Below are 57,671 nucleotides of genomic sequence, written 5' to 3'. Positions count from 1 at the left end.
GCGCCGACGGCGACACCGCGTTTATCCAATACCGCATTACGCTGCGCGGCGGCCAGGGCCTGGTGTCATTTCGCACCAGTGAGGCAATCACCGTGCGCGATGGGTTGATCTGGCGCGTCAACGAGTACGCCTCCCTGGTGCATGAACAGCCGGCCCAAAACCTGCGCCCGACGGTCAGCCGCCTGGGCCTGTCGCCCCAGCAATTGGGGCATATGGCCAACGATCTGCAGCAGTACTTCGAACTCAAGCAACCCTATCTGGACCCGGAACTGGACCTGCAACGTGTGGCCAATGAATGTGGCTACAGCCGCAATCAGATTTCGTACCTGCTCAACCAGGTGCTGGGCCAGAGCTTCTACCGCTACGTCAACCAGGCCCGGCTCCAGCACCTGCTGGCCGGGCTGGACAAGGCCGTGCCGCCGATAAAGGTCGATGACCTGGCGTTTGCCGCCGGTTTCAATTCGCTGTCGGCGTTCTACAGCGCGTTCCGCCAACACACCGGGCAGTCGCCCAAGGCCTACGTCAAACAAATTTCTCTGCGTGCACGCGCGCAAGACACTCCCTGACGCCGCGCTCTAGGATCCAGCCTATCGAAATGAGGTTGGGGAGCTTGGCATGCCGGCATGGCGCAACATCAGTTTATGGATGGACCAGTTGGACGACCCGCTGGTGGCGCGGCCGTCCCTTGCGCATGACCTGGACGTCAATGTAGCGATTATCGGCGCCGGCTACACCGGGTTGTGGACCGCCTACTACCTCAAGCGCCAGGCCCCGGAGCTGAAGATTGCGATTATCGAAGCGCAGACCGCAGGCTTCGGTGCTTCGGGCCGCAATGGCGGTTGGCTGATGGGCAACCTGTTGGGCGAAGACCGCCTGCTGGCCGGCCTGTCACCGCCACAACGGCGCGCCTCGTTTGACCTGCTGCATGGCATCCCCGACGAAGTTGCCCAAGTACTGGCCCGTGAAGGCATCGACTGCGACTACCGCAAGGGCGGTGTGCTGTACTGCGCGGCGCGCTACCCGGAGCAGGAAGGCAGCCTGCGCCGATACCTGGACAAGCTCCACGCCCAGGGCCTCACCGAAGAGGATTACCGCTGGCTGAGCCCGCAACAACTGGCCGAGCAGATCCGCATCGCCAAGCCCTATGGCGGTATCTATGCGCCCCATGTCGCGACCATCAACCCGGCCAAACTGGTGCGCGGCCTGGCGCGAGTGGTGGAGAGCATGGGCGTGACGATCTATGAGAACAGCCCCGTCACCCAATGGCAGTCCGGCAGCGTGCGCACGGCCAACGCCAGCGTGCGCGCCGCGTGGGTGGTGCCGGCGGTGGAGGGTTACGCCACCACGTTACCGCCGTTGGGGCGCTATCAATTACCGGTGCAAAGCCTGATGGTCGCCACCGAACCGTTGCCGGCCAGCACCTGGGATGAGATTGGCTTGAACCGGGGCCAGGCCTTCGGCGAAAGCAGCCGCCAGGTCACCTACGGCCAGCGTTCGGCGGATGACCGCCTGATATTCGGTGCCCGTGGTGGCTATCAGTTTGCCGGCAGGCTGCGCCATAACTTCGACCTGAGCACCGACGAAGTGGAGCTGCGTCGCTACCTGTTCAGCGAACTCTTCCCACAGCTCAAACACGTCAAGATTACCCACTCCTGGGGCGGCAACCTCGGCATGTCGCGCAACTTCCGGCCGCACATGCTGTGCGATCACACCACCGGCATCGCGCTGTCCGGCGGTTATGGCGGGGAGGGCGTCGGCGCCACCAACCTCGGTGGTCGTACGCTCGCCGACATGATTCTGGGCCTCGATACGCCGCTGACCACCCAGCCCTGGGTGATTCGCGAGCGTGGCCTGGACGCGCTCAAGGCCTGGGAGCCCGAGCCCTGCCGCTGGCTGGGTTACAACGCGATCATTCGCAGTTTTGTCCATGAAGACCAGGTGTTGGCCAACCCCAACACCGCGCCGTGGCGGCGCAAATTGGCGACCGGCGTGGCCGGGTTCATGGAAGGTTTCATGCACTGAGACGTTTCACTCACACGGGAAAACCCATGAGCATCACTCACTTCAAAGACGCGCTGAATACCCATCTGCCGGACTCGTCACCGGTGGCCGTGCCCTTGGGCGAGCCCATCGCCGTGGCCTCGACCTTGAGCGTGGAGCGCAGCGATGGCGTCGAAACCGGCATCTGGGCATGCACCCCAGGCCGCTGGCGCCGGCAGATCACATCCCAGGAGTTTTGCCACTTCATCCAGGGCCGCTGCACCTTTACGCCGGACAACGGTGAAGTCGTTCACCTACAAGCCGGCGATGCACTGATGTTGCCGGCCAACAGCACCGGCATCTGGGATATCCACGAGACCGTGCGAAAAACCTACGTATTGATCCTGTAACGCTTTGATCCTTGATCGCCTGCCATAAAAACAGCCCTAAAACCGCCAGGAAATCGAACCATGAAAGCCATTGCCCTGTTGCCCTTGATGTGGGTGGCCGCTATCAGCCAGGCCGCCGAGACGGTCAAGATCTACAACTGGTCGGACTACATCGCGCCGGACACCACCAAGAACTTCCAAAAAGAAACCGGTATCGGTTTCACCTACGACGTATACGACAGCAACGAAACCCTCGACGGCAAGTTGATGACCGGCAAATCCGGCTATGACGTGGTGTTCCCCTCCAACCACTTCATGGCGCGGCAGATCCAGGGCGGCGCCCTTAAAAAACTCGACAAGAGCCAGCTGCCGAACTGGAAAAACCTCAACCCGGTGCTGCTCAAGGCCCTGCAAAACAACGACCCGGGCAACGAGCATGGTTTCCCCTACCTGTGGGGCAGCACCGGCATCGGCTACAACATCGACAAGGTCAAGGCGGTGCTCGGCGACAACGTGCCGGTGGACTCCTGGGACCTGATCTTCAAACCCGAGAACATGGCCAAGCTGCAAAAGTGCGGCGTGGCGATTCTCGACAACGGCCCGGAACTGCTGCCGGCGGCGCTCAACTACCTGGGCTTGCCGCCCCACAGCAAGCAGGCTAAGGACTACAAAAAGGCTGAAGAGCTGCTGATGAAAGTGCGCCCGTATGTGGCCTACTTCCACTCTTCGAAATACACCGCTGACCTGGCCAATGGCGACATCTGCGTGGCCGTCGGCTTCTCCGGCGACATCCTGCAGGCCGAAAGCCGCGCCAAGGAAGCCAGGAACGGGGTGAACATCGGCTACAACATTCCCAGGGAAGGCGCCGCCATCTGGTTCGACATGGTCGCCATGCCCGCCGATGCCCCGGACGAAAAAGGCGGTTACGCGTTCATGAACTACCTGCTGCGCCCGGAAGTGATGGCCAGCATCACCAACTATGTGCACTACGCCAACGGCAACGCGGCGGCTGACAGCCTGGTAGACCCTGCAATCAAGGCCGACACCAAGGTGTACCCAAGTCCGGAAATGATGGGCAAGTTGTTTGCGCTTGAAGCAATGCCGCTGAACATCGACCGGATTCGTACGCGGGTGTGGAACACCATTCGTACCGGGCGCTAGGCGTTACCCTGAGCCCCTGTGGGAGCTGGCTTGCCTGCGATTGCGACCTGTCCGTTGGCCATTGGGTGACTGACACACCGCTATCGCGGGCAAGCCCGCTCCCACATTTTGACTGTGCAATGCCGGTTTTTAGGGGTTTTCCAGATCATGCCCCAACGACTGGATAAACAACGAAAACAGTTCCGGCTGTGACGAAATATCCAGCTTTGCGTACAGGTGTCGCCGGTGCACCTTCACGGTGTCCGGCGAGATCTTCAAACGCTCGGCCATGGCCTTGGACGAGAACCCGCGCAACACCAGGCGCGCCACTTCCAGCTCGCGCTCCGACAGCACACCGCTGCCAAAGTGGCTCAGCGCGTCGCGAATCTGCGTGTCCATCGCCGGTGCACGCTGGGTGCTTTGCTGCCAGTGCTGCTGCATCAGCGGCAGCACCCAGGCCGCCAGTGTGGTCATCAACCCGGTTTCTTCAAAGTTGAAGCGCCGCTGCATGCCCAGCGATAACGACAGCGTGCCTGTACCCGGCAATTGCAGAATGAATTGCACCTCGTCTTCCAGCACGTTGTCGTGGAAGTAGTTGAGGAAGTATTCACTCTGGCGAAAATGGTCCGGCGCCACTTCCTCCAGGCGATACACGCCGCTGGCATAACCTTCGCGGTAAGCCTGGTAAAACGGGTCGATCAGGTACAGGCCATTGAGGTACACCAGCATCGAGGCCGGTTTGCTGCTGGGCTGGGCGTCGTATTCTTCCAGGGCCAGGGGCGGGCCATCGAGGGGATAAAAAATCGCCAGGGCGTTATCGAACGGCAGGCATTGGTGCAGCAACAGCACCAGCTGTTTCCAGAAGCGCTCGCTGCCCAGGTGTGCGACGGTGCGGCCCAGGCCAGCGTGCATGCCGACCTCTCTGAACAGGCTCATAAACACGGCTCCCGCCCTCAATAGATCGGCCAAGGGTTCGGCTTTTGCCGCGTATCGTCAAGGGGAGTACGCCAATAGGGGAATTGGCTCGCATAAACACAGCGTTTACTTTTCCGTCATCCAGCGGGAAACATATCTCGCAAGCGCCTGACTTTTTCGTTTCTGCCTCCTACCAAAAACAACGATAGAGGATAACGATATGAGTGCTTCCCCCGCGCCAGACGGCGTGCTCAAGCCAACCCTGAGTGTGTTCGATGTGGTGGCCATTACGGTTTCGGCGGTCACGCCGGCCAGCTCGGTCTTCGTGATTGCGCCGTTTGCCATCCAGCAGGCGGGCAGTGGTGTGTTCCTGGCGTTTGTGATGGCGGCCTTGTTCGCGCTGATGTTCGCCTTCTGTTACGCCGAACTCGGTCGCGCCCATAACAGCGCCGGGGGTGAATACGTATATGCCAAGCGAGTGTTTGGCGGCATGGCTGGCTATGCGACATTTCTGACAGTGCTGGTGATGCTGTTGTTTATCCCGCCGGTATTGGCCACCGGCGCCGCGACGTACCTGAATAACGCCCTGGGCACAACATTCGACGCGCAAACCGTGGCCCTGGTCATCGTGGTGTGCAGCTACGCCCTGGGGATCCTCAATATCAAGCTCAATGCCTGGATTACCGGCACCTGCCTGCTACTGGAAGTGGCAGCCTTGCTGGTGATCGTATTTATCGGCTTTGGCAACCCGGTACAACCGGCCAGCGTGCTGTTCCAGCCGCAGATCGTCGAAAACGGCGTGTTGCACCTGGCGCCCTGGGCGTTGGTGATCGGCGCCGTGGGCATCGGCCTGTTCTCGTTCAATGGCTATGGTCCGGCGGTATTGCTGGCCGAAGACATGAAGTGCGGTGGCAAAGGCGTACACAAAGCGGTGCTGTGGTCGCTGGGGCTGGTGGTGGTGATCGAACTGGTGCCAATCACGGCGTTGTTGATCGGCGCGCCGTCGCTGAGCGCGATGATCAGCAGCCCCGACCCGATTGGCTATCTGCTGAGCAGCCACGGCAATGAAACCCTGTCACGTCTGGTCAGCGCCGGGATCTTCCTGTCGGTGTTCAACGCGATTGTCGCCATCGTCATCCAGATTGGCCGGGTGGTGTTCAGCAGCGGCCGCGATGCCCTGTGGACGCCGCGCATCAACGCGCTGTTTACACGTATCCACCCACGCTGGGACTCTCCATGGCTGGCGACATTGTTTCTGGCCATCCCTTCGGCGCTGCTGAGTTTCAGCTCGAACCTGGCGGACCTGACGTCGTTCAGCGTGTTGCTGATCATGCTGGTGTACCTGGTGGTGGCGTTGAGCGCGCTGATGAGCCGGGTACTGCTGCGTGATCGCGAGCATCCGTATCGCATGCCGTTATGGCCGCTGCCGGCAGTGCTGGCCGTGCTGGGCGCCGGCTACCTGCTGGTGACCCTGATCGCGGCAGCGTCGGTGCGCGACATCATGATCATCATCGGCTTGCTGGCCTTGTCGGTGATTTTGTATTGCATCAGTGGCCGGACGAGTCCGGCGTATCAGAAATTGTAAGGAGTGGGTATGCGTGCACGTCAATTGGGCATTACGTTGGGGCTGGGCACGCCCGGCGAATTGAATGCCATCACCGATGTTCCCGGCGTCCGCGTGGGCCACGCCACGCTCAAGGCCAGTGTCGACGGCAAACAGGTGCGCACCGGCGTCAGCGTGATCCAGCCGCGCGCCGGGGAGGCACGCCAGCAACCGTGTTTCGCCGGCTACCACGTGCTCAACGGCAACGGCGACGCCACCGGCCTTGAGTGGATCAGCGAAGCGGGGCTGCTGACCACGCCGATCGCCATCACCAATACCCACAGCATCGGGATTGTGCGCGATAGCCTGATCGCCCTGGAGCGCGAGCGCCTGGCGGACCCGGCGGTGTACTGGTGCATGCCGGTGGTGATGGAAACCTACGACGGCCTGCTCAACGATATCTGGGGCCAGCACGTCACGCCGCAACATGTACGCCAGGCGCTGGACGCGGCCGAGGGCGGCCCGGTGCAAGAGGGTGCAGTCGGCGGCGGCACCGGCATGATCTGCCATGAGTTCAAGGGCGGTATCGGCACCGCCTCCCGATGTGTGCCTGAGGAGCAGGGCGGCTGGACCGTCGGTGTGCTGGTACAGGCCAACCATGGCAAGCGCCAGGAGTTGCGAGTGGATGGCTACCCGGTGGGGCGCCAGTTGATGGACATACCCTCGCCGTTCGCCGAGCGGGGCACGCCGGGCATGGGTTCGATCGTGGTCATCATCGCCACCGATGCGCCGTTACTGCCCCATCAATGCCAGCGCCTGGCACAACGCGCGTCCATCGGTATCGCGCGCACCGGCGGCGGCACCGAGGATTCCAGTGGCGACCTGTTCCTGGCCTTCGCCACCGGCAATCACGGGCTGCCACCGGCAGATTACGGGCGCAAGGGCCTGGCACTCAGCAGCGTGTTGCGCATGGTCAACAACGACCATATTTCGCCGTTGTTCAGTGCCGCCGCAGAGGCGGTGGAGGAGGCGATCATCAACGCGATCCTGGCGGGCGAGGACATGACCACTGAAGACGGCGTCACGGTGCCCGGACTTGCCGACGAAGTATTAATCGGCGCGTTAAACAAGTGCGGTTGGAGCCTGCCCCGGTAATGGGGGACATGCACTTTAATAGTGCCGGTGGTGGCTCTTTAATATTGAACTATGACACCATGTCAATATATTGGATCCATTATTCCAGAGGGCCGCTCATCAAGAGCGGCTTTACCGCTATTTAATATTTAAATAACACTCGGCGGCGATTTGCGACGCCAGCGCAATTACCCCCAATAAACGCTGTGTGCGACTTCCTTAAGTTGAATCTACGTCACATTTTTGTTGCTGAAATATGTGTAGACGAAAGATTTCAAGTTGTGTCAGTTTCGATACGCCTTCAAAAGAGGCGAGTGATAGGACGATCCTCGCCCGCGAGGTTCCTATCGAACAAAGACTGATGCACTTGCAAACAAGGAAGTACGTTTATGTCAAAAGTAAAAGACAAAGCTATTGTATCTGCCGCGCAAGCCAGCACTGCTTACTCGCAAATCGATAGCTTCAGCCATCTGTATGACCGTGGCGGTAACCTCACGGTCAACGGCAAGCCCTCGTTCACCGTGGACCAGGCCGCCGACCACCTGCTGCGCGAGAACGCTGCGTATCGGGACATTGATGGTAACGGCAAGATCGATCTCACCTACACCTTCCTGACCTCGGCTTCCTCGGCCACCATGAACAAACATGGCATCTCCGGGTTCAGCCAGTTCAACACCCAGCAGAAAGCACAGGCCGTATTGGCCATGCAATCCTGGGCGGATGTGGCCAAGGTCACCTTCACCGAGAAAGCCTCGGGCGGTGACTTCCACATGACCTTCGGCAACTACAGCAGCGGCCAGGACGGCGCAGCAGCCTTTGCTTACCTGCCTGGCACCAATGCCAAGTACAACGAGAGCGGGCTGGACGGGACCTCCTGGTACCTGACCAACAACAGCTACACGCCGAACAAGACGCCGGACCTGAACAACTATGGCCGGCAGACCCTGACCCACGAGATCGGCCACACCCTGGGCCTGGATCACCCTGGCGACTACAACGCCGGGACCGGCAACCCTTCCTACAAAGACGCGGACTATGGACAGGACACGCGTGGCTACAGCGTCATGAGTTACTGGAGCGAGAGCAACACCAACCAGAACTTCAGTAAAGGCGGGGTCGAAGCCTATTCGTCCGGCCCGCTGATCGACGACATTGCCGCGATCCAGAAGCTCTACGGCGCCAACTATGCCACCCGCGCCGGCGACACCACCTACGGTTTCAACTCCAACACCGGGCGTGACTTCCTCAGCGCCACTTCCAATGCCGACAAGCTGGTGTTCTCGGTATGGGACGGCGGCGGCAACGACACCCTGGACTTCTCCGGTTTTACCCAAAACCAGAAGATCAACCTCAATGAGGCCTCGTTCTCCGACGTTGGCGGCCTGGTGGGTAACGTGTCCATCGCCAAGGGCGTCACCCTCGAGAACGCCTTCGGCGGTTCGGGCAATGACTTGATCATCGGCAACAACGCCGTCAACGTGATCAAGGGCGGTGCCGGCAACGACATCATCTACGGCGGTGGCGGTGCGGACCAACTGTGGGGCGGCGCCGGCAATGACACCTTCGTGTACGGTGCCAGTTCCGACTCCAAGCCGGGTGCGGCGGACAAGATCTTTGACTTCACCTCCGGTTCGGACAAGATCGACCTGTCCGGGATCACCAAAGGTGCAGGCTTGAGCTTCGTCAATGCATTCACCGGGCATGCCGGCGATGCTGTACTGAGCTATGCCTCGGGTACCAACCTGGGCACCTTGGCGGTGGACTTCTCCGGGCACGGCGTGGCGGATTTCCTCGTCACCACCGTCGGCCAGGCAGTCGCCAGCGACATCGTAGCTTGATGTAAAGCGCGCGGCGCCCCGGCGCCGCGCGCTCAGGATGGAGCAGCAGATGCCGCGTTTTTCTCATTTGATCGCCTGTGCTTCACAGGTGTTGTTCGTTTCGGCAGGAGCCCACGTCATGGCGAGCAGTCTTGTTTTACCCACCACCGCGCAACTGGCCGGCCATTGGGAGTTGAGGCAGCAGGATCAGGTGTGCGCACTCGATCTGTTGGATCAGCCCAATGCCCTGGCCGGTGACGTCGCCTGCGCCGAACGTTGGCTGGGTGATAAACCGATGAGCTGGTCGCCGACCCCGGACGGTATCTGGCTGTTTAACACCGAGGGCAGCGGGATTATTCATTTGAACCGCGAAAAAGACGGCGAATACAAAGGGCACACGCCTTCAATAGCGGAAGTTGTGCTGCAACGATCACCTTAATTAAAAAATTATAAGCTTATAACAAAGATCTACTAGTTGGCCGTCCCACTTCAGGGCAGGGGCAACTATTGCGCGTCATTGGCTTTGGGGAAGAACAGATACTATGGCGAAGTCCCATGTGGTTGCGCCTTTATTCAGGGCGCTGGGTGAATACAAGAGCATTTTGATCAGCATCGGTTGCTTTACCGCCTTGATTAACCTGTTGATGCTGGTGCCGTCGATTTACATGCTGCAAGTGTATGACCGTGTGTTGTCCTCCCAGAATGAAACCACCCTGGTGATGTTGACGCTGATGGTCGTGGGCTTCTTTGTGTTTATCGGCACCCTGGAAGTGCTGCGCAGTTTTGTCGTGATCCGCATCGGCAGCCAGTTGGAACGGCGCTTCAACTTGCGCGTGTACAAAGCCGCATTTGAACGCAACCTGCAACGCGGCCAGGGGCATGCCGGGCAGTCGCTGGGCGATTTGACCGTGATCCGCCAATTCATCACCGGGCCGGCGCTGTTCGCGTTCTTTGATGCGCCGTGGTTTCCCATCTACCTGTTTGTGATTTTCCTCTTCAACGTGTGGCTGGGCGTGTTGGCCACGGCAGGCGCTGTGCTGTTGATCGCGCTGGCGTGCCTGAATGAATACCTGACCAAAAAACCACTGGGTGAGGCGGGCGCCTTTTCTCAGCAGTCGACCCAGCTGGCCACCAGCCACCTGCACAACGCCGAAACCATCCAGGCCATGGGCATGCTCGGCGCGTTGCGCAAGCGCTGGTTTGCGGTGCATTCGCAGTTCCTCGGGTTTCAGAACAAGGCCAGCGACACCGGTTCGGTGATGACCTCGCTGAGTAAATCCCTGCGCCTGTGCCTGCAATCCCTGGTGCTGGGCCTGGGGGCTTTCCTGGTGATCAAGGGCGAGATGACGGCCGGGATGATGATCGCCGGGTCCATCCTGATGGGCCGTGTGCTCAGCCCCATCGACCAATTGATTGCGGTGTGGAAGCAGTGGAGTTCGGCCAAACTGGCGTACCAGCGCCTTGATGACCTGCTGCGTGAGTTTCCACCCGAAGCCGAGCCCATGACCTTGCCGGCGCCCAAGGGCCAAGTGAGTTTTGAGCAGGTCAGCGCGGGTCCGCCGGGGCGGCGTGTGGCGACGTTGCAGCAGGTCAGTTTCAGCCTCGGCGCCGGTGAAGTGCTGGGCGTGCTCGGCGCCTCGGGTTCGGGCAAATCGACCCTGGCCCGCGTGCTGGTTGGCGTGTGGCCCACCCTGGCCGGCACCGTGCGCCTGGACGGTGCGGATATCCATCGCTGGAACCGCGACGACCTCGGCCCGCATATCGGCTACCTGCCCCAGGACATCGAACTGTTCAGCGGCAGCATCGCCGACAACATTGCGCGCTTTTGTGACGCCGACCCGGAGCGGGTAGTGAAAGCCGCGCAACAAGCCGGTGTGCATGAGTTGATCCTGCGTCTGCCCCAAGGCTACGACACCGTGCTGGGCGACAACGGTGGCGGCCTCTCCGGCGGCCAGAAGCAGCGGGTGGCCCTGGCGCGTGCGCTGTACGGCGCGCCGCGTTTGATCGTGCTGGATGAGCCCAACTCCAACCTCGACACCGTGGGCGAGGCCGCCTTGGCCAGCGCCATCGTGCAGATGAAAGCCCAGGGCAGCAGCGTGGTGCTGGTCACCCACCGTTCCTCGGCGTTGGCTCAGGCCGACAAGTTGCTGGTGCTCAGTGAAGGCCAATTGCAGGCCTTCGGCCCCAGCCAGGAAGTGCTGCGCGCGTTGTCGGGCCAGCAACAGCAGGAAGCGCCACGGGAAAAGGCCGGTGTGAGCCTTAGCCGTCAGTACCAGACCGGAAGGAATCCAGGCGCATGAGCAGCCTTACAGTTGAGCCCCGTTTTAAAGAGCGTGACGCCGGTTTTTTCGTGAAGATGGGCTGGTTGCTGACGGTTGTCGGCGCCGGTGGGTTTTTCCTTTGGGCCAGCCTCGCGCCCTTGGACCAGGGCATCCCGGTGCAAGGCACGGTGGTGGTCTCGGGCAAGCGCAAGGCCGTGCAAACCTTCAGCCCCGGCGTGGTCAGCCGCATCCTGGTGAAGGAGGGCGAGCTGGTCAAACAGGGCCAACCGCTGTTTCGCCTCGACCAGACCCAGAACCAGGCCGACGTGCAGTCGCTGCAAGCCCAGTACCGCATGGCCTGGGCCAGCGTCGCGCGCTGGCAGAGCGAGCGTGACAACCAGGCCGCGATTACCTTTCCCGCTGAGCTGAGCGCCAACCCCGACCCGGCCCTGGCGCTGGTGCTGGAAGGCCAACGCCAGCTGTTCAGCAGCCGCCGCGAAGCCTTTGCCCGTGAACAGGCCGGGATCCGCGCCAACATCGACGGTGCCACTTCACAGCTGAGCGGCATGCGCCGCGCGCGCACCGACCTGTCCGCCCAGGCGCAATCGCTGCGTGATCAATTGGCCAACCTGCAACCGCTGGCCGACAACGGCTACATCCCGCGCAACCGCTTGCTGGACTACCAGCGCCAACTGTCCCAGGTGCAACAGGACCTGGCCCAGAACAGCGGCGAAAGTGGCCGCGTGGAGCAGGGCATTCTCGAGTCGCGCCTCAAGCTGCAGCAGCACAGCGAGGAATATCAGAAAGAAGTGCGCAGCCAGTTGGCCGACGCGCAACTGCGCAGCCTGACCCTGGAGCAGCAACTGACCTCGGCGGGTTTTGATTTGCAGCACAGCGAAATCAATGCGCCCGCCGATGGCATTGCGGTCAACCTCAGTGTGCACACCGAGGGCGCCGTGGTGCGCGCCGGTGAAACCCTGCTGGAGATCGTGCCCCAGGGCACGCGCCTGGAAGTGGAAGGGCGCTTGCCGGTGAATCTGGTCGATAAAGTAGGCACCCACCTGCCGGTCGATATCCTCTTCACTGCGTTCAACCAAAGCCGTACTCCGCGCGTGCCGGGCGAAGTCAGCCTGATCTCGGCCGACCAGATGCTCGATGAAAAGACCGGCCAGCCTTACTACGTGCTGCGCACCACAGTCAGCGAGGCGGCATTGGAAAAACTCCACGGCCTGGTGATCAAGCCAGGCATGCCCGCCGAGATGTTCGTGCGCACCGGCGAACGCTCGCTGCTCAATTACCTGTTCAAGCCGCTGCTCGATCGCGCCGGTTCTGCGTTGACTGAGGAATGAGCATGCGCGTTGTGTTCATCACCTTATTGTTGAGCTGCACCAGTGCCCACGCCGCCATGGGCCCGTTTGATGTGTACGAGCAGGCATTGCGTAACGATCCGGTGTTCCTCGGCGCCATCAAGGAGCGTGACGCCGGCCTGGAAAACCGCACCATCGGCCGTGCCGGGCTGTTGCCGCGCCTGTCGTACAACTACAACAAGGGCCGCAACAACTCCGAAGCGCACCTGCCGGACGGGCGCGGCGGCAGTTACCGCGACGACCGCAACTACAACAGCTATGGCTCGACCTTCAGCCTGCAACAGCCGTTGTTCGACTACGAAGCCTACGCCAACTACCGCAAGGGTGTGGCCCAGGCGCTGTTTGCCGATGAAAGCTTTCGCGACAAGAGCCAGGCGTTGCTGGTGCGGGTGCTGAGCTATTACACCCAGGCGCTGTTTGCCCAGGACCAGATCGACATTGCCCGCGCCAAGAAAAAGGCCTACGAGCAGCAGTTCCAGCAGAACCAGCACCTGTTCCAACAGGGCGAAGGCACGCGCACCGATATTCTCGAAGCCGAGTCGCGCTATGAGCTGGCCACCGCCGAAGAGATCCAGGCGCTGGATGAGCAGGACGCGTCATTGCGCGAGCTGGGGGCGTTGATCGGCGTGCAAAGTGTCGACATCCACGACCTGGCGCCGCTGAACCAGAGTTTTGCCGCCTTCACCCTGACCCCGGCCAACTACGACACCTGGCATGAACTGGCGTTGAGCAATAACCCCACGCTGGCGTCGCAGCGCCAGGCCGTGGAAGTCGCGCGTTATGAAGTGGAGCGCAACCGCGCCGGGCATTTGCCGAAGATCACCGCGTATGCCAGCTCGCGCAAACAGGAATCCGACAGCGGCAACACTTACAACCAGCGCTACGACACCAACACCATCGGCGTTGAAGTCAGCCTGCCGTTGTATGCCGGTGGCGGCATCTCCGCCTCCACCCGTCAGGCCAGCCGTGGCATGGAACAGGCCGAGTACGAGCTGGAAGGCAAGACCCGCGAAACCCTGATCGAACTGCGCCGCCAGTTCAGTGCGTGCCTGTCGGGCGTGAGCAAACTGCGCGCGTACCAAAAGGCGCTGACCTCGGCCGAGGCGCTGGTGGTGTCGACCAAGCAAAGCATCCTCGGCGGCGAGCGGGTCAACCTGGATGCGCTGAACGCCGAGCAACAGCTGTACAGCACCCGTCGCGACCTGGCCCAGGCGCGTTACGACTACCTGATGGCCTGGACCAAATTGCACTACTACGCGGGCAACTTGCGCGACACCGACCTGGCGAAAGTCGATGAGGCTTTCGGCCCGGTGAAATGAGCATCCATAAGAAGAATAAGGAGGGGTCAGATGATCACCCATTCACCACGTTTCAAACCGTTCACCGCAGGCTCGTTACTCCTGTTGTCCGTTGCGGCGCAGGCGGCCTACACCGAAACCGGCCAAGCAGGTAACCCGGCCAGTTGGCGCTCCGCCGAATTCCAGAGTGACTGGGGCCTGGGGCGCATGAAGGCCGACGAAGCCTACGCAGCCGGCATCACCGGCAACGGGGTCAAGGTCGGCGCGCTGGACTCGGGCTTTGACCCCAACCACCCGGAAGCCTCCAAAGACCGCTACCACGCGGTCAGCGCCAGCGGCACGTATGTGGATGGCAGCGCGTTCAGCACCACCGGCGCGCTCAACCCCAACAACGACTCCCACGGTACCCATGTCACCGGCACCATGGGCGCGGCCCGTGATGGCGTGGGCATGCACGGCGTGGCGTACAACGCGCAAATCTACGTGGGCAACACCAACGCCAACGACAGCTTCCTGTTTGGCCCGACCCCGGACCCCAAGTATTTCAAGGCGGTGTACACCGCGCTGGTGGATTCCGGCGTGCGTGCCATCAACAACAGCTGGGGCAGCCAGCCCAAGGATGTCAGCTACCAGACCCTCGGCGACCTGCATGCGGCCTATGCCCAGCATTACAACCGAGGCACCTGGCTGGATGCCGCAGCGGATGTGGCCAAGGCAGGCGTGATCAACGTGTTCAGCGCCGGCAACAGCGGGTATGCGAATGCCAGCGTGCGCTCGGCCTTGCCGTATTTCCAGCCGGAACTGGAAGGCCACTGGCTGGCGGTGTCCGGCCTGGATAAGGCCAATAACCAGAAATACAACAAATGCGGGATCGCCAAGTACTGGTGCATCTCCACGCCTGGCGCACTGATCAACAGCACCATTCCCGACGGCGGTTATGGGGTCAAGTCCGGCACCTCGATGTCGGCCCCCCATGCCACCGGCGCGCTGGCGCTGGTGATGGAGCGCTACCCCTACATGACCAATGAGCAGGCGTTGCAGGTGCTGTTGACCACCGCCACGCAGCTCGATGGCTCTGTTACTCAAGCACCGAATACCATCGTCGGCTGGGGCGTGCCGGACCTCGGCCGGGCCATGCACGGGCCGGGGCAATTGCTCGGCGCCATGAACGTCAACTTGGCGGCCGGGCAGGGTGATGTGTGGAGTAACGGCATCTCTGACCAGGCCCTGGTCCAGCGCCAGGCCGAAGACCGCGCCGAGCACAGCGCGTGGCAGCAAACCCTGATCGACAAGGGCTGGCAGAACGGCGTGGGCGCGAATGCCAGCCAACAGGAGCAAACCGATTACGCCGTTGGCTCTGCCCGTGATCAGGCCGCCGCCAACCGCGTGTATGAGGGCAGCCTGATCAAATCCGGCGCCGGCAGCCTGGTGCTCAGCGGCGACAGCACGTATCGCGGTGCAACCAGCGTCAATGGCGGCCTGCTGGCGGTCAACGGTTCGCTGACCTCGGCGGTGACCGTCAACAACAGCGGCACCCTCGGTGGTTCCGGGCGCATCGGCGCCTTGAACGTCAACAGCGGCGGCACCGTGGCACCGGGCAATTCCGTGGGCACCTTGCAGGTGGCCGGTGATGTGAACCTGGGTGCAGGCTCCACCTATGCGGTGGAACTGACGCCCACCAGCAGCGACCGCATCGTCGCAGGCGGCAAAGCCGTGCTGGGCGGCGGCGCCGTGACCCTGGCCCTGGAAAACAGCCCCACACTGCTCAGCCAGAGCCAAGTGCAAAGCCTGATCGGCCGCCAGTACACCATCCTGCAGGCGGCGGGCGGCATTCAGGGCCAGTTTGGCCAGGTGTTGCCGAATTACTTGTTCCTCGGCGGCAGCCTCGATTACGCCGCCAACGGCGTGCAGTTGGAGGTGGGGCGCAACAATGCTGCGTTCGCCAGCGTTGCCGCCACGCGCAACCAGCGCAGTGTCGCGGCGGCGGCCGAGCAGTTGGGCGCCGGCAACCCGGTGTATGAAAGCCTGTTGCAGTCGGACTCGGTGGCCACGGCCCGCCAGGGTTTGCAGCAACTGTCGGGTGAGATCTACCCGGCGATTGGCGCGATGCTGATCAACGACAGCCTGCAACTGCGCGATGCCGTGGGCGAACGCCTGCGCCATGTGCCGGTGAACGGCGAAAGCAACCTGTGGCTCAAGGCCCTTGGCGCCTGGGGCAAGACCGACAGCCGCAGCGAAACGGCAGGCTCGACCACCTCGATTGGCGGTTTGCTCGCCGGTGTGGACGGCGCTCTGGACGAGCAGACCCGCGTGGGTGTGGTCGCCGGCTACAGCGACAGCTCGTTGAATATGGGCAGCGGCACGCATTCATCGGCGTCCATCGACAGTTACCACTTCGGCGCGTATGCCGGGCGTGAACTGGGTGACTGGCGCCTCAGCGTGGGCGGCGCCTACAGCTGGCACCGCGGCGACGTAAAGCGCGACCTGCAATACGGCGCAGTCAGCGGCAAGCAAAAGACCAAGCTGGATGCGAGTACGGCGCAGTTGTTCACTGAAGCTGCCTACCGCATTCACCTGCAACCGCTGGCGCTGGAGCCGTTCGCCAACCTGGCCTATGTGCACCTGGACAGTGATTCCTTTCATGAAAAAGGCGCTGCGGCGGCGCTGGAACGTGGCAGTGATCGGCGCGATGCGGTGCTCAGCACCCTCGGCGTGCGGGCCTTGAAAACCCTGGCTCTGAACGACCATCAGCAGCTGCAGCTGTCCGGCTCGCTGGGCTGGCAGCACAGCCTGACGGCGGTGGAATCCGAAGAGCACTTGGCGTTTGTTGCCGGCGGGCCGTCCTTTGCCGTGCGCAGCTCGCCCTTGCTGCGTGATGCCGCGCTGGTCGGTGTGCGGGCCAGCCTGGCGCTGAGCAAGGCCACGCGGGTCAACCTGGATTACAACGGCCAGTTGGGTGGGAGCGCGAAAACCCAAGGCGTGGGGCTGAGCCTGAACTGGCAGTTCTAAACACACCTTGGATCATGCAGTAGGAGCCCGCTGTTGTGGCGAGCAAGCTTGCTTGCGCTGGGGGGCGAAGCACCCCCAAAAAGCCTGCGGTTGCTGCGCAACCGAGCGGGAGCAAGCGCCCTCGCCACAAAAGCCAGCTCCCACAGTAGATCGAGGGTATCTGGCAAAGATGATTTCCAAAAAAGTGCAATAAGAAAACTAAGGAAGGTCACCGTGAACAAACGCAAACCAGGGTTAATGATCGCCACTCACACAGGCCCGAGCTACCCGCTCAAGGCTTTGAGCTGCGTGCCATACGGCGCGTTGCTGTGCTGCCTGGCAAGTCTGGGGACCGCCCAGGCCGCACCCTATGTGGAAACCGGCAAACTGGGCGACGCCGCCAGTTGGCGCAGCAACGAGTTCAAGGCCGACTGGGGCCTGGGCGCCATCCATTCAGACACCGCGTATGCCGCCGGCTACACCGGCAAAGGCGTCAAGCTGGGCATCTTTGACCAGCCGGTGTATGCGCAGCACCCGGAATTCGCCAGCCCCAACAAGGTGGTAACGATTGTCACCGAAGGCATCCGCCAATACACCGACCCGTATATCCCGGTAAAGGCCGGCGATGCGTTCCGCTATGACGGCACGCCGTCCAAGGACTCCAACGGCAAGCTGGGTAACCACGGCACCCACGTCGGCGGGATTGCCGCCGGTAACCGTGACGGCGGGCCGATGCACGGCGTGGCGTTCAATGCGCAAATCCTCAGCGCCGAAAACGGCGACCCAGGCCCGGAAGACGGGATCATCCTCGGCAACGACGGCACGGTGTACAAGGCCGGCTGGGATGGGCTGGTGGCCAGCGGCGCACGCATCATCAACAACAGCTGGGGCATCGGCATTGGCGATCAATTCGCCAAGGGCGGCCGCGATCCGGCGTTCCCCAACTTCACGGTCAATGAAGCCCAGGCGCAGTTCAACAACATCCGGCCGATCCTCGGCACCCTCGCAGGCGGCGCCTACCAAGGCGCAATCGATGCCGCCCGCAGCGGCGTGCTGACCATCTTTGCTGCCGGTAACGACTACAACCTCAACAACCCGGATGCGATGTCGGGCCTGGCGTACTTTGTGCCGGAAATTGCACCGAACTGGCTGTCGGTAGCGGCCTTGCAGCAAAACCCGGACACCACGAGTGCCAACCCGTATGTGATCAGCACCTTCTCGTCGCGCTGTGGTTATGCGGCGAGCTTTTGTGTGTCGGCGCCCGGCACCAAGATCTTCAGTTCGATCATCAACGGCACCGACCTGAGCAACCTGACCAGCGACTGGGCCAACAAAAACGGCACCTCCATGGCGGCGCCCCATGTGGCCGGCGCAGCGGCGGTGCTGATGGAGCGCTTCCCCTACATGAGCGGCGAGCAGGTCGCCACCGTGCTCAAAACCACCGCCACCGACCTTGGCGCACCGGGCATCGACGCGTTGTATGGCTGGGGCATGATCAACCTGGGCAAAGCCGTCAACGGGCCAGGGATGTTCGTCACGGCCGAGGATATTCCCGCCGAGTTCCGTATCGACGGCGCCTATGGCAGCAGTCAGTTTGTTGCCGACTTGCCAGGCATCGGCGCCGTGGTGGACGCCGGCAAACCGACCCAGCGTCTGTGCACTGATGTGCATTGCGGCCTGGATGTGTGGAGCAATGCCATCTCCGGCCATGGCGGCCTGACCAAGCAAGGCATCGGCACGCTGGTGCTGAGCGGCACCAACACCTACAGCGGGCCGACCCTGGTTAACCAGGGCTTGCTGGCGATTAACGGTTCGGTCACTTCCGACGTTACCGTCAGCCAGACCGGTGTGCTCGGAGGCTCGGGCCGTATCGGCTCGCTGACGGCCAAAAGCGGCGGCACCGTGGCGCCGGGTAACTCCATCGGCACCTTGAATGTGGCGGGCAACGTGACCTTTGATGCGGGTTCGACCTACGCGGTGGAGCTGTCGCCCACCAGCAGCGACCGCATTGTTGCCGGCGGCACCGCCACGCTCAATGGCGGCACCGTGACCCTGGCCCTGGAAAACAGCCCGACACTGCTGACTAATTCCCAGGCACAAAGCCTGATCGGCCGCCAGTACAACATTCTGCAAGCCGCAGGCGGGGTGACCGGCAGCTTCGGCGCAGTGCTGCCGAACTACCTGTTTATCGGCGGTACCCTCAACTATGCCGCCAACGGCGTGCAACTGGACGTGGCGCGCACCAACAGCTTCGCCAGTGTGGCGGTCACGCCGAACCAGCGTGCGGTCGCGGCGGCGGCGGACCAGTTGGGCGCAGGCAATGCGGTGTATGAAAGCCTGTTGCTGGCGCCGAATGCGGCCTCGGCCCAAGGCGCGTTCCAGCAGCTCTCCGGCGAAATCTACCCGGCGCTGCAAAGTGCGTTGATCAACGACAGCCGTTACGTGCGCGAAGCGGTGGGCGAACGCCTGCGCCATGGCGAGATGGGCGCCGGCAGCGACACCCTCGACAGCCGTGGCAACGTGTGGGTCAAGGCCTTGGGCGCATGGGGCAAGACCGACAGCCGCAGCGACACCGCGGGCTACACCACGTCGCTGGGCGGCATGCTCGCCGGTGTGGATGGCGCGCTGGATGAGTCGACGCGTATCGGTTTGGTCGCCGGCTACAGCGACACCTCGTTGAACATGGGCAACGACACCCACTCCCGTGCCTCGGTCGACAGCTACCACTTCGGTGCCTATGCCGGGCATGAGATCGGTGCCTTGCGCCTGAGCGGCGGGGCGACCTACAGCTGGCATCGCGGCGATGTAAAGCGTGACCTGCAATACGGCGATGTGGCCGGCAAGCAGAAGGTCAAAGTGGATGCGAGCAGTACCCAGGTGTTCGGTGAAGCCGCCTACCGCGTCAACCTGCAACCGCTGGCCCTGGAGCCGTTCGCCAACCTGGCCTATGTGCATCTGAACACTGATGGGTTCACCGAAAAGGGTGACGCCGCCGCGCTCAAAGGCCACGACGACACCCGCGATGTGGTGCTGAGCACCCTGGGCGTGCGCGCCTTGAAGACCTTTAACGTGAACGATCACCAGCAACTGGAAGTGTCCGGCACCCTGGGCTGGCAGCACAACCTGAGCAGCACCGATTCCGAGCGGCACCTGGCGTTTGCCTCGGGCGGCCCTGCGTTCGCAGTAGAAAGTGCGCCGATGGTGCGTGATGCCGCGTTGGTCGGTGCGCGGGTCAGCCTGGCGTTGAGCAAGGATGCGCGGGTGAACTTTGACTACAACGGCCTGCTGGCCAGCAAGGACAAGGTTCACGGGGTAGGGTTGAGCTTCGACTGGGCGTTCTAAAAGGCTTCACCCCGTGTATGGGGTTGGGTTTATGTGGGAGCCGGGCTGAACTGCGATGCAGGCAACTCGGTGTGTCAGTGGCACTGAGGTGAGGCTATCGCAGGCAAGCCAGCTCCCACATAAAGCCAGCGTCCAACGCTAAAACGTGTTTTTCGCTTTCTCTACAAATCCAACAACAGAGAGGCACTACCATGGGTATCTTTGACTATAAAAACCTCGGCACCGAGGGTTCCAAAACGCTGTTCGCCGATGCCATGGCGATCACGCTGTATTCCTACCACAACCTGGATAACGGCTTTGCCGTGGGTTACCAGCACAATGGCCTGGGGCTTGGCTTGCCGGCCACGCTGGTGGGGGCGTTGCTGGGCAGCACGGATTCACAAGGTGTGATTCCCGGCATTCCCTGGAACCCCGACTCGGAAAAAGCTGCGCTTGAGGCCGTGCAAAAAGCCGGCTGGACGCCCATCAGCGCCAGTGCCCTGGGTTATGGCGGCAAAGTCGATGCGCGCGGGACTTTCTTTGGCGAAAAGGCCGGCTACACCACGGCCCAGGTCGAGGTGCTGGGCAAGTACGATGACGCCGGCAAACTGCTCGAAATCGGCATCGGCTTTCGTGGCACCTCGGGGCCACGGGAAAGTTTGATCACCGACTCCATCGGCGACGTGATCAGCGACCTGCTGGCGGCCTTTGGCCCCAAGGATTATGCCAAGAACTATGCGGGCGAAGCTTTTGGCGGCTTGCTCAAAAATGTCGCCGACTATGCCGGTGCCCATGGCCTGAGCGGCAAGGACGTGGTGGTCAGCGGCCACAGCCTGGGCGGGCTCGCAGTCAACAGCCTGGCGGATTTAAGCGACAACAAATGGTCGGGGTTCTACAAGGACGCCAATTACGTGGCCTATGCCTCACCGACCCAGAGCGCGGGCGATAAAGTGTTGAACATCGGCTACGAAAACGACCCGGTGTTCCGCGCGCTTGACGGCTCATCCTTCAACTTGTCGTCCCTGGGCGTGCACGACAAACCCCACGAGTCGACCACCGACAATATCGTCAGCTTCAACGACCACTACGCCTCGACGTTGTGGAATATCCTGCCGTTTTCCATCGTCAACCTGCCGACCTGGGTCTCGCATTTGCCCACCGGTTATGGCGACGGCATGACGCGCATCCTCGAGTCCGGCTTCTACGACCAGATGACCCGCGACTCCACGGTAATCGTCGCCAACCTGTCCGACCCGGTGCGGGCCACCACCTGGGTGCAGGACCTCAACCGCAATGCCGAACCGCACAAGGGCAATACCTTCATCATCGGCAGCCACGGCAATGACCTGATCCAGGGCGGCAAGGGCGCAGACTTTATCGAAGGCGGCAAAGGCAATGACACGATCCGCGACAACAGTGGGCATAACACCTTCCTGTTCAGCGGCCATTTTGGCAATGATCGGCTGATCGGCTACCAAACCACGGACAAGCTGGTGTTCCAGAATGTGGAAGGCAGCACCGACCTGCGCGACCATGCCAAAGTGGTCGGTGCCGACACGGTGCTGACCTTTGGCGCCGACTCGGTGACCCTGGTCGGCGTCGGGCATGGCGGCCTGTGGGCGGACGGCGTCAGCATCGGCTGATCAATGCCAGTGCTGCCCCCGCCAGCCACCGCCCCAATACGGCCGGTGGGGGTAGCCGTAGCCATAGCTGTAAACATGATGTGGATAGTAATAAGGCCGTGGGGCGTAACCCCAACGCCCGTAATAAACCGGCGGCGGCGGGGGCGCGACCACGATGACCTGCGGCGGCTGACGGATGATGAGGGTGTCGGCAAACGTCGGTGCACTGGCCAGGGCCGCCAGGCTCAGGGGGATGAGTAACAGCGCGCGTACCGTCCGGGACATGAATGCCATGGCCGTCTTTCTCCGTTCTACCGCCTTCGAAGATGAAGGCGGCTTATCGGTTAAACGCCGGGGTGGCGAAAATCCTTCGGTAAATAAATCTTCATCGATCAACGGCGCAGCGCTGCGACGGGTTGGGCGGGCCTCACACGTTTAATCACTCGTCGCGAGCTGTTTCGCGCGTCATGTGAGGAACCGAGCATGTCCCGACTTCGATTGCTGCTGTGTGCCCTGGTACTGTTGGGCCTGGGTGGGTGTGCGGTGTACCCGGCCTATCCCGGCTCATGCTGCTACCGGCCGTACTACCACTCGTACTATTACCATCCCTACTATCACCCGTATTACCACCCGTACTACCGGTACTGATCGTTCCCACGCGGTGAACGATCAAGCAGGTAAGAAAAAGCCCCGCATTGCGGGGCTTTTTACGTTCAGGCGTTTGCTTTCACTTTTCGTTGCGTACCGTGGCAACGTCATCAGCCTTGATGCGGATGTGCTTGCCGGCGATGTCGGTGAATTCATAGAACCCATCGGCTGTCTTGGTCTTGGGGGTGTCCTTGGTCAAATACTGCGTGCCATTTTGCAATGTCACTACGGTTTGCGTGGAGCAACCGGCCATCAGCAGAAAAGTGAGTGCAACCAGCGGCAGACCCAAATTCTTCATGTTCATTACCCTTACCTTTAACCCTGAAAAGTCCTGCTGAAAAGTCCCGGGCCTAAGGCCTCGGGCCACAAATGTTACGCCATCAACTGTCCTATCTGATCACTTTTATACAAAAAGTTGCGTGGGCCATTTATCTATTACTGATTGCAACAGCCCGCCACTGGCGGCACTCTGTATGCATAACCAGTATTTGATCAGTGCGCGACATGGCCAACCCCCTCGACGACCCCTTGTATTACCTGCATAACTTCCGCCAAGTGCTGCTGTGGCTGGGGCAGCGCTATGCCGATTTGCTCGACCCGGACGAAATGCAGTTTATTCAGCAATTTGACAGGTTGCCGCAGCCGTCCCAGGCGTTATTGGTGCGCATGGTGATGCGCAAAGGTGTGCATTTTCGCGGGAGCAAGCTCAATTATCTGGAAATCGGCTGCACCCACACGGCGGCGCTTGCGCTGGTGCAGCAGGGCTGGGTCGAAAACCTGAGACCGTTGAGTGTTGATGAGCTGTTCGCGCTGCTGCAAAAAAGCGAAATCCTCGCCGCCTTCGCGCCATGGATTGACCAACCCAAAGGCAAGAAGGCCGACTGGCTGGAAGGGCTGGCGGCACAGTTCACCGAGTCACGCAGCTTTGCCCAGTGGTGCCCCGAGCTGAGTGACACGCTCTACAGCCTCACCGTGATGGACCTGTGCGACCGCCTGCGGCTGATGTTCTTCGGCAACCTGCACCAGGACTGGTCGGAGTTTGTGCTGGCTGACCTGGGCATCTACACCTACGAAAAAGTCGAGTTCTGCGCCGAATCCCGTGGCTTGCGTAGCCGTGACGATGTGCATGGTTTTCTGTTCCTGCACCAATGCCAGCAAGCCTTCGAAGCCGGTCAGGCGCTGGATGAGGTACTGGCGCAGATCGTGCTGCTGGCCACCGACAACCCCTGGCTGGAAAAACGCCGGGCTAAATTGCTGTTCCAGATCGGCCAATATTGCGAGCGCAGTGCCGAGCTCGAATTGGCGGCGCAGATCTACCGTGATTGCGCCTATCCCGGCGCGCGCTCGCGCTTGATTCGCGTGCTCGAACGCCAGGAGGAGTACGCGCAAGCCATGGCCCTGGCATGCGCGGCGCAGCAAGCACCGCAAAGCGCTGCCGAACAGCAACACCTGCTGCGCGTGCTGCCACGCCTGCGGCGCAAGCTCGGCGAGCCGGCGCTGCCCAAGGTCAAGCCGCGTGAGGTCACGCGCCTGGACCTGGCACTGGTGCAGGCGCCGCAGATGTCGGTGGAATCCTGCGTGCAGGCGCATTTGAGTGAGCCCGATGCGCCGGTGCATTACGTCGAAAACGGGTTGATCAATTCGCTGTTCGGGCTGTTGTGCTGGGAGGCGATTTTCGCGCCGCTGCCGGGTTCGTTTTTTCACCCGTTCCAGCGCGGGCCAGTGGACCTGCACAGCGAGGACTTTCATCAACGTCGCGCAGCGTTGTTCGCCGCCTGCTTCGAACAGCTCACGGATGAGCGTTACAAAACCACCATCCGCCAGCGCTACGTAGACAAATGGGGCATCCAGTCGCCATTCGTGTTCTGGAACCTGCTCAGTGAAGAGCTGCTGGAACAGGCCCTGACCTGCCTGCCCGCCGACCACCTGCGCTACTGGTTTGAACGCCTGCTGCTGGATATCCGCGCCAACCGCGCCGGCATGCCGGACCTGATCCAGTTCTGGCCGGCGCAAAAGAGCTACCGCATGATCGAAGTCAAAGGCCCCGGCGACCGCCTGCAGGACAACCAACTGCGCTGGCTGGAGTTCTGCGGCGAGTACCAGATGCCGGTCACCGTCTGTTATGTGCGCTGGGCGCAAACCGCTTGAGCTACAACGTTGCGGTGCGCGCGCTGTGCGAGTTCACGGCCAAGGTCGGCGACCTGGACCTGCGCTTTACGCCGTCGCCCAGCGCCCAGGAAGGCATCATCGGCCATCGCACGGTAGCCTCGCGCCGCAGCGCCCATTACCAGAATGAAGTGGCGCTGGAAGGCGAGTACCAGCAGCTCAAGGTGCGGGGCAGGGCAGACGGCTACGACCCGGACAGCAATCGCCTGGAAGAAGTCAAAACCTATCGCGGCGACCTCGATGCCCAGCCCGCCAACCATCGCCAATTGCATTGGGCGCAGGTCAAGGTATACGGCTGGCTGATGTGCCACAAACTCGGCCTGCAAGCGATCGACCTGGCGCTGGTGTACTTCGATATTGTCGGCGAAGGCGAAACCTTGCTGAACCAGCGTTTTCAAGCGGCCGACCTTGAGCAGTTCTTCAACCAGCAATGTGCGCTGTTCCTCGGCTGGGCCCACCAGGAAATGCAGCACCGCGAGGCGCGCAACCACGCCGCCCAGGCGCTGGCGTTTCCCCATGCCGAATTTCGCACCGGCCAGCGTGCATTGGCCGAGTCGGTCTACAAGGCCGTCAGCACCGGCCGTTGTCTGATGGCCCAGGCGCCTACGGGGATTGGCAAGACCGTCGGCACGATCTTTCCGATGCTCAAGGCGTTGGCGCCGCAGCAGCTGGACAAGGTGTTTTTCCTCACCGCCAAGACCCCCGGCCGCAAGCTGGCCCTGGACGCCGCGCAAGTGCTCTACACCAGCAGCCCCGATTTGCCGCTGCGCGTGCTCGAACTGGTGGCGCGCGACAAGGCCTGCGAGCACCTGGACAAAGCCTGCCACGGGGATTCCTGCCCGTTGGCCAAGGGCTTTTATGATCGCTTGCCGGCGGCACGCGTGGCAGCGTCCAGGGTGCGCCTGCTGGACCAGCGCAACCTGCGCGAGGTGGCATTGGCCCATGAGGTGTGCCCGTATTACCTGAGCCAGGAAATGGCGCGCTGGGCCGACCTGGTGGTTGCCGACTACAACTACTATTTCGACTTCGGCGCCATGCTGTTTGGCCTGGCCCAGTTGAACCAATGGCGCGCCGCCGTGCTGGTGGACGAGGCTCACAACCTGGTGGAGCGCGCCCGTTCGATGTACAGCGCCAGCCTCGACCAGTACAGCCTCAAGACCCTGCGCGACAGCGCCCCGCAGCTGCTGAAAAAACCATTGCAGCGCCTGAACCGTGAATGGAACGCCGTGCACAAGGACCAGCTCGCGCCGTACCAGGCTTACGCCGGCAAACCCGACAAATTGCTCCAGGCCCTGAGCCTGTGCAGCAGCGCCATGGGCGATTACTTCAACGACCACCCCGAAGCCCTCAGCGGCGACCTGCAAACCTTCTATTTCGAGGCGCTGCAGTTTGCCAAGGTGGCGGAGCTGTTCAATGAACACTTCATCTTTGATATCAGCAAGCGCCAGTTCGGCAAGCACAGCGCCTCGACCCTGTGCCTGCGCAACGTGGTGCCCGCCGAATTCATCCGCCCCAGGTTGACCGCCGCCCGAAGCAGTGTGCTGTTTTCCGCGACCTTAAGCCCACGCCACTATTACGCCGACTTGCTCGGCTTGCCTGGGGATACCGCATGGATCGATGTGGAGTCGCCGTTCCAGGCCGAGCAACTGCAGGTGCGCATCATCGATGCCATCTCCACGCGTTTTGTGCATCGCCAAGCCTCCCTGGCGCCGATTGTCGAGTTGATTGCCGAGCAGTTTGCCAAGCAGCCGGGCAACTACCTGGCGTTTTTCTCAAGTTTTGATTACCTGCAACAGGTGGCGCAGTTGATGGCCGAGCGGCACCCGAAGATTGCGCTGTGGTTGCAGTCACGCGGCATGGCCGAAGCCGAGCGCCAAGGGTTTCTGGACCAGTTCACCCAACACAGCCGTGGCATCGGCTTTGCCGTGCTGGGCGGCGCGTTTGGCGAAGGCATCGATTTGCCCGGCACGCGCTTGATCGGCGCGTTTATCGCCACACTGGGCTTGCCGCAGCTCAACCCGGTCAACGAGCAGATGAAAGCGCGCATGGGTGCGATTTTTGGCGCGGGTTACGACTACACCTATTTGTACCCCGGCATTCAAAAGGTCGTGCAGGCGGCCGGCAGGGTGATCCGCAGCCAGCAGGACCGAGGCGTGGTGATGTTGATCGATGACCGCTTTAGCGAGGCGCGTGTGCGGCAGTTGTTGCCGCGCTGGTGGGCGGTGGATGGGATGTAACGGCTGGAACATTAGTTCAGGCCGAACGCGGTGGAAAATGTGGGGGCTGGTTTGCCTGCTGTGGCGGTTTGTGGGTGTACATATCCATTGCTGCGGTAACGGCTTCTATTGGTTCCGCTCTTACAGCGGGTCACTTTTGGCAAACGCCCCAAAAGTAACCAAAAGGTCTGTGCCCCACCACTCGGCACCTCGCTCTGGCTCGGTGTGCCCTCACTCCGGCTTGAATCCGTGGGCCGCCGCGATGGGCCATCCCTGGCCCAGCGCGGCTAACCCGGCGTCCTGCCGGGTTACCCACGGATTCAAGCCTGCGTTCGGCCATCGTGGTTGACGGGGCGCCTCAGATCAAAATCAAGATCAAGATCTACAGCACGGCGGCCTGAAAGCCGACCTGAGTGGTTGAAGCAAGAGCCAGATCAAGTGCAAGGCAAAAGCGTATTTACCTGATGCAACACAGTCTAAATGTGGGAGCGGGCTTGCTCGCGAATGCGGTGTGTCAGAGACAGATGAGTTGACTGACCCACCGCATTCGCGAGCAAGCCCGCTCCCACAGTTGATCGCATGCAGTTTTGAATATGAGGTCGGCTGCGGATTTGCATGCACTGAATAGCTGCTTTTCTGTGGGAGCTGGCTTGCCTGCGATGCAGACACCTCGGTGTGTCAGGTACACAGAGTTGATGCCATCGCAGGCAAGCCAGCTCCCACCTTTGACCGAGTATGGCTCTGCTGTTGCTGTTGCTGTTGCTGTTGCTGTTGCTCTGGCCCTTACATCCTTTTCGATGACGAAGTCAGCGGTCTTTTGATCTGCGCTCTTGATCTTGATCTTGATCTGAAATCGCCCCGTCAAACACGATGGCCGGAATTCGACACTGATTTGGGGGGTAAACCGGCAGGGATGCCGGTTTAGCCGCCCCGCGCCATGGATGGCGCGTGGCGGCGGCCCCCCAAATCAGTGTCGGATTGCGGGCATGCCGAGCCACAGCGAGGCACCGAGTGTTGGGGCGAGGACCTTTTGGTTACTTTTGCGTCCTTGCAAAAGTGACCCGCTGTAAGAGCGGAACCATACGCCGCCGTTACCGCAGCAATGGATATGTACCCCCCCCCGACCAAACACCCCCGCCAAACCGCCATCGCAGGCAAGCCAGCTCCCACACAAGCCAGTTCCCTAAGGACGGAGGCACGCTAAAGGACAGGCCGCCACCCCAGTTCAGACGTCAGTCAACGCACTGATGCCCGGGTTTCCAGGGAGAACCTGAAGGTTGCGCCGTGCCCAGGCCGTTCCACCAACTGGATGCTGCGCCCATGCAATTGAAGGATGCGGTGCACGATGCGCAGGCCCAGGCCGCCATCGCGGCGTGCGCCGCCGATGGTGAAGGCGCGCAGGAACAAGCCTTCGCGCAGCTCGGCGTCAATGCCCGGGCCGCTGTCGCTGACGGTGACCGCCACGGCACCGGCCTCGGGCGCCAGGATCACCTCGACTTCGCCATTCACCGGCGTATGGCGCAGCGCATTGTCCAGCAGGTTGGTGAGCACCCGCTCGATCAAACCCAGGTCGGCCAACACTGTCGGCACTTTGGGCGGTAGCGTGGCGGTGAGGGTAATGGCGCGGGCTTCGGCGGTGAGTTCGAACTTCTGGAAGATGTCCTGCACCAGATCCGGCAGCGAAAAACCCTCAATTACCGGCTGCACAAAACCATGTTCCAGGCGCACCAGCTCCAGCAGTGACTGGGCCAGCCCGCCGACCTTGCGGCTTTGGTCCAGGGCGATGCCGAGGTAGCGCCGGCGTTCTTCGGGGCTCAGGCTCGCGTCCTTGAGCGACAGGGTTTCCAGGTAGCCATGCAAGGACGCCAGTGGTGTGTGCGCAGGTCGTGGGAAATGTTCGCGACCATCTCGCGGCGTTCCTGATCCTGGTGGGTAATGGCGCGCCATTGTTCGCCCAGACGGTTCTGCATTTGCACGAAAGCGTGATCAAGCACCGCGATTTCATCGCCACTGGCAAGTTCAGGCGCGCTGGTTTCGGTGGCTTTCGGCGCGCCGTTAATGTCGAACTGGCCGACTTTGTCGGTCAGTTGACGCAGTGGCCGGGTGATCCAGGCAAAGGCAAGCAGGCCAGCCATCAGGCAGAGCAGGGCGATCAGGCCGATGGACCACAGGGCGATCTTCAAGGCCATGCCGGTGGCGTCCTTGGCGTCGTATACATCATGGGCTTCGCCCAGCAGCACCACGTACAGAAAGCCGGTTTGCCGGCCGTTGGCCTTGAGCGGCGCGGCACTGAACACTTTGCGCCCGTCGACGCTGCGCGGGTCATCGCCAAGGATCGGCAGCATGGCGCCGCTGAGAAAGCGCCGCACTGGCGCAAGATCCACATGGTCACGCAGCAAATGCCCGCTGGGTGCTGCGTTACCGACCACACGGCCGTCGATATCGAGCAGGTACACCTCGACACTCGGGTTGACCAGCATCAGCTGGCTGAACAGGTTGCGCACGGCATCCGGCTTGAGGCCATCGGCGTCCATCAGTTGGGTATCGCGGGCAATGTGCGCCGCCAGGTCGCGGGACAAACCTTGCACCACTTCCAGTTCATGCATGTGGTTGGAGCGCACCTGCAGCCAGGCCGAGGTGCCGCTGCAGATCACCAGCAACACGGCGAACACCACCGACAGGCGTTGGGTCAGGGTCAGCTTCATGGCGCGCTCTCGGCGAATTTGTAGCCACGGCCCCACACCGTGAGGATGCGCGCCGGGTTGCCCGGGTCGACCTCGACCTTGGCGCGCAGCCGGTTGATATGGGTGTTCACGGTGTGCTCGTAGCCTTCGTGGCTGTAGCCCCACACCGCGTTGAGCAGGTCCATGCGCGAGAAGACTTTGCCGGGCTGGCGGGCAAAGAAGTACAGCAGGTCGAATTCGCGCGGCGTGAGGTCCAGGCGCTGGCCTTGCAGGGTGGCGTCACGGGTCAGCGGGTTGATGAACAACGCGCCCAGCTCCAGGCTGCCGGCGTCCATCTTCAGGTTGCGCGCCATGGCGTCGACCCGGCGCAACAGGGCCTTGACCCGTGCCACCAGCTCCGGCATCGAGAACGGCTTGGCCAGGTAGTCGTCGGCGCCCAGCTCCAGGCCGAGGATGCGGTGCAACTCACTGGAGCGCGCGCTGGTGATGATGATCGGTGTATAGCGCGCCATGGCGCGGGCACGCCGGCAGATTTCCAGGCCATCGACGCCGGGCAGCATCAGGTCGAGGATCAGTGCATCCCAGCCACCTTGCTCGAGCAGGCCCAGGCCTTCGGTGCCGTCGGCGCTGTGCACCACCTCGAACTGCTCGTCGCGCAGGTGCAGGCAGATCAAGTCGGCAATATGGGCATCGTCCTCGACCACCAGGACACGTTTGGGCTGATCCATAACAGAAAACCTTCGCTTGTAGTGCGCGCATTGTGCGGCTTTTGCCAGCGTGTAGTTATCACGAATTGTTTAACTCTGCGTGAGGATTTCGCGACCGTCCAAGGCTCAGGATGGCGACATTGTTGCTGCGGATGGGTTTTATGTGGCGAGCGGGCTTGCCCCGCGTTGGGTTGCGTAGCGGCCCCAAAAAAACGGGAGCGCTGCGCACTCCAACGCGGGGCAAGCCCGCTCGCCACAACAAGCTCGCCCGCCACAGTTGCACACCCGTCATGAATGCCTATGGGTTGAGGAGAATCGTATGTACTCACGTCGACAAATGCTGCTGGCCGGTGGTGGCCTGGGCGTCGCCGTCCTGGCCGGCGGCCTGCTGAAACAGCTCAACATGATCAGCGAAGCCGAAGCGGCCGAGACCTTTGAGGTCAGCCACACCGAAGCCCAGTGGCGCAGTTTGCTGACGGCCGAGCAATTCGACGTGCTGCGTGAGGAGGGCACCGAACGCCCCTACAGCAGCACACTCAATGATGAACACCGTGCCGGCACCTTTGCCTGTGCCGGTTGCGCATTGCCGCTGTTCTCCTCGACCACCAAGTTTGACAGCCACACCGGCTGGCCAAGCTTCTGGCAGCCGCTGGACAACGCGGTCGCCAGCCACGTCGACACCTCCTATGGCGTGGTGCGCAAGGAAATCCATTGCCGCCGTTGCGGGGGCCACCAAGGCCACGTATTTGACGACGGCCCGGCGCCTACCGGCCTGCGCTATTGCATGAATGGCGTCGCCATGACGTTCACGGCGGCTTAAGCCGATGTCTATTTTTAATTCGTATAAGGGTCGATCCCATGTGGCTGCTGGTTCTCGCGTATCTGGGCGGCGTGCTGACAATTGTCAGCCCGTGCATCCTGCCTGTTCTGCCTTTTGTCTTCGCTCGCACCGGGCAGCCGTTTATGCGCAGTGGCTTGCCGCTGTTAGCGGGGATGGCGGTGACATTCGCCCTGGTGGCCTCACTGGCTGCGGTGGGCGGCGGTTGGGTGGTGCAAGTCAATCAATACGGGCGTTGGCTCGCGTTGCTGTGCGTTGCCCTGTTCGGGCTCACGCTGTTACTGCCGCACCTGTCGGAACGCCTGACGCGGCCGTTGGTGGCCGCCGGCAGTCGCTTGTCGGAAGCCGCCGGGGCCGATGCCAAACCGCGTCCGGGCGCGTCGTTCCTGATCGGCGTGGCCACCGGTTTGCTCTGGGCACCCTGCGCCGGGCCTATTCTGGGGCTGGTGCTGACCGGCGCCGCGCTGCAAGGGGCCAGTATCGGCACTACCTTGCTCTTGCTGGCCTACGCCGCCGGGGCTGCCACGTCCCTGGCCTTGGCCCTGCTGGTCGGCGGTAAAGTCTTTGGCTTGATGAAAAAATCCCTGGGCGCCGGTGAATGGCTGCGCCGTGGCCTGGGTGCGCTGATGCTGGCCGGTGTGGCTGCCATCGCTTTGGGCCTGGACACGGGCGTGCTGTCACGCTTGTCGACCGCCTCAACCGGCGGCCTGGAACAAAGCCTGGTGGATCAACTGAGCGCCAAGCCTGCACAGAAGAGCGGGGCGATGATGGCCGGTGGCGCCATGATGGCGGCGGCCAACCACAGCGACACACTGCCAATCGAAGGCTCCCTGCCACCGCTGGAGGGCGCGGTGCAATGGCTCAACAGTCCGCCGCTGAGCGCCGAAGCACTCAAGGGCAAAGTGGTGCTGGTGGATTTCTGGACCTACTCCTGCATCAACTGCCTGCGCACCTTGCCGTACGTCAAAGCCTGGGCGGAGAAATACAAAGACCAGGGTTTGGTGGTGATTGGCGTACACGCCCCGGAGTTTGCCTTTGAACGCGATGTGGACAACGTCACCAAGGCCATGAAAGACCTGGGCATCACCTACCCGGTGGCGATCGACAACAACTACAAGATCTGGCGCGCCTTCAACAACCAATACTGGCCGGCACATTACTTTGCCGATGCCAAGGGCCAGATTCGCTATCACCACTTCGGCGAAGGCGATTACGCCGAGTCGGAGCGGGTGATTCAGCAACTGCTGCGTGAGGCCGGTGCAACCCACGTCGCCGGTGGTTTGATCGAGGCTGATGCCAAGGGTGTGCAGCAGGCGCCGGACATGAACGAGGTGCAATCGCCGGAAACCTACCTGGGCTTTCAGCGTGCGGAAAATTTCGTCACGACCGGCACGTTAGGCACCGACAAAGTCGTGAATTACCCGGCGGCCGGCCACCTGGCCCTGAACAACTGGACCCTGGAAGGCCCATGGAATGTCGGCGGCCAGCAAGCCACCCTCGACCAGGCCGGTGGGCGTGTGGTTTACCGCTTTCATGCCCGTGACCTGCACCTGGTGCTGGGGCCTGGCGCCGATGGCAAGCCGGTGCGCTTCAAGGTGACGATTGATCGCCAGGCCCCCGGCGATGCCCATGGCACCGATGTGGCGCCGGATGGCAGCGGCACCGTGACCGAGCAGCGTCTGTATCAGCTGGTGCGTCAGCCAGCCGGCGTTAAAGACCGCACGTTCAGCATCGAATTTCTTGACCCGCATGTGTCGGCGTATGCCTTCACCTTCGGCTAAGCCATTCATGAACTGATAACCCAAACAATGTGGGAGCTGGCTTGCCTGCGATAGCGGTGTACCTGCCGACGATGATGTTGGATCTGCCGGTGCCATCGCAGGCAAGCCAGCTCCCACACTTGACCGCGTACTGGAGTGAGTTCTATGAAGCTTCTCAAGATTTTACCCGCACTGGCCTTCGCCGCTTTCGTCGGCCAAAGCTCGGCGTTCTCCTTCGGGGGGGCCGATGACGCGGTGATGATCGCGCCACCGGCCATGGACCTGCCCGCCGAGTCCGGCAACCTGCAAACCGCGGTGTTCGCCGGTGGTTGCTTCTGGGGTGTACAAGGCGTGTTCCAGCATGTGCAAGGCGTCAAAAACGCCGTGTCCGGCTATGACGGCGGCGCGGCAAACACGGCCCAGTACGAGTCGGTCAGCGACGGCGATACCGGCCACGCCGAGTCGGTGTCGGTGACTTACGACCCAAGCAAAGTCAGTTACGGCAAGCTGTTGCAGATCTACTTCTCGGTGGCCCATAACCCCACTGAACTGAACCGCCAGGGCCCGGACAGCGGCACCCAGTACCGTTCGGAAATTTTCGCGCAAAATGCCGAACAGCAAAAAGTCGCCCAGGCCTATATCGCCCAGTTGGACGCCGCCAAAGCTTTCGACAAGCCGATCGTGACCCAGGTCGAGATGGGCAAGACGTTTTACCCGGCGGAGTCCTATCACCAGGACTTTCTGACCGAGAACCCGTCTTACCCTTACATCGTGATCAATGATTTGCCCAAGGTGGCGCAGCTCAAGAAACTGTTCCCCGACCAGTACCGTGCCGAGCCGGTGTTAGTCAAAAACCAATAAACACCACAGGACCCAATGTGGGAGCGGGCTTGCCCGCGAAGGCGTAGTGTCAGTCAGCACATGGGTGGCTGACCCACCGCATTCGCGAGCAAGCCCGCTCGCACACTTAGTCCTACTCAGGGCTCAGGATTTGGCCTTGGCCAGGTACGGTGCAAGCCGCCGGCCCATCTCCTCACCCAGCGCCTGCAACCCACTCAACGGGCGCACCATCACTTCAAACTCGACGATCTGCCCCTGTTCGTTGAAGCGAATCATATCGATACCTTTCAGCTGTTTTTCACCCACGCGTGCGCTGAACTCCAGCACCACGTTGAGCCCGTCGGCGCTCGCCAGTTCACGGTGATAGGCGAAATCCTCGAACACCTTGATCACGGTGTTGAGGATCATCGACACCACCGGCGCGCCGGGGTAGGGCGTGTGGGCCATGGGCGAGCGGAACACCGCGTCAGGCGCGAGCAGTTCGGGCAGGGCGTTGAGGTCGCGAGTGGCCAGCATGGCGTGCCAGCGTTGCAGGGTGTGGGCGGCGGCGGGGTTCAGGTGGAGTGCGGACATGGGCTGTACCTGTTCTTATGTTGGGAAGGGGGTTCACCTGCCCAACATAAGAGCGGCACTCAAGCAGGGTCAATCACCCGAAGTGACAGATAAGTAACCCGAATGCACTCACACCACTTCCAGGTAGGAGCTGTGAATCGCCCGCGCCAGTTCGCGCACGGTGTCGATAAAGTCCGTGAGCCGGCTGTGCAAGCCGTCCTCGAGGATCTCATCGATGCCGGTATAACGCAGGCGCGCTTCGAACTCGGCCGCCAGGCGCTGGGCCGTGCGCCCGTAACTGCCAGGCAAGTCTGCGAGGATATGGCTCAATTCCTCGATGCACGCATGCAGTGAGCGCGGTACATCACTGCGCAACAGCAGCAACTCCGAGACCGAGCGCGCATTCAGTGCATTCGGGTACAGCTCGGTGTATGCCTCAAATGACGACAACGCACGGAGCAGGGCGCTCCACTGGTAATAACCGCGCGCCGACAAGTCGCTGACCTCTTCGGATTCCTCGCCAAACATCTCGTAGCGCGCATCCAGCAGGCGCAAGGTGTTGTCCGCACGCTCGACAAAGGTGCCCAGGCGTATAAACCGGTAGGCGTCATTGCGCATGATGGTGCCGGAGGTGGCCCCGCGAAACAGGTGCGAGCGCTGTTTGACCCAGTCACAAAAGTGGCTGATGCCATGGCGCGCCAGGCCGCCGGCGGCGATGCTGCGCATTTCCAGCCAGGTGGCGTTGAGGTTTTCCCACATGTCGGCGGTGATGCGCCCGCGCACGGCGTGGGCATTGCCACGGGCGGCGCGCAGGCAGTTGTAGATGCTGGCAGGGTTTTCTTCGTCGAGGGCGAAGAAGTGCAGCATGCGTTCGGCGTCCAGTTGTTTATGGCGTTCGAGGTAGCCGTCCAGTGTGCCGCTGCTGAGCAGCGACATGGCCAACTCATCCAGCCCGTCACTGCGCCCCGCCTGGGGCATCAACGACAGCGAATAACTGACTTCCAGCATGCGCGCCAGGTTCTCGGCACGTTCCAGGTAACGGGACATCCAGTACAGATCTGCGGCGGTTCTACTCAACATACTCAGCCCTCCACCACCCAGGTGTCCTTGGTTCCGCCGCCTTGCGACGAGTTGACGATCAACGAGCCTTCCTTCAACGCCACGCGGGTCAGCCCGCCAGGCACCAGGCGGGTTTCCTTGCCCGAGAGTACGAACGGGCGCAGGTCGATGTGCCGGGGTGCGATGCCGTTTTCGACGAAGGTAGGGCAGGTGGACAGGCTCAGGGTCGGTTGGGCGATGTAGGCGTGAGGGCGCGCCTTGATGCGTTGGCGGAAGTCCTCGATCTCGGCGGCGCTCGACGCCGGGCCGACCAGCATGCCGTAGCCGCCGGAGCCCTGGGTTTCCTTGACCACCAGTTCGGGCAGATGGGCCAGCACGTGGGACAACTCATCCGGCTTGCGGCACTGGAAGGTTGGCACGTTTTGCAGCACCGGTTCTTCGTCCAGGTAGAAGCGGATCATTTCCGGTACATAGGGGTAGATCGACTTGTCGTCGGCCACGCCGGTGCCGATCGCGTTGGCCAGCACCACATTGCCCGCGCAGTAGGCGGCGACCAGGCCGGGCACGCCGAGCATGGAGTCCGGGTTGAAGGCCTTGGGGTCGAGGAAGGCGTCGTCGATACGCCGGTAGATCACGTCCACCGGCTTGGGGCCGTCGGTGGTGCGCATGAACACTTTGAGGTCGTGCACGAACAGGTCGGCGCCTTCCACCAGTTCCACGCCCATTTCCCGCGCCAGGAATGCGTGCTCGAAAAACGCGCTGTTAAAACGCCCCGGCGTCAGTACGACCACGTTGGGGTTGTCGAGCCGGCTGGCGCTTTTAAGGGTCTTGAGCAGCAGATTGGGGTAGTGGTCCACCGGCGCAATGCGCTGTTTGGCGAACACTTCCGGAAACAGGCGCATCATCATCTTGCGGTCTTCGAGCATGTAGCTCACGCCGCTGGGGGTGCGAAGGTTGTCTTCGAGCACGTAGTAGGTGCCGTCGCCGTCGCGCACCAGGTCGACACCGGAAATATGCGAGTAGATGTCGCGGTGCAGGTCCAGCCCGACCATGGCCTTCTGATAACCCTCGTTGCCCAGCACTTGGTCCGCCGGGATGATCCCGGCCTTGATGATGCGCTGGTCGTGATAGATATCGGCAAGGAACATGTTCAACGCATTCACGCGCTGGATGCAGCCGCGCTCGATCACGGCCCATTCACTGGCGGGGATGCTGCGCGGGATGATGTCGAAGGGGATCAGGCGCTCGGTGTCTTGTTCGTCGCCGTAGAGGGTGAAGGTGATCCCGGCGCGGTGGAACAGCAAATCGGCCTCGCGACGCCGTTGGGCCAACAGTTCCGGCGGCGTATTGGCCAGCCAGCGGGAGAAATCCTGATAGTGCGCACGGCAGGCGCCGTTTGCGTCATTCATTTCATCAAAGAAAGATCGAGCCATTCCAGTACCTTGTCAGTGCCCAGGGTTGCCTTGGGTGGCACTGCCGCTTAAAAAAACGCATATTTTTATGAGCCTGTGGCTGACGGTGCCAACGGGCCTGGTCCTTACTTTCTTATGGGGTCGGCTCTGGGTCGGGGGGTAACGAATGCTCCTGTATCCGGGCAGATGAATGCATTAAGCAATGCCTGTGCCGGAACGCTGTTCAAGGCAGTTATTCCCTTGTGACGAGCGAGCTTGTGGTGCTGAGCAGGCTTGTTATGGCAAGTGAGCTTTAGTGGCGAGCGAGCTTGTTGTGGCGAGCGAGCTTGCTCGCGCTGGGCTGCGTAGCGGCCCCAAAAAAGCGGGAGCGCTGCGCACTCCAGCGCGAGCAAGCTCGCTCGCCACACAAGCTCAATCACTACAAAAGCGCAGCGCCACAAAAACCACTCACTGGAAGGGTGCGGCGTATGCGCCGAATTGGTGCATGAACAAACTTGAACTTCATCCCGCCCTGATTCTTCTAACAAGTTTCGTCACCTTGTGGAGCACGTCGTGCCCAGAATCATCTCTGCCAACACCCCGGCCGCTGCCGTGGACGATCACAGCGAACACAATGCCAAGATCTTCGGTTCGCCCAAGGACCGCCTCGACTTCTACCGCCGTGAAATCCAGTACGAAACCAGCATCCTGGCCAACCGTACCGACGCCTACCTCACGGCCCAGTCGTTCCTGGTGATCGCGTTTGTCTCCGGCATGGGCAACCTGAACCCGGAATGGGGCAAGTTTTTTACCTTGATCGTGCCGGCGTTTCTGGCCGCCCTCGGCATTCTCAGCTCACTGAACGCCTGGCCGGGCATTCGTGCCGCCTACGAAATCATCGACCACTGGCACTACAAGCAGAGCGAGTTGCTGCGCAGCGAGCCGGTGATGGGCCTGGCCTATGATGATTCACCGCTGTTCTGCGAGACCGAGTCATCCCACAAGGGCTATCGCAAGTCGCTGCTGTTCTCCATGCGCGCGCCGTGGCTGTTCATGGTGTTCTGGGTGCTGCTGGGCGCCTATGCGTTTTATATCCAGGTGGATAACCCAGTGTCTTAAGCAATTTGAACTTCGTGACGCTGCCTGGAACCTTAACTTTACGCAGTGTGCGTTTTACACAGAGGTGATCCATGAACACCAGTAACGACCCCCAAACCAGCAACCGTAACGATCCGGCCATCGATGGCGGCGAGCCGGCGCCCGGCACCGCTGCCGATGCGCCCAAAGACCCGAAGCCTGCCAGCGACCCCAAAGCGCGGGAAAACGACTACAGTCCAGACTTCAAGCCCGAGCGTGAGCCCAAACCTGAAACCGATGCCGATATCGACACCCAAGGCGGTTAGAGGAGACGGTCATGTCCCAGGAACTCGATGATGAAGAAGAACTCAATGACCCGGGCAACGAAGACCCGGGCTCATTGATGGACGATGCAGAAGTACCGCTCAACGATCTGGATGATGCAGCGGATGTTGGCGACACCGAAAATCAGGACTGAGCGTTCACCTTGGCTCGTCGTTCATACCAGGCCAGCATCGGTTGGGTGCTCAGGCCATGAACGACGATGCTCAAGGCGATCACCGACATCGTCAGGTCTACCGCCAACGCGCTGCTGGTGCCGACCAGCCCGTGGTTCAGCGCGTAGAACAGGTAGTAAATGCTGCCGATACCGCGAATGCCGAACCAGCCCATCAAGCCGCGCTGCCGCGTGCTGATCAGGCGGCCCCAAGGGATGACCAGTACGCTGACTGGCCGGATCACGCAAAACAGCAGCGCAGCCACCGGCAGCGCCCGCCAATCCCAGTGGCTGACCAGCACAATGCCCAGCACGGTCACCAGGAACACTTCCATCGAACGCTCCACCAAACTGCCGAACGAGAGCATGTCGCCCATCATCACGCCGGCGGCAATTTGCGTATCTTGCAGTTCACTGACATCGCCTTGCAGGGCGCGCTCAGGTTCCACTTCCAGATGGCCCACCACCGGTAATGCCAGGTGCTCCGAGGGCGTCTGCGATTGCCCCGTGGAGCGGAACTCCGCCTGGCGCAAGCCCAACCCGGCGGCGAACACCGACAAAAAGCCGTAACCGCCCACGGCCTCGGCGGCCACATAAGCCAGGGCAATCAGCGCCAGGGTCAGGTAGTCGTTGGGTGACAACGTGCTGTCGGCATGGGTGATACGCAACCACAGGGTCACACGGCCGATACCACGCCCCATCCAATAACCGATCAACAACCCGGCGGGCACCGCCCACACCAGGTTTTTCAGGACCCAGCCACCGAACCAGTCGCCATCAAACCCGCCGTGTTGCATGAACAGCAGGGCAAAGATCACAAACGGGAAGGCAGTCCCGTCATTCAAACCGGCCTCACCGGACAAGCCGAACCGCAGCGCGTCATAGTCCTGGGCATTATTGACCTGGACCAGCCCGGCCAGCACCGGGTCGGTCGGTGCCAGTATCGCGCCGACCAGCAGCGACACGCCCCAGGACAACGCAAACACATAATGCAGCGCCAGGCTTACACCGAGGATGGTCAGCAGCATCACCGGGCCGGCCATGCCAAATGCCACGCGCCAGGTGCGATGCTTGAGCGGCAGGCGCAGTTTCAAGCCGCTGACAAAGAGAGAGAACAGCACCGCGACTTCGGTCAGGTGCTCCATCCAGCGCGCCGAGCCTTTGATATCCAAGCCCAGGAGGTCGACGCCCAGCGGGCCAATGGCGACGCCCAGCAACAGGCACACCGCCGAGGTGGTCACCGGCATCCAGCGCAGGTAGGAGGAGGTGAGGGCGAGGGTGAGCAATACGGCGCCGAGTACGGCCATCCATAGAATAAACGTCATCGAGCGTGTACCGGGCCGTGGTCTATCTCGGTTGGAGGGCCACGGCGCGGTGCAGGTTCAATCAGATTAGATCACGTATGGCTCCAGGAATTGTCAGCCCCGATTTTCACGTTGAATTTGTAGCGAAGCGGGAAATAATGCTCCTTGGCCCTCTTGATTTGTAAGGGCTCTGTTAACGGCACCACTATGCCCTGACGCGCATAGGCCTCATATTTCTGCCCCCACAGGCCAGCCTGCTGGTCCAGTTAACTGAAAGGTTTTGAAGAGGTGTTTGGCTGGCACCGACGGTCGATGATCTGACACATATCGAGCGTATTCTTGCCAGCACAATAAAAGATCCAGTCGGGCCGAAATTTATGGCCCCCGCCAAACGTTAGCCTTAACGACAGGGATGTCGGCACAAAAACACCCTCCCTGCTCGTCGAGGTTTTTGCATGAAGCGCGGTACCGTATTCAAGATCGCGGGTGGTTTGCTCGCTGTGCTGGCGTTGCTGGGAGCCTGGCAATGGCGGGGCAACCCCGACGCGTTGTGGCGTATCGTCAGCCGGCAATGTGTACCCGACCAGCAACAGCATCAAAACCCCGGCCCGTGCCTGGCGGTGGATCTGGACCGAGGCTACACCCTGCTCAAGGACCGCAACGGCCCGTTCCAGGACCTGTTGATTCCCGTGGATAAAATCACCGGTATTGAAGACCCGGCCTTGGGCCGTCACTTGCTGCCGCATTACTTTACCCAGGCCTGGCGGCACCGTGCAGTGCTGTCGGCGGGCCTGGCAAAAGCAATCCCCGACGCGTTCGTCTCGGTGGCGATCAACTCCCGCTACGGCCGCTCGCAGAACCAGTTTCACCTGCACATCGCCTGTTTGCGCCCGTATACCTTCGCGTTCCTCAACCAGCAAGGCGACAGCCTCGATGAACAGTGGCGCGTGCTGCCCACGCGCCTGATGGGGCACACCTACAGTGCCCGCACATTGTCGGCGGCGGACGCGGATGCGCGCGACCCCCTGGCGGTTTTGCGTGACTACGTCGATGCCCAGGGCGGCAGCATGAGCCAGTACAGCCTGCTGATGGCGCCCCGCAACGATGGCAGCTTTGTGCTGCTCAGCACCCACCTGACCTTGACTGAACTGAACCTGGGTTCAGCCGAGGAGTTGCAAGACCCTCGCTGTGACCTGATGAGCCAACGGTAAGCCTCTATCAATCTGATCCTTACCCCCCCCCGGAAAAAGTTATTCACGACCTGTTCACTCGATAAACGACACCCCCTCAAACATACCCATTGAACGACTGTTCAGTTTGCACTATGTTGACCGCATCCACCCGTTAGCACACCAACGGGTTCGCGCGTTTTCTTCTTGAACGAGAGGCTCTGGCATGCGGTTTTCCCCCTTCGTCGAACGAATTGCAGGGCAGGGCGTCGCCGCCTGGGACATCCACCACGCAGCGTTCGAGGCCGCAAGCCTTGGCGAAGACATCATCATCCTCAGCGTCGGCGACCCCGACTTCGCCACGCCGTCGTTCATCACCGACGCCGCCGTCAGCGCCCTGCGCAGCGGCGACACCCACTACACCGAAATCCCCGGCCGCAGCGCCCTGCGCGAAGCCGTCGCAGCGCGTTACAGCAAGACCCTGGCGCGCTCATTGAGCGCCGAAAACGTGATCATCGTGCCTGGCGCGCAGAACGCGCTGTTCATCAGCTCCCTGTGCCTGTTGCAAGCCGGTGATGAAGTGCTAGTGCTCGACCCGATGTACGTCACCTACGAAGCCACGCTCAAAGCCAGCGGCGCCACCCTGGTGCGCGTACCGTGCTCGCCGGAGTCCGGGTTTCGCCTGGATGCACGCTTGCTCGCCGCCGCCATTACCCCGCGCAGCCGCGCCATCTTCTTCTCCAACCCCAACAATCCCACCGGCGTGGTGCTCAACCCGCAGGAACTGCAAGCGATAGCCGACCTGGCCATCGCCCACGATCTGTGGGTAGTGGTGGATGAGGTCTACGAAAGCCTGGTGTTCGACGGCCAGTACCACAGCCTCGCCGCCTTACCCGGCATGGCCGAGCGCTGCATCGTGATCGGCAGCCTGTCCAAATCCCACGCCATGACCGGCTGGCGAACCGGCTGGCTGATCGCCTCGCCGGACATGATCAGCCACGCCGAAACCCTGGTGCTGAGCATGCTCTACGGCTTGCCGGGGTTTGTGATGGAAGCCGCCACGGCGGCTGTGCTGGCCCATGATGAAGTGACACTGGGCATGCTCGACATCTACCGGCGCCGCCGTGACCTGGTCGTGGCCGGCCTGAGTGCGTGCCCCGGCATCAAGGTGCAGGCGCCCCAAGCCGGGATGTTTGTGCTGGTGGACGTGCGCGGCACGGGCCTGGGCTCATTGGATTTTGCCTGGCGCCTGTTCCGCGAGGCCGGCGTGTCGGTGCTCGATGCCGCGGCGTTTGGCGAGCCGGCACAAGGGTTTGTGCGGCTGTCGTTCACCTTGGGCGAAGCCCGTCTGGCTGAGGCCTGCGAGCGGATCGCCGGGTTTGTCGCCAAGCTTGCCGGTGAACCGCGTGTGGCGCCGACGCCAAAAATCGAGGTGCTGCCGCCGGTCGAAGTGCGCAAGATGATTGAGGTGATCGGCCTGCATAAGCGCTTCGGCAATATCGAAGTGCTCAAGGGCATCTCGCTTACGGCCAACGAAGGTGAGGTGATCTCGCTGATCGGTGCCAGCGGCTCGGGCAAAAGCACCTTGCTGCGCTGCATCAATATGCTTGAAGTGCCCGACCAGGGCAGCATCCATGTCGACGGTGAAAGCATCAAGCTCAATTACGGCATGCCCGGTGCGCCACTGGTGGCAGACGCCAAGCAACTGGTGCGCATCCGTTCGACCCTGGGCATGGTGTTCCAGAACTTCAACCTGTGGCCGCACCGCACCGTCCTCGAAAACCTTATCGAAGCGCCCACCCAGGTATTGCGCGAAAGCCGTGCCGAAGCCATCGAGCGCGCCGAAGCGTTGCTTGAGCGCGTTGGCCTGGCCGCCAAACGCAATGAATTCCCGGCGTTCCTGTCCGGCGGCCAACAGCAGCGTGTGGCGATTGCTCGTGCGTTGGCCATGCGCCCCAAAGTCATGCTGTTCGACGAACCCACCTCAGCCCTCGACCCCGAACTGGTGGGCGAAGTGCTGCGCGTGATCCGCTCCCTGGCCGAAGAAGGCCGCACCATGATCCTGGTCACCCATGAAATGGCCTTCGCCCGGGATGTGTCCTCCAAAGTGGCTTTTCTGCACCAAGGCTTGATCGAAGAAACCGGCACGCCGGACGCGGTGTTCCTCGACCCACGCAGTGAGCGTTGCCGACAGTTCGTCAACGCGCATCAAACTCGCTAACTCCAGAAAAAGACGGGGCAAATCATGAAATGCAAACGCATGGCAACGTGGTTGGGCAGTGCAGTGTTGATGTTGACCGCAGGTTTTACCCTGGCGGCAGAAAAACCCATCGTGTTTGCGGTAGCGGCCGAACCCTATCCGCCGTTCACCGTAAAGGGTGGAAACGGCCAGTGGTCGGGCTTTGAAGTGGACCTGATCCACAAGCTGTGTGAAGGCATGAAAGCCGAGTGTCAGATCAAGGAAGTGGCGTGGGACGGCATCATTCCATCGTTGCTGGCGAAGAAAATCGACGTGATTTTCTCTTCGATGTCGGTCACCGATGAACGTGAAAAACAGATCGCCTTCAGCCGCGCCTATTACGATTCACTGCTGGGCGTGGCAGGCCCCAAAGGCGCCACGGTGGACATCACCCCCGAAGGCCTCAAGGGCAAGCTGATCGGCGTGCAGATTTCCACGGTCAGCGCCAACTACCTGAAGAAGTACTACGAAAATATCGCTGACCTGAAGTACTACGACACCCAGGAATCGGCGAATGCCGACCTGATCGCCGGGCGTATCGACTACATGATGGCCGACGACACCGCCATCGCCATGATGGTCAAGACCCCGGAAGCCAGCGGCCTGGCGCATATCGCCAGCGTGCCCTACGACCCGATTATCGGGCGTGGCGTCGGCGCCGGTTTGCGCAAGGAAGACACCGCGCTCAAGGCCCGCCTGGACAAGGCCATCGGCGAGCTGCTGGTGAGCAAGGACTATGACGACTTGTCCCAGCACTACTTCGGCCTGTCGGTCAGCCCGTGCAAGCGCGGCGACACGCCAGCGTTTGTGAGCAAGACCTGTGACAGCCCCTACCAGCACATCGCCCAGAAGACCGAATAATGCTCGATCTCCTCAGCTTTGGTGACCAAGGATGGGGCAACGCACTGCTCAAAGGGTTATGGATGACCCTGCAAATCTCCGTCGGCGCATTTGCCGTGGGCTTGCTGATCGGCCTGGTGGTGGCCTGCGCCAAGCTCAGTGCGCCGCGCCCGATTGCGCTGTTGATGCGCGGTTACACCACGGTGTTTCGCGCGGTACCGGAACTGCTGCTGATCCTGCTGCTGTATTACGCAGGCTCCATGGGGCTTAACGCCTTGATGCTGTGGCTGGGGTTTGCCCAGGTCAACATCAGCGGGCCGTTGGTGGCGATCCTGGTACTGGGACTGGTGCAGGGCGCTTATGCCTCGGAGATTTTCCGCGCGGCGATCCTGGCGATTCCCCACGGCCAGATAGAAGCGGCGCGGGCCTTTGGCCTGAGCGGCGTTGGCCTGTTTCGCCGGGTGACCTTGCCGATCATGGCGCCGTACGCGCTGGCGGGCATGTCCAACCTGTGGATCAACCTGATCAAGGACAGTGCCTTGATCAGCGTGGTCGGCACCAACGAGCTGCTGTACACCGCCAAGCAGGCGGCGGGTTCCACGCGTCATTATTTGCTGTTCTACCTCACGGCCGCCGCCTTGTATTACCTGGTGACGCTGGCTTCCAACTACCTGTCCGGGCGCCTGGAGCGACGTATCCGTCGCTGGATGCCGGTTGTCGAGTGAGGCGCGCATGCCTGAGTGGATAAGTTACTACGCGGGGCTGATCGCCAAGGGCTTGCAGACCACCTTGTCGTTGCTGTTGATCAGCGCCGTGCTGGGTTTTGCCCTGGCGGTGCTGGTGGCGTTGGCACGGTTGTCACGCCGCAAATGGCTGGCGCGCAGTGCGCTGGCCTACACCAGTGTGCTGCGCGGTACGCCGCTGCTGATCCAGATCTACATTTTCTACTACGGCCTGGGCAGCCTGTTCGCGCAGTTCCCGATGATTCGGGGCAGCTTTGTGTGGCCGTTCCTGCGTGACGGCTACTGGTACATCGTGTTTGCCCTGGTGCTGTCAGTGGGCGCCTATGTCGGTGAAGTGATTCGCGGTGGCCTGCTGGCGGTGCCCAAGGGCGAGATGGAAGCCGCTTCGGCGTTCGGCATGACCCCGCGTCAGGCGCTGCTGCGAGTACGCTTGCCACGGGCGATGCGCCTGCTGTTGCCGACCCTGGCCGGTGAGACGGTGATGCTGCTCAAATCCACCGCGCTGGCGTCGACCATCGCCGTGGTCGACCTGCTGGGCGCGGCTAACGTCGTGCGGGCGCAGACCTTGCAGATCTATCAACCCTTGCTGCTGGTGGCCAGTGTTTACCTGTGCCTGACCTTCCTGATCGAGGGCGTCTACGCCATCGCCGAACGGCGCGGCACGCCGTTGCGCAGGTCGGCGGGATGAAACAGGACCGCGCGCTGCAGGGCATTGCCCTGTGCTCACTGGCCTACGCGTTCCTGGCGTTGCAGGACGCGGTGATCAAATGGCTGGTGGCCGATTACTCGGTGTTCAGCATTCTGTTCTGGCGCAGCCTGGTGGTGGTCGGCGCCTGTGTGATCGCCGGCCGCATGGGCCTGTTGCGCAGGGCATGGACCTCGGTGAGCCGCAAACTGCTGATCATTCGCGGGCTGCTCTCGCTGCTGGCGTGGTTGCTGTATTACACCGCCGCCAAGGACCTGACCCTGGCGGAAATGACCACCTTGTATTTCTCCGCACCGATCATGGTCACGCTGCTGGCTGCGCTGATCCTCAAGGAGCGTGCGAGCCGTGGGCAATGGGTGGCGCTGATTATCGGCTTTGTCGGCGTGGTGATCGCTTGTCGCCCCAGCAACATGGTCGATCCGCTGCCTATCGTGCTGACGTTGGCCGCTGCATTGTGCTGGGCGTTCACCTATATCCAGCTGCGCCAGGTCGACCCGGCAACCTCGGTGCTGGAGCAGATGCTGATCACCAACGTGGTGTTCGTGATGTGCATGGCGGTGACCTTGCCCTGGGCCCATACCCCGGCGCCGACCCCGGCCTGGCTGGGGATGCTGGCGGCAGGCCTGGTCGGCGGCATAGGTCAGTTCCTGTTGTTTGCGAGTTTCCGCCGGGCCACGGCGACCTTGCTGGCACCGTTCGAATACACCGGGTTGATCTGGGCGTTCTTACTCTCGAGCGTGATCTGGGGTACGTCGATGGATGTGTCGCTGATCATTGGCGCGGTGTTGATCGCGGTCAGCGGCACCCTGGCCATGCTCAGCGCTCGCCACCCGGAATCACAGGACGTGGTCGGCGCCGAATGCTCCGTGACGCAACCCCTGTACCCAGCAGCGACAGATGTGCAGCCCGTTGGCGGGGCTGAAAGTGCCGGGGTTCAGACACCCCTCGAGCCAAAGCCCGTCAAGCATCGCCGATAAGCCGATGGCCGCCAGGTGGCTGTCGTGGATCTTGAGGTTTTCGCTGCGGGCCAAGTCGTCCAGCAGTTGCTGGATCAACGCCAGGTAGGCGCGGTAGCTGTTTTCGTGGGATTGGTTTACGTGGGGCGAGTGGCGGATCAGGCTCCAGAACACCACCCACACACCGAGCAGGTCAGGGTCCATCACCCGTGGCGAAAACGACGCGCGCAGAAACGCGTCCAGACGCGCAGCGGCGCCTTCGGCCAGCTCGACTTGCGCCCATAACGCGCTGGTCAGCTCATTGGCGAGCTTGTGGTAAGTCTCGGCGATCAACGCGTCGATGCTGCCGAAATGGTGGTTGAGCAAGCCCACCGACACCCCGGCTTGAGCGGCGATGCGGCGCACCGAAATCCCGGCGTGGCCGTCGCGGGCCAGGCAGGTGAGGGTCGCGGCAACCAATAAGTCACGGCGTTCATCGGGGTCGGCGCGGCGCAGTTTGGGAGGGTCGACAGTCACGGAGATGCCTTTGATGTAAGACCAGAGTGCTCAGGTTAATTGAACGTGTGTTCAATCTCTAGCGATTAAATGATCAGAGGAGGGCAAGGCATGGCAAAAGACCTTTCGTGGCAGGTGCCAGGTGATGCCGGCAACACGCTGCACATCGGCGCCTGGCGCTTTGAAGGCGACGGCAGTGGCCCCAACGTACACCTGCAGGCTGGCGTACACGCCGATGAAATCGCCGGAATGCTGGTGCTGCATCAACTGCTGCCACGCTTGCAGGTGTGCCAGGCGCAGGGCCGTTTGCGCGGCAGCGTGACGGTGGTGCCCCAGGCCAACCCCTTTGGCATTGGCCAGTTTCGCCAGGGCAAATTGCTCGGGCGTTTCCATGAAGCTACCGGGCAAAACTTTAACCGCGCCTTCGATCATTCCCTGTCCATGCAACGCCCGGCGAGCAACCTGGCGCAATGGCAAAAAAGTTTAGTGCAGTTGGCGGCCGACGCCGACCTGGTGCTGGACCTGCACACCGACGATGAGGCCCTGCCGTACCTTTACATTCATCGCAGTTTCTGGCCCGAACACGGCCTGGCACTGGCGGCCGCGTTACAGGTCGAGGTGGTGATTGTGTGGGATGAAGGCGGTGACGGTTCCTTTGAAGAAACCGTCATCAACCATGGCGCGCCGCGCTTGGCCGCGACGGTCGAATTGCGCGGGCAAGCCGATGTCAGCGACGCGCTCGCGCAGCAAGATGCCGACGGGCTGTGGGCGTGGCTGTGCATCAATGGCGTGGTTGATGAAGTCGCCGCGATCCGCGAATGGCAGGGCGAGGTGGTGGACATGGGCTGCATGGAAACCGTCCTGGCGCCCTGTGCCGGCGTGCTGGTGTTTGAAAAAAACCTGGGTGACCCGGTTGAAGAGGGCGAGCGTTTCGCGCGCATTATCGGCCGCCCTGGCGACCCGTCCTCCGAAGTGGTTTTGCGCGCTGCGCAAACCGGGCGCATGGTGACAGGCCACCGCGAACGCCTGGTGGCCCAGGGTTCGGTGGTGGCCAAATTTACCGGGACGCGGTTGTCGGACAGCTACAGCGGCGGGGTGCTTGACCCGTAGATTCGCAGATACACACACAACCCTTGTGGGAGCGGGCTTGCTCGCGAAGGCGGTGTATCAGTGAAAGATGTATTGGCTGACACTCCGCCTTCGCGAGCAAGCCCGCTCCCACATTTTCAATTGTGGTGTGGCTCACCAACCCAGGGACCTGAACAGCTCAGGCAAGCCTGCTCGCCACAGGGGAATATGGCTGCAGCATAGGCCTCGGGGCTCGGCATCATCAGCCGCGTTCCAGGCTGCGTTTTTCCAGGAGCAAACGCTCAAGCTCTTGCATCGGCAACGGCCGGCTGAACAAGTAGCCCTGGATCTGATCGCAGCCGGCTGCCTTCAGAAACGCCAGTTGCGCCTGAGACTCGACGCCTTCGGCCACCACGCGCAATTCCAGGCTGTGGGCCAGTTCAATGATGGTGCGGGTAATGGCTGCGTCCTGCGGGTTGCTGGTGACTTCGCGGATAAACGCAATGTCGATTTTCAGCGTGTCGATCGGAAAGCGCCGCAGGTAGGCCAGGCTGGAATAGCCGGTGCCGAAATCGTCGATGGAGATTTTCACGCCCATCGCGCGCAGGCGTTGCAGGCTGGCGATGGTGTGCTGGGTGTTTTCCATCAGCGAGCTTTCGGTCAGCTCCACCTCCAGCCAATGGGCCGCAACGCCGGTCTTTGCCAGGCTGGCGGCGATATCGGCAATCAGGTCGCCTTCAATCAGTTGATGCCCGGAGACGTTCACCGAGACCTCCACCGCACCAATGTCGCTGCGTTGCCACGCGGCGATCTGCCGGCACACGTTGTCGATGACCCAGCGGCCGACGGGCACAATCAGGCCCAGGGTTTCCAGCAGCGGCACAAACACTGCCGGCGAGACCGCGCCATGGCCGGGGCGGTCCCAGCGCAGCAGGGCTTCAAGGGCACACACGGCACCACTGGCCAGCTCGACCTTGGGTTGGTAATGCAGGGTGAAATCGCTGCGCTCGACCGCCAGGCGCAGGTCGTTTTCCAGCGCCTCGCGGGCCAGGTCATGCACGGTTTCGTGGGTCTGATTCTGCAGTTGCTGTTCGAGCATCAGGTTATGGGTTTTCAATTGATCACCATGGGCCTTGAGCCGCAGCAGGTTGCGCACCCGCAGCCATAACTCGATGTGCTCCACCGGCTTGCTGAGGAACTCTTCGGCACCGGTTTCCAAGCCACTGACCCGCGCCTCGGACTCGCTGAGCGCCGTGAGCATGATGATCGGGATGTTCGCGGTAGTGGCATCGCCCTTGAGTTGGCTGGCGACTTCATAGCCGTCCATGCCTGGCATCATGATGTCCAGCAGGATCAGGTCGGGCGGCTGCTGCGCCACCAATTGCAAGGCTTCTTCGCCGCTGCTGGCGGTCAGGGTCTGGTAGCCCTCATGTTGCAGGAGGGTTTCCAGCAGCTTGCGAACCTGGGGTTCGTCATCAACGATCAACAGCGTTGCGGGTGAGCTGGCCATGGAGAGGACTCATGCAGAGGGTGTGGTGTGTGGGGGCAGCAGGGTGGCGATCACGCGGTACAGCTCTTTGTAGCTCAGGGGCTTGCTGACATACGCGTCGCAGCCGGCCTGGCGGGTTTTTTCGCAGTCTTCCTTCATGGCCATGGCCGTCAGGGCGATCACCGGGATGTGCGCGGTGTGGGGGTCTTGTTTGAGCAAGCGTGTTGCCGCCAGGCCGTCCATGCCGGGCAATTGGATATCCATCAGGATCAGCGCCGGTTGCTGTTCGCGGGCCAGGGTCAGGCCGGTTTCGGCGTCGGCGGCCCACAGCACGGTGTACCCGGCATTGACCAGTAACAGGCGCGCCAGGCGCATGTTCGCCTCGTTGTCTTCGACGATCAGGATGTCGGCCATTAGCTTGCCTCCCTGGCGCGATGCAGTGGCAACCACACCACAAAGCGTGCGCCCAGGTCGGGCTGGCTGGCCACCGCCACGCTGCCGCCCTGCAGTTCGGTCAACTGCTTGACCATTGCCAGGCCCAGGCCCGTGCCTTCGAATTTGCGCGCCAGGCTGCTGTCGATCTGGCTGAAGGCCTTGAACAGTTTGCCCATGTTGTCCACGGCAATGCCGATACCGGTATCGCTGACGCTCAATTCAAGGAACTGCTGCTGCGCACTGGGTGACAGGGCGAAGCTGTGCACGGGCCAGTCGCCGGCAATCCGCCCGACTTGATCGCGGCTGACTTCACGCACGGTCAGGGTCACGCAGCTGCCGTGCGCGCTGAACTTCACCGCATTGGCCAGCAGGTTGTAGATGATCTGCTTGGTCTTGCGCAGGTCCAGCGCCAGGGTGCCGAAATCACCCTGGCTGTCGAGTTTCAGCTGGATGCGTTGCAGCGCGGCTTTTTCGCGCACGATCAGCAAACTGTTGGCCAGCAAGCCTGCGAGTTCAACCGGCTCCAGTTCCAGGTCCATCATCCCGGCCTCGACTTTGGACAGGTCGAGAATGTCGTTGATCAGCGACAGCAAGTGCTGGCCACTGGTGAAAATATCGCCAATGTATTCGCGCTGGATATCGCTCATGTCGCCCACCAGGCCGTCCTTGAGCGCCTCGGAAAAACCTATTACCGCGTTCAATGGGGTGCGCAATTCGTGGGACATGGTCGCGAGAAACTCGGACTTCATATGGTTGGCGTGTTCCAGTTCCAGGTTCTTTTCTTCCAGGGCGCGTTCAAAGCCCTGGCGCTCGAGTTCCTCCTGCTTGCGCGCCGTGTTGTCGGTGCCGATCAACAGGTAGCCGATGATCGTATCGTGGCGATTGCGCAAGGCCGTAACCGAGACCATGGCCGACAGGCGACTGCCGTCCTTGCGGATATAGGTCAGCTCATAGATGTCTTCGATGCCCCGCGAGGCCTTGAATACCAGGGCTTCGAAGCCTGGGGTGATAGGCGTGTCGAGTTCCTGGCTGAGGGCGGCGGCGCGGGTGATCAACTCGGCGGGGTCGGAGATGTCGGCGGGAGTAATGCGGTTGACCACGTCAACGGCGGCATAGCCGAGCATGCGTTCAGCACCGACGTTGAAGATCTGGATCACGCCTTTTTCGTCAGTGGCGATACTGGAGAAATACGCGCTGTTGAAGATGGCGTCTTGCAGCGCGCCGGTCTTGAGCAGGGTTTTCTGGCGTTTGAATTCGACGATCTTTTCTGCGCGCGATTGCGGCGGGTCGGGTAAGGCTGAGTCCATCGCTTGGTTTCCGTGACATTCAGGTCCGACACCGGTGCGGCGGTGTCGCAGAGCATGCTCACAGAAGATCGCGTTGAAGCGATGAGGAGGAGATGAGGTCTTTGGACAATAGCAGAGATTATGGCGATTCGAAGGCTGAAAGCGCCCCTGCGAAAACTTTCTGCCTTCAAACGGATAGATCAACGTGGGGTTTGATTCCGAGGCGCTTTAAATTTCATCTCATCTGGACGCGCCTGGCATGCATCTCAGCGTTTTGCGCGTGATGAAACGTTTAATCAAGCGAAAAAATGCTCACGCAAGCGCTTGCGTGCGCAAATGCATCTGGCATAGAGTCGGCAACACTCGATTACAAAAATAATAAATCCAGGAGCTCATCCATGAGCCTTGAACCCTTGCTTGAGATGCAGGGCATCAGCAAAACCTTCAATGGTTTGCGCGTGCTCAAGAATGTCGGCCTGAAGGTTTACCCCGGTGAAATTCACGCCTTGATGGGTGAGAACGGCGCCGGCAAGTCGACCTTGATGAAAATCCTCTCCGGCGCTTACCAGGCCGACCCCGGCGGCGAAATCCGCATCGACGGCCAGCCCGTCGCCACCTTCGACCCCGCCACTGCAAAGACCCTCGGCATCGCCGTGATCTACCAGGAACTGAGCCTGTGCCCGAACCTCAGCGTGGCCGAGAACATCTACCTGGGCCGTGAACTGCGGCGTGGTTGGACCATCGACCGCAAGGGCATGCAAGAAGGCTGCATCGAAGTGCTGCAACGCCTGGGCGCCGAGTTCACACCCGCGACGCCCGTCAGCAGCCTGTCGATTGCCGAGCGCCAATTGGTCGAAATCGCCCGCGCCCTGCATGCCCATGCACGCATTTTGGTTATGGACGAGCCGACCACGCCGCTGTCATCGCGTGAAACCGACCGCCTGTTTGCCTTGATCAAACAACTGCGCAGCCAGGGCCTGGCGATCATCTATATCAGCCACCGCATGGCCGAGATCTACGAGTTATCGGACCGGGTCTCGGTGCTGCGCGACGGCCAGTACATCGGCGAATTGACCCGCGATGCGCTGTCGGCCGAAGTGCTGGTAAAGATGATGGTCGGCCGCGACCTGTCAGGCTTCTACAAGAAGGAGCATGCCGCATACAACCCCGGCAACGTGGTGATGCGCGTGCGCGATATGGCTGACGGCAAGCGCGTGCGCAATTGCAGCTTCGACCTGCACGCCGGTGAAGTACTGGGCATTGCCGGGCTGGTCGGGGCAGGGCGCACCGAACTGGCGCGGCTGATCTTCGGCGCCGACCCGCGCACCTCCGGCACCCTGGAAGTGGTCGGCAAGACCGTCACCCAACTGCGAAACCCGGCGGATGCGATTCGCGCAGGGGTCGTGTACCTCACCGAAGACCGCAAGGCTCAAGGCCTGTTCCTGGACATGAGCGTGGCCGACAACATCAACGTGTGCGCCTGTGTGCCGGATGCACATGCCGGTGGCGTGCTGGACCGTGGGCACGCGGCGCAACGCGCTAACGATGCGATCAGGTCGCTGTCGATTCGCGTGGCGTCGGGCAAGGTCAATGTTGGCGCGCTGTCCGGTGGCAATCAGCAAAAGGTGCTGTTGGCACGGCTGCTGGAGGTCAAGCCGCATGTGCTGATCCTCGACGAACCCACCCGTGGCGTGGACATCGGCTCCAAGTCCGAGATCTACCGCATCATCAATCAACTGGCGCTCGCCGGTGTGGGCATTGTGGTGATCTCCAGCGAGCTGCCGGAAATCATCGGCACCTGCGACCGTGTGCTGATCATGCGCGAAGGCCAATTAGTGGCCGAAGTCGGCGGGGCTTCGGGCCACGTCATTTCTCAGGAACGAATTATCGACCTCGCCACTGGTGGCGATCAGGTGGCTGCCCATGGCTGATTCAATGATTGCAACAACCGGCAAAGCCGAACGCGTGCGTGAGCTGATGCGCACCGTCGGCATGCTGCCCGTGCTGGTCCTGCTGCTGGTGGGCTTTGCCCTGGCCAGCGAGAACTTCCTCACGGTGCAGAACCTGTCGATCATCACCCAGCAAGCCTCGGTGAATGTGGTGCTGGCGGCGGGCATGACCTTTGTGATCCTGACGGCGGGTATTGACCTGTCAGTGGGCGCGATTCTGGCGGCGTCTGCGGTGGTGGCCTTGCAGGCTTCGATGTCGCCGCAGTTCGGCATGTTCGGGATTGCGGCGGGCATTGGTTTTGGTCTGTTGCTGGGCTTGGTCAACGGCGGGCTGATCGCTTTCATGCGGCTGCCGCCGTTTATCGTCACCCTGGGGGCGCTGACCGCTATGCGTGGCCTGGCGCGTTTGCTGGCCGATGACAAAACCGTGTTCAACCCCGACCTGCCGTTTGCGTTTATCGGCAATGACTCGGTGCTCGGCGTGCCGTGGCTGGTGATCATCGCCGTGGCCGTGGTGCTGTTGTCGTGGTTCATATTGCGCCGCACCGTGATGGGCGTGCAGATCTATTCGGTGGGCGGCAACCCGGAAGCGGCGCGGCTGTCGGGCATCAAGGTGTGGAAAGTGCTGCTGTTTGTGTATGCCATGTCCGGCGCTTTGGCCGGGCTTGGCGCCGTGATGAGTGCTTCGCGCCTGTTCGCCGCCAACGGGCTGCAACTGGGGCAATCCTATGAACTGGACGCCATTGCCGCGGTGATCCTGGGTGGCACCAGTTTTACCGGCGGCGTGGGCACCATCGGCGGCACGCTGATCGGCGCACTGATTATCGCGGTGCTCACCAACGGCCTGGTGCTGCTGGGGGTATCGGATATCTGGCAGTACATCATCAAGGGCATCGTGATCATCGGCGCAGTGGCGCTGGATCGCTATCGCCAGTCCGGCGCACGTACCTGATTCACCTCAACAACAATCACAAGAGAGACCGGTATGAACTTCAAACGTATCTTTCCCGTTATGGCCTTGGCTGCCCTGATGTCCCATGGCGTCGAAGCCCGCGAACTCAAAGCCCTGGGCATCAGCATGGGCTCGCTGGGCAACCCGTATTTCGTGACCCTGGCCGACGGCGCCACTGCGCGGGCCAAAGAGCTGAACCCCGCTGTGAAAGTTACCTCGGTGTCGGCCGACTATGACTTGAGCAAGCAGTTTTCCCAGATCGACAACTTCATCTCATCCAAGGTCGACCTGATCCTGCTCAACGCCGTCGACCCATCGGCCATGGCCTCGGCGATCAAGAAAGCCAGGGATGCCGGCATTGTAGTGGTGGCGGTGGATGTGGACGCCAAAGGCGTAAACGCCACGGTGCAAACCGACAACGTCGAAGCCGGCAAGCTGGCCTGCCAGTTCCTGGTGGACAAGCTGGCGGGCAAGGGCAATGTGATTATCCAGAACGGCCCGCAAGTGACCGCCGTGACCGACCGCGTCAAAGGCTGCAAGGCGGCATTGGCCGGTGCACCGGATATCAAGGTGCTGTCCGATGACCAGGACGGCAAAGGCTCGCGGGAAGGGGGCTTGAATGTGATGCAGGGTTACCTCACGCGCTTCCCGAAAATCGATGGCTTGTTCGCGATCAATGACCCGCAAGCCATCGGCAGCGACCTGGCGGCCAAACAGCTCAAGCGCAGCGGCATTATCATTACCTCGGTAGACGGTGCACCGGATATCGAAAACGCGCTGAAGACCGACACCCAGATCCAGGCCTCTGCCAGCCAGGACCCTTGGGCGATGGCCCAGACTGCCGTCAACGTCGGCAATGACATTCTCAATGACAAAGCCCCGGCCGAAGCGGTTACCCTGCTCACGCCAAAACTGATCACCCGCGACAACGTTGCGACGTACAGCGGCTGGTCGAGCAAACATTGAGTTAAAGGGGAAAACGTCGTGGTCACCATGGATGACGTGGCAAGCCGGGCCGGGGTGTCCACCTCGACCGTGTCCCACGTGTTGAACGGCACCCGCAAGGTCAGCCCGGCCACGGTGCAGGCGGTGCAGCGCGCGATTCAGGCGTTGGGCTATATCCCCAACACCCTGGCGCGCTCGCTGGCGCGTTCGAGCACCAATACCATTGGCGTGGCGATCTCGGCGTTGTCCAACCATTACTTCAGCGAAACCGTGCAAGCGATTGAAACCGAGTGCGTCCGCCACGGCTACATGATGCTGTTCGCCGACCCGCACGACGACCCGGAGCAGGAGTTGCGGGTGGTCACGGCGCTGCATCACCGGCGGGTCGACGGGATTTTATTGGCGCCGTCGACCGGCTCCAGCGCGTTGGAATATCTGCAGGCCAACGAGATGCCGACGGTGCTGGTGGACCGCATGATGAGCGCGCAGTTTGATCAGGTCGGGGTGGAGAACACTCAGTCCACCCAGGCGCTGGTCGCACACTTGATTGAACATGGGCACCGGCGCATCGGCTTTATTGCCGGGCGCGAAGGGCTGAGCACTACCGATGAACGCGTGGCCGGTTACCGGGCGGCGTTGCAGGCTGCGGGGTTGGTGTTCGACCCACAGTTACTGGTCAACGGCGGCTCCAACAGCGAGCCTGCGCGGCAAGCAACCGCGCAGTTGTTGGCGCTACCGGTGCCACCCACGGCAATCATGGCCGGCAATAACCTGATGACGCTGGGCGCCATGCACGCCCTGCGTGATGCGCGCATTGAGGTGCCAGGCCAGATGGCCCTGGTGGGGTTTGATGATTTTGACTGGGCGGATTTCTTCGTGCCACGCCTGACCCTGATCGCCCAGCCGGTCAAGGAGCTGGGCGCCCGCGCGGTGCATATGCTGCTGCAACGCATGGCCACGCCCGGCGCACCCACCCAAAGCGTGCGCCTGGCGCCGAGCCTGCAACGGCGTGACTCCTGTGGTTGTATTGAAGTGGAATAACTGACGTATGCGCAACCCTGTTTCCCTCGGCATAGACCTCGGCACTTCAGAGCTCAAGGCGATCCTGATGGACGTCGACGGCAGCGTGCTGGCCCACGCCGGTGTGCGCCTGAGTGTTTCACGGCGCCACAGCGGCTGGTCCGAGCAGGCCCCCGAAGACTGGTGGCAGGCCTGTTTGCGGGCGCTGGCGCAGTTACGCGAGCACGCGGCATTTGCGCGTGTGGCGTGCATCGGCCTGTCCGGGCAAATGCATGGCGCAGTGTTGCTGGGCAAAGATAATCGTGTGCTGTACCCGGCCATCCTGTGGGATGACGCGCGCGCAGTGGCCCAGGCCGAGCAACTGGGCAGCGGCTTTGCCGACACCACCGGCAGCCTGCCGATGGCCGGGCTCACGGCGCCCAAACTGCTGTGGTTACAGCAGCACGAACCCGAAGTCTTCAAGGCGATTGAGTGTGTGCTGTCGCCCAAGGATTACCTGCGGTTGCGCCTGACGGGCGAGCGCATCAGCGATATGTCGGATGCTGCCGGCACCCTGTGGCTGGACGTAGCGCAGCGTGAATGGTTTGCGCCGATGCTCCACGCCACGGGGCTTTCGCCTGCGCAAATGCCTCGGCTGGTGGAAGGCGGTGCGGCGAGTGGTGTCCTGAATGTCAGCGGGTTGGGCCTGTCGCCCGAGGTGGTGATTGCCGGAGGCGGCGGCGATAACCCGGTGGCGGCGGTGGGTATTGGCGCGGTCAACGCCGGTGACGGCTTTATCACCCTGGGCACCAGCGCGGCCATTGTCGCCATCACCGACCACGCCGCCGGCAACCCGGCCAGTGCCGTGCACAGCTTCTGCCACGCCTTGCCCAACCGCTGGTACACCATGGGCGCCATGCTCGCCGGGGCCAGTTGTTTGCGCTGGGTGACGCGGCTCACCGGCATGCCGGATGAGCAGACTCTGCTTGACCAGGTGCAGGCGCAGTTGCCCATCGAGCAGCCGGTGCCGCTGTCGACGCCGTTGTTTCTGCCGTACCTGGCCGGTGAACGCACGCCGCACAACGACCCGTTATTGCGCGGTGGGTTTATGAGCCTGGGCCATGACTGCACCCCGGCGATGCTCGGTTATGCGGTGATGGAGGGCGTAGGTTTCGGCCTGCTCGATGCGCTGCGTGCGGTGCAATCGACCGGTGCCGACGTGACCGCCTGCGCCTTGGTCGGCGGCGGAGCCCGGAGTGAGTATTGGGCGCAGTTGCTGGCCAACATTCTGCAGCGGGAGATCTTCACGCTGCAGGGCAGTGAATTGAGCGCGTGTGTGGGGGCGGCGAAGTTGGGGTTTATGGCGATCGGGCAGGGCGCTGATTTACTCGCGGCGGGGATGCCGGTCAAGGCGCGTTACACGCCGAGTGTGGCGCAACAGGCGATACTGCAAACACGGTACCGCCGGTTTCAAGGATTGTTGAGTGCTGCAAAAGCGTTGCATGCCTGATGTTCAAAGGTTTGCATCCAAAAAGGTTCTAAGCTGCGACTTCGATAGGGCGCCGGTTTTGGTGGCAGCCAGCTCGCCATTTTTAAACAGCATCAGTGTAGGAATGCCTCGGATGCCGAATCGAGGCGGAACCGCATTGTTCTTATCGACGTCCAATTTGGCAATGGTCAACTTGCCGGCGTAGTCGTTGGCCAATTCATCCAGGACAGGCGCGATCATCTTGCACGGTCCACACCACTCGGCCCAGAAATCCACTAGCACCGGTAGCCCAGCTTTCAAGATCTCTTGATCAAATGAGTCGTCAGTAACATGGATAATCTCGCTCATGAAAAACTCCTTTTATCCTTGAACAGCATCAACAACGGCGTCTCAAACAC

48 protein-coding genes and 2 pseudogenes (2 of these 50 running past the window's edge) are annotated in these 57,671 nt (G+C 61.7%); 35 read left to right on the top strand and 15 right to left on the bottom strand.

Annotation, left to right across the window (positions count from 1 at the left end; all coding sequences use genetic code 11):
- The 4 genes in view from QF043_RS13855 to QF043_RS13840 are tightly spaced (at most 60 nt apart) and all read left to right on the top strand, a layout consistent with a single transcriptional unit that may run on beyond the window.
- On the top strand, window positions 1-566 hold the 3' portion of the coding sequence (locus tag QF043_RS13855; RefSeq protein ID WP_307418933.1) for an AraC family transcriptional regulator. It extends 241 nt beyond the left edge of the window; the window shows 566 of its 807 coding nt (coding positions 242-807); its start codon lies beyond the left edge, outside the window; the stop codon is at window positions 564-566.
- A 49-nt stretch (window positions 567-615) separates the two neighbouring features.
- Window positions 616-2,022, top strand: a complete 1,407-nt coding sequence (locus tag QF043_RS13850; RefSeq protein WP_307418930.1) for an FAD-binding oxidoreductase — start codon at window positions 616-618, stop codon at window positions 2,020-2,022.
- Between the two features lie 26 nt (window positions 2,023-2,048).
- The gene (locus QF043_RS13845; RefSeq protein WP_307418928.1) at window positions 2,049-2,390 is read left to right on the top strand and encodes a cupin domain-containing protein; all 342 of its coding nucleotides are present in this window, start codon (window positions 2,049-2,051) and stop codon (window positions 2,388-2,390) included.
- Window positions 2,391-2,450: 60 nt separating this feature from the next.
- Entirely contained in the window at window positions 2,451-3,530 is a 1,080-nt protein-coding gene (locus QF043_RS13840; RefSeq protein WP_307418927.1) for a polyamine ABC transporter substrate-binding protein, read from the top strand.
- Between the two features lie 129 nt (window positions 3,531-3,659).
- Here QF043_RS13840 and QF043_RS13835 read toward each other — a convergent pair whose 3' ends face one another.
- Entirely contained in the window at window positions 3,660-4,445 is a 786-nt protein-coding gene (locus QF043_RS13835) for a helix-turn-helix transcriptional regulator (RefSeq protein WP_307418926.1), read from the bottom strand.
- Window positions 4,446-4,644: 199 nt separating this feature from the next.
- Here QF043_RS13835 and QF043_RS13830 point away from each other — a divergent pair, with 199 nt between their 5' ends.
- The 10 genes from QF043_RS13830 (at window position 4,645) to QF043_RS13785 (ending at window position 21,796) form a co-directional block, all read left to right on the top strand.
- Window positions 4,645-6,009 carry an APC family permease gene (locus tag QF043_RS13830; protein ID WP_307418925.1) on the top strand — a complete coding sequence of 455 codons (1,365 nt, stop codon included), beginning with the start codon at window positions 4,645-4,647 and terminating at the stop codon, window positions 6,007-6,009.
- Between the two features lie 9 nt (window positions 6,010-6,018).
- The gene (locus QF043_RS13825) at window positions 6,019-7,122 is read left to right on the top strand and encodes a P1 family peptidase (protein WP_307418924.1); all 1,104 of its coding nucleotides are present in this window, start codon (window positions 6,019-6,021) and stop codon (window positions 7,120-7,122) included.
- 368 nt (window positions 7,123-7,490) lie between these two features.
- Window positions 7,491-8,939 (top strand): serralysin family metalloprotease, encoded by a 1,449-nt coding sequence (locus QF043_RS13820; RefSeq protein WP_307418923.1) that lies wholly within the window; start codon window positions 7,491-7,493, stop codon window positions 8,937-8,939.
- A gap of 49 nt (window positions 8,940-8,988) precedes the next feature.
- The gene (locus QF043_RS13815; RefSeq protein ID WP_307421384.1) at window positions 8,989-9,357 is read left to right on the top strand and encodes a protease inhibitor Inh/omp19 family protein; all 369 of its coding nucleotides are present in this window, start codon (window positions 8,989-8,991) and stop codon (window positions 9,355-9,357) included.
- 103 nt (window positions 9,358-9,460) lie between these two features.
- Window positions 9,461-11,218, top strand: a complete 1,758-nt coding sequence (locus tag QF043_RS13810) for a type I secretion system permease/ATPase (RefSeq protein WP_056859965.1) — start codon at window positions 9,461-9,463, stop codon at window positions 11,216-11,218.
- Window positions 11,215-12,528 (top strand): HlyD family type I secretion periplasmic adaptor subunit, encoded by a 1,314-nt coding sequence (locus QF043_RS13805; protein ID WP_056859966.1) that lies wholly within the window; start codon window positions 11,215-11,217, stop codon window positions 12,526-12,528. Before QF043_RS13810 ends, QF043_RS13805 begins: the two co-directional genes overlap by 4 nt.
- Window positions 12,529-12,530: 2 nt before the next feature.
- Complete coding sequence (locus QF043_RS13800) at window positions 12,531-13,865, top strand: TolC family outer membrane protein (protein WP_056859967.1); 1,335 nt, start codon at window positions 12,531-12,533, stop codon at window positions 13,863-13,865.
- 30 nt (window positions 13,866-13,895) lie between these two features.
- Window positions 13,896-16,853 carry an autotransporter serine protease gene (locus tag QF043_RS13795; RefSeq protein ID WP_307418922.1) on the top strand — a complete coding sequence of 986 codons (2,958 nt, stop codon included), beginning with the start codon at window positions 13,896-13,898 and terminating at the stop codon, window positions 16,851-16,853.
- Between the two features lie 213 nt (window positions 16,854-17,066).
- Window positions 17,067-20,174 (top strand): autotransporter domain-containing protein, encoded by a 3,108-nt coding sequence (locus QF043_RS13790; protein ID WP_307418920.1) that lies wholly within the window; start codon window positions 17,067-17,069, stop codon window positions 20,172-20,174.
- A gap of 191 nt (window positions 20,175-20,365) precedes the next feature.
- Window positions 20,366-21,796, top strand: coding sequence for a lipase (locus QF043_RS13785; RefSeq protein ID WP_307418918.1), 1,431 nt, complete (start codon window positions 20,366-20,368; stop codon window positions 21,794-21,796).
- On the opposite strand, the gene QF043_RS13780 is transcribed toward QF043_RS13785, so the two are convergent.
- Complete coding sequence (locus QF043_RS13780; RefSeq protein WP_307418917.1) at window positions 21,797-22,069, bottom strand: hypothetical protein; 273 nt, start codon at window positions 22,067-22,069, stop codon at window positions 21,797-21,799. It lies immediately after the preceding gene.
- Between the two features lie 189 nt (window positions 22,070-22,258).
- Here QF043_RS13780 and QF043_RS13775 point away from each other — a divergent pair, with 189 nt between their 5' ends.
- Window positions 22,259-22,423 (top strand): hypothetical protein, encoded by a 165-nt coding sequence (locus QF043_RS13775; RefSeq protein WP_307418916.1) that lies wholly within the window; start codon window positions 22,259-22,261, stop codon window positions 22,421-22,423.
- A 79-nt stretch (window positions 22,424-22,502) separates the two neighbouring features.
- Here the strand turns inward: QF043_RS13775 and QF043_RS13770 are convergent, their stop codons facing one another.
- A complete protein-coding gene (locus tag QF043_RS13770; protein WP_058420249.1) occupies window positions 22,503-22,727 on the bottom strand; it encodes a YgdI/YgdR family lipoprotein in 225 nt (74 codons plus the stop codon).
- Window positions 22,728-22,927: 200 nt separating this feature from the next.
- Between QF043_RS13770 and QF043_RS13765 the strand changes: the two genes are divergently transcribed.
- Together QF043_RS13765 and QF043_RS13760 are read left to right on the top strand one after the other, a co-directional pair.
- A complete protein-coding gene (locus QF043_RS13765; RefSeq protein WP_307418915.1) occupies window positions 22,928-24,571 on the top strand; it encodes a VRR-NUC domain-containing protein in 1,644 nt (547 codons plus the stop codon).
- On the top strand, window positions 24,568-26,826 hold the full coding sequence (locus QF043_RS13760) for an ATP-dependent DNA helicase (protein WP_307418914.1): 2,259 nt from the start codon (window positions 24,568-24,570) through the stop codon (window positions 26,824-26,826). The genes QF043_RS13765 and QF043_RS13760 overlap by 4 nt, the downstream gene beginning before the upstream one ends.
- Before the next feature lie 1,215 nt (window positions 26,827-28,041).
- Here QF043_RS13760 and QF043_RS13755 read toward each other — a convergent pair.
- Window positions 28,042-29,510 (bottom strand): annotated as a pseudogene (locus QF043_RS13755) (ATP-binding protein).
- Entirely contained in the window at window positions 29,507-30,217 is a 711-nt protein-coding gene (locus QF043_RS13750) for a response regulator transcription factor (protein ID WP_307418913.1), read from the bottom strand. The pseudogene QF043_RS13755 and the gene QF043_RS13750 overlap by 4 nt, the downstream one beginning before the upstream one ends.
- A gap of 298 nt (window positions 30,218-30,515) precedes the next feature.
- Here QF043_RS13750 and msrB point away from each other — a divergent pair, with 298 nt between their 5' ends.
- From msrB to msrA, 3 genes are all read left to right on the top strand, one after another.
- Window positions 30,516-31,016 carry a peptide-methionine (R)-S-oxide reductase MsrB gene (msrB, locus tag QF043_RS13745; protein WP_307418912.1) on the top strand — a complete coding sequence of 167 codons (501 nt, stop codon included), beginning with the start codon at window positions 30,516-30,518 and terminating at the stop codon, window positions 31,014-31,016.
- A gap of 38 nt (window positions 31,017-31,054) precedes the next feature.
- Entirely contained in the window at window positions 31,055-32,815 is a 1,761-nt protein-coding gene (locus QF043_RS13740; RefSeq protein ID WP_307418911.1) for a cytochrome c biogenesis protein DipZ, read from the top strand.
- Window positions 32,816-32,959: 144 nt separating this feature from the next.
- Window positions 32,960-33,655 (top strand): peptide-methionine (S)-S-oxide reductase MsrA, encoded by a 696-nt coding sequence (msrA, locus tag QF043_RS13735; RefSeq protein ID WP_307418910.1) that lies wholly within the window; start codon window positions 32,960-32,962, stop codon window positions 33,653-33,655.
- 123 nt (window positions 33,656-33,778) lie between these two features.
- Here msrA and QF043_RS13730 read toward each other — a convergent pair whose 3' ends face one another.
- From QF043_RS13730 to QF043_RS13720, 3 genes are all read right to left on the bottom strand, one after another.
- The gene (locus QF043_RS13730; RefSeq protein ID WP_307418908.1) at window positions 33,779-34,207 is read right to left on the bottom strand and encodes a nuclear transport factor 2 family protein; all 429 of its coding nucleotides are present in this window, start codon (window positions 34,205-34,207) and stop codon (window positions 33,779-33,781) included.
- Window positions 34,208-34,315: 108 nt separating this feature from the next.
- Window positions 34,316-35,266, bottom strand: a complete 951-nt coding sequence (locus QF043_RS13725) for an alpha-E domain-containing protein (RefSeq protein WP_056859980.1) — start codon at window positions 35,264-35,266, stop codon at window positions 34,316-34,318.
- A gap of 2 nt (window positions 35,267-35,268) precedes the next feature.
- The gene (locus tag QF043_RS13720; RefSeq protein ID WP_065930079.1) at window positions 35,269-36,678 is read right to left on the bottom strand and encodes a circularly permuted type 2 ATP-grasp protein; all 1,410 of its coding nucleotides are present in this window, start codon (window positions 36,676-36,678) and stop codon (window positions 35,269-35,271) included.
- A 531-nt stretch (window positions 36,679-37,209) separates the two neighbouring features.
- Between QF043_RS13720 and QF043_RS13715 the strand changes: the two genes are divergently transcribed.
- From QF043_RS13715 to QF043_RS13705, 3 genes are all read left to right on the top strand, one after another.
- On the top strand, window positions 37,210-37,755 hold the full coding sequence (locus QF043_RS13715) for a hypothetical protein (protein WP_058420258.1): 546 nt from the start codon (window positions 37,210-37,212) through the stop codon (window positions 37,753-37,755).
- 71 nt (window positions 37,756-37,826) lie between these two features.
- Window positions 37,827-38,039, top strand: a complete 213-nt coding sequence (locus tag QF043_RS13710; protein WP_236371466.1) for a hypothetical protein — start codon at window positions 37,827-37,829, stop codon at window positions 38,037-38,039.
- Between the two features lie 11 nt (window positions 38,040-38,050).
- Entirely contained in the window at window positions 38,051-38,191 is a 141-nt protein-coding gene (locus tag QF043_RS13705; protein ID WP_307418907.1) for a hypothetical protein, read from the top strand.
- Here QF043_RS13705 and QF043_RS13700 read toward each other — a convergent pair.
- A complete protein-coding gene (locus tag QF043_RS13700) occupies window positions 38,182-39,534 on the bottom strand; it encodes a sodium:proton antiporter (RefSeq protein ID WP_307418906.1) in 1,353 nt (450 codons plus the stop codon). The two genes, QF043_RS13705 and QF043_RS13700, sit on opposite strands and share 10 nt — an antisense overlap.
- A 434-nt stretch (window positions 39,535-39,968) precedes the next feature.
- Here QF043_RS13700 and QF043_RS13690 point away from each other — a divergent pair, with 434 nt between their 5' ends.
- From QF043_RS13690 to QF043_RS13665, 6 genes are all read left to right on the top strand, one after another.
- Window positions 39,969-40,724, top strand: a complete 756-nt coding sequence (locus QF043_RS13690; RefSeq protein WP_307418905.1) for a CDP-diacylglycerol diphosphatase — start codon at window positions 39,969-39,971, stop codon at window positions 40,722-40,724.
- Between the two features lie 184 nt (window positions 40,725-40,908).
- Window positions 40,909-42,903: an aminotransferase class I/II-fold pyridoxal phosphate-dependent enzyme gene (locus QF043_RS13685; RefSeq protein WP_307418904.1), complete on the top strand. Its 1,995-nt coding sequence runs from the start codon at window positions 40,909-40,911 to the stop codon at window positions 42,901-42,903.
- A gap of 24 nt (window positions 42,904-42,927) precedes the next feature.
- Entirely contained in the window at window positions 42,928-43,782 is an 855-nt protein-coding gene (locus tag QF043_RS13680; RefSeq protein ID WP_307418903.1) for a transporter substrate-binding domain-containing protein, read from the top strand.
- Window positions 43,782-44,486, top strand: a complete 705-nt coding sequence (locus tag QF043_RS13675) for an ABC transporter permease (protein ID WP_056859985.1) — start codon at window positions 43,782-43,784, stop codon at window positions 44,484-44,486. Before QF043_RS13680 ends, QF043_RS13675 begins: the two co-directional genes overlap by 1 nt.
- 7 nt (window positions 44,487-44,493) lie before the next feature.
- Window positions 44,494-45,192, top strand: coding sequence for an ABC transporter permease (locus QF043_RS13670; protein WP_307418902.1), 699 nt, complete (start codon window positions 44,494-44,496; stop codon window positions 45,190-45,192).
- Window positions 45,189-46,187: a DMT family transporter gene (locus QF043_RS13665; protein ID WP_307418901.1), complete on the top strand. Its 999-nt coding sequence runs from the start codon at window positions 45,189-45,191 to the stop codon at window positions 46,185-46,187. Before QF043_RS13670 ends, QF043_RS13665 begins: the two co-directional genes overlap by 4 nt.
- Here QF043_RS13665 and QF043_RS13660 read toward each other — a convergent pair.
- Window positions 46,143-46,571: pseudogene (locus QF043_RS13660) on the bottom strand (TetR family transcriptional regulator C-terminal domain-containing protein); the annotation flags it as partial. The gene QF043_RS13665 and the pseudogene QF043_RS13660 sit on opposite strands and share 45 nt — an antisense overlap.
- 201 nt (window positions 46,572-46,772) lie before the next feature.
- On the opposite strand from QF043_RS13660, the gene QF043_RS13655 reads away from it, so the two are divergent.
- Entirely contained in the window at window positions 46,773-47,771 is a 999-nt protein-coding gene (locus QF043_RS13655) for a succinylglutamate desuccinylase/aspartoacylase family protein (protein WP_307418900.1), read from the top strand.
- Window positions 47,772-47,991: 220 nt separating this feature from the next.
- On the opposite strand, the gene QF043_RS13650 is transcribed toward QF043_RS13655, so the two are convergent.
- The 3 genes from QF043_RS13650 to QF043_RS13640 are packed head-to-tail and all read right to left on the bottom strand — an operon-like array spanning window position 47,992 to window position 50,960.
- The gene (locus QF043_RS13650; protein ID WP_307418899.1) at window positions 47,992-49,239 is read right to left on the bottom strand and encodes an EAL domain-containing response regulator; all 1,248 of its coding nucleotides are present in this window, start codon (window positions 49,237-49,239) and stop codon (window positions 47,992-47,994) included.
- 9 nt (window positions 49,240-49,248) lie between these two features.
- On the bottom strand, window positions 49,249-49,632 hold the full coding sequence (locus QF043_RS13645) for a response regulator (protein WP_307418898.1): 384 nt from the start codon (window positions 49,630-49,632) through the stop codon (window positions 49,249-49,251).
- Window positions 49,632-50,960: a HAMP domain-containing sensor histidine kinase gene (locus QF043_RS13640; protein ID WP_307418897.1), complete on the bottom strand. Its 1,329-nt coding sequence runs from the start codon at window positions 50,958-50,960 to the stop codon at window positions 49,632-49,634. Before QF043_RS13640 ends, QF043_RS13645 begins: the two co-directional genes overlap by 1 nt.
- Before the next feature lie 377 nt (window positions 50,961-51,337).
- On the opposite strand from QF043_RS13640, the gene QF043_RS13635 reads away from it, so the two are divergent.
- The 5 genes from QF043_RS13635 to xylB are packed head-to-tail and all read left to right on the top strand — an operon-like array spanning window position 51,338 to window position 57,294.
- A complete protein-coding gene (locus QF043_RS13635) occupies window positions 51,338-52,870 on the top strand; it encodes a sugar ABC transporter ATP-binding protein (protein WP_307418896.1) in 1,533 nt (510 codons plus the stop codon).
- Window positions 52,863-53,840 carry a sugar ABC transporter permease gene (locus QF043_RS13630; protein WP_017135608.1) on the top strand — a complete coding sequence of 326 codons (978 nt, stop codon included), beginning with the start codon at window positions 52,863-52,865 and terminating at the stop codon, window positions 53,838-53,840. The genes QF043_RS13635 and QF043_RS13630 overlap by 8 nt, the downstream gene beginning before the upstream one ends.
- A 33-nt stretch (window positions 53,841-53,873) precedes the next feature.
- Window positions 53,874-54,806 (top strand): ABC transporter substrate-binding protein, encoded by a 933-nt coding sequence (locus tag QF043_RS13625; protein ID WP_056860049.1) that lies wholly within the window; start codon window positions 53,874-53,876, stop codon window positions 54,804-54,806.
- A gap of 18 nt (window positions 54,807-54,824) precedes the next feature.
- Complete coding sequence (locus QF043_RS13620) at window positions 54,825-55,826, top strand: LacI family DNA-binding transcriptional regulator (protein WP_307418895.1); 1,002 nt, start codon at window positions 54,825-54,827, stop codon at window positions 55,824-55,826.
- 7 nt (window positions 55,827-55,833) lie between these two features.
- Window positions 55,834-57,294, top strand: coding sequence for a xylulokinase (xylB, locus tag QF043_RS13615; RefSeq protein ID WP_307418894.1), 1,461 nt, complete (start codon window positions 55,834-55,836; stop codon window positions 57,292-57,294).
- 3 nt (window positions 57,295-57,297) lie between these two features.
- Here the strand turns inward: xylB and trxA are convergent, their stop codons facing one another.
- Entirely contained in the window at window positions 57,298-57,621 is a 324-nt protein-coding gene (trxA, locus tag QF043_RS13610) for a thioredoxin TrxA (RefSeq protein ID WP_307418893.1), read from the bottom strand.
- Window positions 57,618-57,671, bottom strand: partial view of a co-chaperone YbbN gene (locus QF043_RS13605; protein WP_307418892.1) — the 3' end only. 207 nt of this gene lie beyond the right edge of the window; 54 of the gene's 261 nt are visible here — the last part of the coding sequence; its start codon lies beyond the right edge, outside the window — the gene reads right to left on this strand; its stop codon occupies window positions 57,618-57,620. The genes trxA and QF043_RS13605 overlap by 4 nt, the downstream gene beginning before the upstream one ends.

This window comes from Pseudomonas sp. W3I7 (assembly GCF_030816095.1).
GTDB classification, from domain to species: domain Bacteria; phylum Pseudomonadota; class Gammaproteobacteria; order Pseudomonadales; family Pseudomonadaceae; genus Aquipseudomonas; species Aquipseudomonas salomonii.
This window is presented reverse-complemented; position numbering and strand designations above follow the sequence as displayed.

What these genes read in the sequence shown, in the direction of transcription:
- QF043_RS13850 (WP_307418930.1), top strand. Translation starts at nt 616, where the DNA reads ATGCCGGCATGGCGCAACATCAGTTTATGGATGGACCAGTTGGACGAC.
- QF043_RS13845 (WP_307418928.1), top strand. Translation starts at nt 2,049, where the DNA reads ATGAGCATCACTCACTTCAAAGACGCGCTGAATACCCATCTGCCGGAC.
- QF043_RS13840 (WP_307418927.1), top strand. Translation starts at nt 2,451, where the DNA reads ATGAAAGCCATTGCCCTGTTGCCCTTGATGTGGGTGGCCGCTATCAGC.
- QF043_RS13835 (WP_307418926.1), bottom strand. Translation starts at nt 4,445, where the DNA reads ATGAGCCTGTTCAGAGAGGTCGGCATGCACGCTGGCCTGGGCCGCACC.
- QF043_RS13830 (WP_307418925.1), top strand. Translation starts at nt 4,645, where the DNA reads ATGAGTGCTTCCCCCGCGCCAGACGGCGTGCTCAAGCCAACCCTGAGT.
- QF043_RS13825 (WP_307418924.1), top strand. Translation starts at nt 6,019, where the DNA reads ATGCGTGCACGTCAATTGGGCATTACGTTGGGGCTGGGCACGCCCGGC.
- QF043_RS13820 (WP_307418923.1), top strand. Translation starts at nt 7,491, where the DNA reads ATGTCAAAAGTAAAAGACAAAGCTATTGTATCTGCCGCGCAAGCCAGC.
- QF043_RS13815 (WP_307421384.1), top strand. Translation starts at nt 8,989, where the DNA reads ATGCCGCGTTTTTCTCATTTGATCGCCTGTGCTTCACAGGTGTTGTTC.
- QF043_RS13810 (WP_056859965.1), top strand. Translation starts at nt 9,461, where the DNA reads ATGGCGAAGTCCCATGTGGTTGCGCCTTTATTCAGGGCGCTGGGTGAA.
- QF043_RS13805 (WP_056859966.1), top strand. Translation starts at nt 11,215, where the DNA reads ATGAGCAGCCTTACAGTTGAGCCCCGTTTTAAAGAGCGTGACGCCGGT.
- QF043_RS13800 (WP_056859967.1), top strand. Translation starts at nt 12,531, where the DNA reads ATGCGCGTTGTGTTCATCACCTTATTGTTGAGCTGCACCAGTGCCCAC.
- QF043_RS13795 (WP_307418922.1), top strand. Translation starts at nt 13,896, where the DNA reads ATGATCACCCATTCACCACGTTTCAAACCGTTCACCGCAGGCTCGTTA.
- QF043_RS13785 (WP_307418918.1), top strand. Translation starts at nt 20,366, where the DNA reads ATGGGTATCTTTGACTATAAAAACCTCGGCACCGAGGGTTCCAAAACG.
- QF043_RS13780 (WP_307418917.1), bottom strand. Translation starts at nt 22,069, where the DNA reads ATGGCATTCATGTCCCGGACGGTACGCGCGCTGTTACTCATCCCCCTG.
- QF043_RS13775 (WP_307418916.1), top strand. Translation starts at nt 22,259, where the DNA reads ATGTCCCGACTTCGATTGCTGCTGTGTGCCCTGGTACTGTTGGGCCTG.
- QF043_RS13770 (WP_058420249.1), bottom strand. Translation starts at nt 22,727, where the DNA reads ATGAACATGAAGAATTTGGGTCTGCCGCTGGTTGCACTCACTTTTCTG.
- QF043_RS13765 (WP_307418915.1), top strand. Translation starts at nt 22,928, where the DNA reads ATGGCCAACCCCCTCGACGACCCCTTGTATTACCTGCATAACTTCCGC.
- QF043_RS13750 (WP_307418913.1), bottom strand. Translation starts at nt 30,217, where the DNA reads ATGGATCAGCCCAAACGTGTCCTGGTGGTCGAGGACGATGCCCATATT.
- msrB (WP_307418912.1), top strand. Translation starts at nt 30,516, where the DNA reads ATGTACTCACGTCGACAAATGCTGCTGGCCGGTGGTGGCCTGGGCGTC.
- QF043_RS13740 (WP_307418911.1), top strand. Translation starts at nt 31,055, where the DNA reads ATGTGGCTGCTGGTTCTCGCGTATCTGGGCGGCGTGCTGACAATTGTC.
- msrA (WP_307418910.1), top strand. Translation starts at nt 32,960, where the DNA reads ATGAAGCTTCTCAAGATTTTACCCGCACTGGCCTTCGCCGCTTTCGTC.
- QF043_RS13730 (WP_307418908.1), bottom strand. Translation starts at nt 34,207, where the DNA reads ATGTCCGCACTCCACCTGAACCCCGCCGCCGCCCACACCCTGCAACGC.
- QF043_RS13725 (WP_056859980.1), bottom strand. Translation starts at nt 35,266, where the DNA reads ATGTTGAGTAGAACCGCCGCAGATCTGTACTGGATGTCCCGTTACCTG.
- QF043_RS13720 (WP_065930079.1), bottom strand. Translation starts at nt 36,678, where the DNA reads ATGGCTCGATCTTTCTTTGATGAAATGAATGACGCAAACGGCGCCTGC.
- QF043_RS13710 (WP_236371466.1), top strand. Translation starts at nt 37,827, where the DNA reads ATGAACACCAGTAACGACCCCCAAACCAGCAACCGTAACGATCCGGCC.
- QF043_RS13705 (WP_307418907.1), top strand. Translation starts at nt 38,051, where the DNA reads ATGTCCCAGGAACTCGATGATGAAGAAGAACTCAATGACCCGGGCAAC.
- QF043_RS13700 (WP_307418906.1), bottom strand. Translation starts at nt 39,534, where the DNA reads ATGACGTTTATTCTATGGATGGCCGTACTCGGCGCCGTATTGCTCACC.
- QF043_RS13690 (WP_307418905.1), top strand. Translation starts at nt 39,969, where the DNA reads ATGAAGCGCGGTACCGTATTCAAGATCGCGGGTGGTTTGCTCGCTGTG.
- QF043_RS13685 (WP_307418904.1), top strand. Translation starts at nt 40,909, where the DNA reads ATGCGGTTTTCCCCCTTCGTCGAACGAATTGCAGGGCAGGGCGTCGCC.
- QF043_RS13680 (WP_307418903.1), top strand. Translation starts at nt 42,928, where the DNA reads ATGAAATGCAAACGCATGGCAACGTGGTTGGGCAGTGCAGTGTTGATG.
- QF043_RS13675 (WP_056859985.1), top strand. Translation starts at nt 43,782, where the DNA reads ATGCTCGATCTCCTCAGCTTTGGTGACCAAGGATGGGGCAACGCACTG.
- QF043_RS13670 (WP_307418902.1), top strand. Translation starts at nt 44,494, where the DNA reads ATGCCTGAGTGGATAAGTTACTACGCGGGGCTGATCGCCAAGGGCTTG.
- QF043_RS13665 (WP_307418901.1), top strand. Translation starts at nt 45,189, where the DNA reads ATGAAACAGGACCGCGCGCTGCAGGGCATTGCCCTGTGCTCACTGGCC.
- QF043_RS13655 (WP_307418900.1), top strand. Translation starts at nt 46,773, where the DNA reads ATGGCAAAAGACCTTTCGTGGCAGGTGCCAGGTGATGCCGGCAACACG.
- QF043_RS13650 (WP_307418899.1), bottom strand. Translation starts at nt 49,239, where the DNA reads ATGGCCAGCTCACCCGCAACGCTGTTGATCGTTGATGACGAACCCCAG.
- QF043_RS13645 (WP_307418898.1), bottom strand. Translation starts at nt 49,632, where the DNA reads ATGGCCGACATCCTGATCGTCGAAGACAACGAGGCGAACATGCGCCTG.
- QF043_RS13640 (WP_307418897.1), bottom strand. Translation starts at nt 50,960, where the DNA reads ATGGACTCAGCCTTACCCGACCCGCCGCAATCGCGCGCAGAAAAGATC.
- QF043_RS13635 (WP_307418896.1), top strand. Translation starts at nt 51,338, where the DNA reads ATGAGCCTTGAACCCTTGCTTGAGATGCAGGGCATCAGCAAAACCTTC.
- QF043_RS13630 (WP_017135608.1), top strand. Translation starts at nt 52,863, where the DNA reads ATGGCTGATTCAATGATTGCAACAACCGGCAAAGCCGAACGCGTGCGT.
- QF043_RS13625 (WP_056860049.1), top strand. Translation starts at nt 53,874, where the DNA reads ATGAACTTCAAACGTATCTTTCCCGTTATGGCCTTGGCTGCCCTGATG.
- xylB (WP_307418894.1), top strand. Translation starts at nt 55,834, where the DNA reads ATGCGCAACCCTGTTTCCCTCGGCATAGACCTCGGCACTTCAGAGCTC.
- trxA (WP_307418893.1), bottom strand. Translation starts at nt 57,621, where the DNA reads ATGAGCGAGATTATCCATGTTACTGACGACTCATTTGATCAAGAGATC.